This window comes from Pseudomonas fluorescens (assembly GCF_005938625.1).
Taxonomy (GTDB): domain Bacteria; phylum Pseudomonadota; class Gammaproteobacteria; order Pseudomonadales; family Pseudomonadaceae; genus Aquipseudomonas; species Aquipseudomonas fluorescens_BD.
In genome coordinates this window covers 1-57,671 of the sequence record NZ_VCNJ01000002.1, presented here as the reverse complement: position 1 = coordinate 57,671, position 57,671 = coordinate 1, and the positions used below count along the sequence as shown (strand labels likewise).

Below are 57,671 nucleotides of genomic sequence, written 5' to 3'. Positions count from 1 at the left end.
ATTGAGATGACCGACCAGACTACCCGCCTGCCGATCCGCCGCGCCTTGATCAGCGTTTCCGACAAGACCGGGATCCTCGAATTCGCCAAGGAGCTTGAAGCTCTGGGCGTCGAGATCCTCTCCACCGGCGGGACGTTCAAGCTGCTGCAGGACAACGGCGTAGCCGCTGTGGAAGTCGCGGATTACACCGGTTTCGCCGAGATGATGGACGGTCGGGTGAAAACCCTGCACCCGAAAATCCACGGCGGCATCCTCGGTCGTCGCGGTATCGACGATGCAATCATGAGCGAGCACGGCATCAAGCCGATCGATCTGGTTGCCGTTAACCTCTATCCGTTCGAAGCCACCATCAACAAGCCAGGCTGCGACCTGCCGACCGCCATCGAAAACATCGACATCGGCGGCCCGACCATGGTCCGTTCGGCAGCGAAAAACCATAAAGACGTAGCAATCGTGGTGAATGCCAGCGATTACGCCAGCGTCCTCGAAGGCCTGAAAGCCGGCGGCCTGACCTACGCTCAGCGTTTCGACCTGATGCTCAAGGCGTTCGAACACACCGCTGCCTACGACGGCATGATCGCCAACTACATGGGCACCGTGAATCAGGCCGCTGAAACCCTGAGCACTGAAGGCCGCAGCGAATTCCCGCGCACCTTCAACAGCCAGTTCATCAAGGCCCAGGAAATGCGTTACGGCGAGAACCCGCACCAGAGCGCGGCGTTCTACGTGGAAACCAAGCCTGCCGAAGTCGGCATCGCCACCGCGACCCAACTGCAAGGCAAAGAACTGTCGTACAACAACGTGGCCGACACCGACGCCGCACTGGAGTGCGTGAAGAGCTTCGTCAAGCCAGCCTGCGTCATCGTCAAGCACGCCAACCCGTGCGGCGTGGCGGTCAGCCCGGACGCTGAAGGCGGCATCCGTCAGGCCTACGAACTGGCTTACGCCACCGATACCGAATCGGCGTTCGGCGGCATCATCGCTTTCAACCGTGAACTGGATGCCGAGACCGCCAAAGCGATCGTCGAGCGTCAGTTCGTTGAAGTGATCATCGCCCCAAGCGTCAGCGAAGAGGCCCGCGCCATTGTTGCAGCCAAAGCCAACGTGCGCCTGCTGGCCTGCGGCGAGTGGTCGGCTGACCGCGCTGCTGCCTGGGACTACAAGCGCGTCAACGGCGGTCTGCTGGTGCAGAGCCGTGACATCGGCATGATCAGCGCCGATGACCTGAAAGTCGTGACCAAACGCGCGCCGACCGAACAGGAAATCCATGATCTGATCTTCGCCTGGAAGGTCGCCAAGTACGTTAAGTCCAATGCCATCGTCTACGCCAAGAACCGTCAGACCATCGGTGTCGGCGCTGGCCAGATGAGCCGCGTAAACTCGGCGCGTATCGCTGCGATCAAGGCTGAGCACGCCGGTCTGCAAGTGGCCGGTTCGGTGATGGCCTCCGACGCGTTCTTCCCGTTCCGCGACGGCCTCGACAACGCAGCCAAGGTAGGGATCACTGCAGTGATCCAGCCGGGTGGCTCGATGCGTGATGCGGAAGTGATTGCCGCTGCTGATGAAGCCGGTATCGCGATGGTATTTACCGGCATGCGCCACTTCCGTCACTGATACACGGCAGCTACAAGTCTCAAGCTGCAAGCTGCAAGAAAGAGCAGATCGGTGTCGCTCCTTCTTGCAGTTGCAGCCTTATTAATTCAGAGCAATAAGCTGTAGTTAAGAGCCACACATTCGCTCTTGCTTGCAGCTTATAGCTTGCAGCTTTCTCCGAAGGAGTCTCTCTTTGAACGTTTTGATCATTGGCAGCGGTGGCCGTGAACACGCCCTGGCCTGGAAAGTGGCTCAGGATCCGCGCGTGCAGAAGGTTTTTGTTGCACCGGGCAACGCTGGGACCGCCATTGAAGCCAAGTGCGAGAACGTCGCCATCGACGTACTGGCCCTCGAGCAACTGGCCGACTTCGCCGAGAAAAACGTTTCCCTGACCATCGTCGGCCCGGAAGTGCCGCTGGTGGCTGGCGTCGTCGACCTGTTCCGCTCCCGTGGTCTGGACTGCTTCGGCCCGACCGCCGGTGCTGCGCAGCTGGAAGGTTCGAAAGCCTTCACCAAGGATTTCTTGGCCCGCCACAAAATCCCTACCGCCGACTATCAAAACTTCACCGAGATCGAGCCAGCCCTGGCTTATCTGCGTGAAAAAGGCGCACCGATCGTGATCAAGGCCGATGGCCTGGCCGCAGGTAAAGGCGTGATCGTCGCCATGACCCTGGCCGAAGCCGAAGACGCCGTGCGTGACATGCTCGCTGGCAACGCTTTCGGTGACGCCGGTTCGCGTGTGGTCATCGAAGAATTCCTCGACGGCGAAGAAGCTTCGTTCATCGTCATGGTCGACGGCAAAAACGTTCTGCCGATGGCCACCAGCCAGGATCACAAACGTGTTGGCGATGGCGACAGTGGCCCGAACACGGGCGGCATGGGTGCTTACTCTCCTGCCCCGGTGGTTACCGCCGACGTGCACAAGCGCGTAATGGACCTGGTGATCTGGCCGACCGTGCGTGGCATGGCTGAGGAAGGCAACGTCTACACCGGTTTCCTTTATGCCGGTCTGATGATCGACAAGGCCGGTAACCCGAAAGTCATCGAGTTCAACTGCCGCTTCGGCGACCCGGAAACCCAACCGGTGATGCTGCGTCTGCAATCGAGCCTGGTGCTGTTGGTCGAAGCCGCTCTGGCGCAAGCGCTGGACAAGGTTGAAGCACAGTGGGATCCACGCCCGAGCGTCGGCATCGTGCTGGCCGCTGGCGGCTACCCGGGCGACTACGCCAAGGGCGCGGCGATCAACGGTCTCGACGCAGCCGCCAAGCTGGAAGGCAAAGTCTTCCACGCCGGTACTGCATTGAAGGACGGCAACGTCGTCACCGCCGGCGGTCGCGTACTATGCGCCACCGCAATGGGCGCAAGCGTCGGTGAAGCGCAGCAGCAAGCCTACAAGCTCGCGGCAGCAATCGACTGGGAAGGCTGCTTCTACCGCAAGGACATTGGCTACCGTGCCATTGCCCGTGAACGTGGCGAAACCCAGGAATAAGCTGTCGATCAAGTCCGGCGAGGGATACCGTTCCTCGCCGGGCTGTTCCGCCGCCGCGCATCGTTATATTCTGGCATCAACCTACGAAGGGATTTCGCCGTGCGCTGGCTCAGGATTGCCATAAGCTTTACCGTCACGTTGCTGACCTTGCTCTGCATGCTCCCGGCCCAGGCCGCGCAAGGCAGTGGCTGGTCGGTATTGCTCGACGATCAAGGCAATCTCCAACTTAGCGATATCCGCTCCGCTCGCTACACCAATCAATTCAGCCCTATCGACCTCGATCGCCTCACCGCGTCCGAGCCCGATGGCGCGTTGTGGCTGCGTTTCAGGCTGGCGCCGGGCAAGCACGAACAAGTGTTGCGCATCTTCGCCCCTGACCTGTCACAGCTCAGTCTTTACGTGCTCGACGGTGACAAGCTGATCGAGCAACGCAACACCGGCACCGACCAGCCACAGGCCGAACGACCGTTGCCCAGCAGCGACTTCATGCTGCCACTGCCGCAGAGCGACAAACCTCTCGACGTGTATCTGCGCCTGGTCTCCGATCATCAGTTACGTCCACACGTGACTCTGCAATCAGCGGTGATGAGCGCGGCTAACCATAACCAGACGCTGGTCTTCGGTTTACTGTTCGGCTGCCTCGGCATGCTGCTGTTGCACAACCTGGTGCGCTACGCCTATTCCCGCTCGCGCAGCAGCCTGTGGCTGGCGGTCTGCGAAGGCCTGTTGGGCCTGAGCCTGTTGCTGCTGCTCAACCTCGCCGGCCCGTGGCTGCCGAACTGGCATGCGGTGCAGACGCCGGGCGCCTATCTGGCGTTGCTGCTGACGGCTCCAGCCGGATTGATGTTCGCCTATCGCTTCTTCGCTCCGCTCGGCCCGCACCCGCTGAACAAGCTGTTGATCGGCGACATCCTGTTTATCGTGACCTGCAGCCTGTTGCTGTTGTTCGTCAACACTCTGCCGCTGAACATCATTACCTATGCACTGGTAGCGCTCGCCGGCCTGAGCATGTTGTTCGTCGCGTTCTATCACTGGCAGAAGGGCTACCGGCCGGCGCGCTTGTTCGTCGCGGCGATGGTGGTGTTCAACATCGGCACATTGATCATTCTGCCTGCCTTGCTGGGGCTGACACTGGTTTCGCCGCAAGGCTTGATCATGACCCTGATGGCGTTCATCTGCATCAGCGGCCTGTTGATGAGCATCGCTCTGGGTGAGCGTCAGCGCAGCATCACTGAAAGCCGTTTCAGCGTCAGCCGCGACCTCGCCGCGAGCAATGCCGAGATCAATGCCAAAGCCGAATTCCTTGCCAAGATCAGCCACGAAATCCGCACGCCCATGAACGGCGTGCTGGGCATGACCGAACTGCTGCTGGGCACGCCCCTTTCGGTCAAGCAACGCGACTATGTACAAACCATTCACAGCGCCGGCAATGAGTTGCTGACGCTGATCAACGAGATCCTCGACATCTCCAAGCTCGAATCCGGGCAGATCGAACTGGACGACGTGCAGTTCGACCTCAACGCTTTGATCGATGATTGCCTGAGCATCTACCGGGCCAAGGCCGAGCAGCAGAACGTCGAGCTGATCAGCTTCATCCAGCCGCAAGTACCGCGAGTAATCAGCGGCGACCCGACACGCCTGCGCCAGACCCTGCTGAGCCTGCTGGAAAACGCCCTGAAGAAAACCGATGAAGGCGAAGTGCTGATTGTCGTCGCGCTCGACGAACGCAGCAGCAAACCACGCCTGCGCATCGCCGTGCAGGACAGTGGCGCGCCAATGGAGCAGGAAGAACGCGACGCGCTGATGCACGCCGAACTGCACAGCAAACACTTCCTGTCGGCCAATCGCCTGGGGGGCAATCTGGGGCTGGTGATCGCGCGGCAACTGATTCGTTTGATGCAGGGCGAATTCGGCATCAAGAGCGGCGCCACTCAGGGCAGCACGCTGTGGCTGACCTTGCCGCTGGATCCGGATCGCCTCGAACACCCGACCTCCGATCTCGACAGCCCGCTGCAAGGCGCGCGGGTGCTGGTAGTCGACGACAATGACACCTGCCGCAAAGTGCTGGTCCAGCAATGCAGTGCGTGGGGGTTGAATGTCAGCGCCGTGCCTTCCGGCAAAGAAGCGTTAGCCTTGCTGCGAACCAAAGCGCACCTGCGAGATTACTTTGATGTGGTGCTGCTCGATCAGAACATGCCGGGCATGACCGGCATGCAACTCGCGGCCAAGATCAAGGAAGACCCGAGCCTGAACCACGACATCCTGCTGATCATGCTCACCGGCATCAGCAATGCGCCGAGCAAGATCATCGCGCGCAACTCGGGGATCAAACGCATCCTCGCCAAACCGGTGGCCGGCTACACGCTCAAGACCACCCTGGCCGACGAACTCAATCAACGCAACAAAGGTCAGGTGGTGTTCCAGCCGCAAGTGGTCACCCCGGCCACAGCCGCTAAAGTGCCAAGCGACTTCCGCATCCTCGTCGCTGAGGACAACACGATTTCGACCAAGGTGATTCGCGGCATGCTCGGCAAACTCAACCTGCAACCCGACACCGCTGCCAACGGCGAAGAAGCCCTGCAAGCGATGAAAGCCCAGCGTTACGACCTGGTGTTGATGGACTGCGAAATGCCGATCCTTGATGGCTTCTCAGCCACCCAGCAATTGCGCGCATGGGAAGTCAGCAACCAACGCATTCGCACGCCGATCGTGGCGTTAACGGCGCATATCCTCGCCGAGCACAAGGAGCGCGCGCGTCAGGCCGGGATGGATGGGCACATGTCCAAGCCAGTGGAGTTGTCGCAATTGCGCGAGCTGATCGAGCACTGGGTTGCCCAGCGTGATCAGCAGAATCGCGCCGCAACACCCACCTCCTGAGCCGACAGACCCCGTAGCGCCTGATAGACTCCCCCACGACTTCCCTCGCCAGTGAGCTTGCACCATGCTCCATGTGTTGTTCAGCGTTTACCTGAAGATGCTGGTGCTCTACAGCCCGTTCTTCGTGCTCTCCTGCTTTATCAGCCTGACCCGCGGTTATTCACGCAAGGAGCAACGGCGCTTGGCCTGGAAAGTTGCGGTGGCCACACTGGTCTCCAGCGTCTTGCTGTATTTGTTCGGGCGGGTGATTTTCGATGTATTCGGAATTACCGTGGATGCATTCCGGATCGGTGCCGGCAGCGTGCTGTTCATCTCGGCACTCGGCATGGCGCAAGGCAAGTCAGCGGTGCAGGCCGATAACGTGCAGCAAGACGTGACTATCGTTCCACTGACCATTCCTATCACGGTCGGACCCGGGACCATCGGCGCGTTGTTGGTGATGGGCGTTAGCCAGCCCCATTGGGACGACAAACTCACTGCCATCATGAGCATCGTATTGGCCAGCTTCACAGTCGGGATCGTGCTTTATCTGTCAAACCGGATTGAACAGATTCTGGGGGATCAGGGTTTGCAGATAGTGAGTAGATTGATGGGGTTGTTCGTCTGCGCACTGGCCGCGCAGATCATATTTACGGGAATAAAGGGCTACCTGGTGCCTTGAGTGCCACGAAGTGATGGATACCCCAGACGTGAAAACCGGAAGCTTTCTATCCTTCTGCCATTTATAACCAATATTCAATCGAGCGGTTTAGACAAACCGCTCGATTTCCATGGTCTCTCTTCCGTCGAGAGTTCTGAACACCATGGCTCTTTTGGAATCGGCATAGTCCTCATCCAGTTGCGCGACAAAGTACTCTGCATGAATACTTTCAACCATCTCACCCAATGTGAACTCCTGCCGCAAAAAGCAGGGTTCGACAGGTTGGCGCGTTGCGATGTTAAGTATCACGCATTTCACCGTGGATTTATCGTCAACGACGCCAACCTGGACTCGGACACGACTGACGATCCCTTCTCCTTCCAAGACCGGCGAAACTGACTCCACCGCACGCTGCCTGAATAAAATCGATGCTTTGCTGTCGGCATTCAATTGCGAAAAATCCTCCATCAGCCGTTCCAGCAGACACTTTTCCTCAGCCGATAAAGCCCCTGACAATGCAGCACAAACCATCTCTGTTGGCGTCAGGTTTTTATCGAGCGAGGTTGAAAACCCCTCATAACTGAGCCAGCCCGATAGTTTATAGAGGCAAAAACGCTGAACTTGTGAGTAGCGTTCATTCCAGGCTTTGTAATCTGCAAACAACGGAAACTTGTTATTGCACGAAAACTGCATGTAAACAGATGAGGACAGAATATCTTTCAGATGTTCATCAGGTAGCGATGTGGCGCATGCCAACAGGCATCCGGCGTTGGCATATCCATAATATTTCATACTTTATCAATCCATGAAGAGGCCAGGCGCAGAGCGCCTGACCTGAAAAATCAGAAACCGTATTCCATTTCCAGAGCAGCGTCGATCGCTTCGTAGAAGCGATTGGCTGCCGCTTCTTTCTTCGCGGTGAAGTCTTCGTCGGGGTACATGGTAAATACGCCATGCCCTTTGACCACACTGGAAGAAGAATCGGTTTTGTCGAAGAACGCAATATGCGAGTTGCCGGATTTAATGCTGTAGCTGATCGCACCTACGGTAAGGTAAATATCATCGTCTTTACTTTCGGCTGCGCTCATCACGCCGAAGTTCGAACCACCGGCCTTCTTGCCATTTTTCTCATAAAGCTTCAGAGCTTCGGCGTTACCTTCGAGGCCTTTGATGGCCGCGTCAGCCCCCAGCTTCATCACTTCACCAATAGTTCCAACGCCCACTGCACCCAGTGCAGCCTTGGCGATGTCCACAACCAGATTCGACATGGTTATGCCACTGGAGACGGTTTCCTCAAAAGTCTCAGGCTTGCCGAAATGTGCCCAGCCCATGGCATTCAAACCCTGGAGCATGTAGGACAGACGCTTGGCAGCATCTGCTTTGTTCGGGTACTTGATCTGCGCAGACAAATCAGCAAACAGAAACGTACGTTTGATAATGGTCTTATGGCGACGCTTCATACCTTCAGGAAAGGCGATCATCGTCGAGTTAAGTACCGCGTTACTCAAAGCATCCTTGTCTGGCAGGTCCAATTTGAATGCCCGGGCGAAAGGCATGATCGAACGTGAACCATTCAGAACAGCAATGCTTTCCTTACAGCAGGTTTCGATAAACGCGAGACTTTCCGCTTCATTCATTTTTACAACCATTACATCATTCATTTCTACATCCCTATATTTATACAAAAGCCGTTGCGGCTTGAACGACAAACTAACCAAACGCCAAATTCACATCAACAGAAAGAACATTACAACAAGTAAACTTGCGCCGAACTTCAAACACCAATCAATTCCAGCCGCAAGTCGATTTCGCTCATGTCATCCTCTTCAAGAATCGCCTCTACTTCGGTACGAACTTGTGCGTAGGCATTTCTGTCGAGAAAAAAGCTAAGATAGTTATGACGCAGTACAACTTCACCCGAGCGCCAGTGACAGAAAAGGAAATTCTCCACTTGGCGCGAGGCATTCAATCGCGAATGATTCAAGACCAGTGTGATTCGTCCTTGCTCGTCGCGTCCGGACGGCATTGTTTGAAAAGACTGCCCCCAGAGACTTTCCTTCGCATACGAGGCTAATCCCGCTTTATGGTTTTTCAGTGCGGCAAAGGCAGCCAGCGTGTTATCCAGCATCGGTTCGTTACCCAGCGCCCTGACGACATCGACCATTTTCCTGGAGATATCGCCGGAAAAATCTTCGTACTTTTTTTCGCCGGGTTTGCGATCCGAATACCAACCCATATAATTCAATGACTTCGCATATATATCCAGCCACGCTGCAAGGTCGAGCTTTTCGTTTTTGTACTTATTACTCAGAATCTGAGCGAGCCTCACACTATTTCTTATTTCACGTTTCTCATCCCGGCTCATTCCCTCCATGTAATTCAGCAGCGTATCACCCAGCAATACTGCATTTTGACTGACGCTGCCCTCAAGCGCCGAGTGACTTTTAACGGAAAACACGCGGCGCATGATTTTCGGCGCAGGCGTGAGCAATTTGATTTCACGAATAAACGTCAAACGTTCAGCGAGCGGTGGAATGACACTAACGTCTACACTCATCTTGATTCCTTTTTGATTGCGATATTTCAATGACCTGTCATTACTTTAATCCAGGTAAAATCGACAGATAGCAAACACCATAAACAGCGCAACTTGGAAATCACAGAAAAAACACAACAACATATTTAACAAAACATTATCAAAAGCCCTGCTTACATCAGTAGCGTCAAGATTGACTTGTGAAGATATACAGATCTCTGTCGGTCCATGCGACAGGCGTCCAGATAACATCCGAGATACGACTGCCCGCATACTTAGTGCAAAAAAACGCCTCCGAAGAGGCGTTTTGGTTTTCAGACCAATTTACCGGTCAGGGCAAATGTTCAGCCACCACCGCCAGGCTGGCAGTTGCGTCATTGCCCTGCCCGGTCGCAAAGGCCTTCGACCATTGTTCGAATGCGCACAGGTACTCCCGGCCAGCGATTTTGACAGCCAGCTCGCAAGAACCCTGCTCCTCGATCCCGCGAACGATCAGACTGTGCCCATTGTCCGGATCGGCGAGTAGCAGATGGCTATCGACCCGCGACATCAGCCAATGCCCACACTCAGGCATATCCAGCACCAACAGGCCAGGTTCCGTCTCCTGCTCCCCGGAAGGGCGCCGTACATCAACAACGATGCAATCCAGACGCTGCCAGGCTGCGGCCGATACCCGATAACCCTCTGTGCGCGAACCAAAGGTCAGAATCAACCTTTCGATATTGTCAGGAAGCAATGGCTGCACCTCGGTGAGGTCATCACTCACTTCCAGCAGCATGACCTCCTCGTCACGGTGGGCGTAGCTACCCGGCAACCAGACGCCATCGACCGTTCCGGCGCTGAAGAGCAATTGGTCAATCGGGTCGAACAGCAGCGGATTGGCCGCATCGCGCGTGCCGAGGAACGTCGCCCATTTTCCATCGTTGCGAGCAGACACCTCGAATAGTCGATCGAGCTTCGGCACGTAGTATTGGTAACGATTGCCAGTATTTTCGACGGGGAGAAACGCGGCATGGTCTTGCCCGTCCAGCCGCTGTTTTAAACGCTCCTGCAATTGCGCAGGCGTCTGGTCAGGGACGTATGACCAGCGGTTTTCCATGCTGACAATTCGCGCCGGTTGCTGATCCTGCAGTTGCAGCGTCACACCTTCGCGGGTGCGCCCGAGCAGCCCGTCGCCATGCGGCAGCACCTCGCAAAACGCCCACGACGCCCAGACTCGCTCGGCCTGTGGCAACACTTGGCGATGCAGCAACACGCTGCCGTTGCCGAACGCCGTGCGCATCTGCTCGAGAGCGACCAGCGTCTGGCGCCACAGTTGTCCGGAAGAAACATCAAACAGCCAAACGGCCTGCCGGTCGGGCGTCAGCCCCAGCAACGTCAGCTCCTGGTTACTCATGGTGTCCATCAGCACAAGCTTTTCGTCAATACACCATACGGGCAGAAACGTCTGACCCACTTGCGCACGAAGGCCGATGATGGCAAACGCGGCGTGGCTGTATTCCTTGGCAAGCGCCGGTAATGCCGCCAGCCAATCGGGGTTTTGTTGCAGCCAACGCTGGCCGAGACCGACAAACTTCAGAACCTCTCTATCAAGCTCGGACAGCCAATTGTCGTCCTTGGCGTCGAGGTCGATTTCGAACAGTCGCCCATCGTCTTGGGTGGCCAGAAAGCTTTCGCCAACCCGCGTAACATCGATCACACCTTTCGCAAGCGCCTTGTGCCACGGCACGTTGTCACCCAGCTCGATGCCATGACTGAGCATTTGACTTTGCCGGCTGTAAAACAGCAGCGCAGCGGCGGGATCAGAGGATCGAGGCATCAACATCACCCTGTCCGCGTCACTCTCGGTGCCAGCCCGGAAATACCTGTCGTGATGCGCGGCAATCCATGCCCGCTCAAGCAGCTGACCGAAGGACCAGGCACGAGCATGAATGTATGGCGCGTAGGTCCAGGTGCTGATGGGCGAAGCCATGCCCGGCGTCTCGTCTGCGTAGGGACGACGTTGTTTCTGGCGATGGCGGAAAAACCCGATTCTCGTCCCCTCCTCGGGCTTGAGGAAAGAGTTTTCCAGACCCGGTGACCACATGTGGATATCCGTCAGCGTCACTTCGCGATCAGTCAGATGGAATTCCAGTGTCGTGCGCACGTTCATGGATGCTTGTTCAACCAACTGCTGCGAAACTCGCAGAGTGCCGTCCGCCAGTTGCCCAAAAGCGCTGATTTTCGTACCGGGTTCCACACTCAGTAACCGATAACGATGCACGACCAGGCCGGTGATCACATCGACCCGCCAGACCGTGGCATGGTCGGGATGATAAAACCACGCATGAGCAGCGTTGGCGGCGCCCAGCATCAGGCCATCGTTGACTTCACGCGGCAGATCGCGGGCAAATAACAAACGTTTTTGAGCGATGTCGTAAAAGGCTGTTGTGCGCACAGCGTGGCTGGCCGGATTGAATGGCACCCTGAACCGGTGAAGCGTGACGTAACCCGTGCCCAGGCGCCCCTCATGGTTTCGCTGGCGGAGACGGGCAAGGACATCACGCGCAATGGTTTTATCATCGTCGAGAGTGATGGAAACCAGGTCCAGCGCCTGACGCTGCCAGTCCAGTTGAAACAACTCTCCCCCGGCCAGTTCGATCAGCCCCTCGAATGCCGACAGCACGATACCGTCGACCGTCAGTTGACGCCCCGCCAGGTATGTCTGCGGGGCGCCGTCATCCAACATGGGTACGTCATCAAAGCTGACTTGCTCGATGCTGGCCCAAGGGGCATGCACCAGCCATTGGGTCGCTCCATTGAATTTCACGGTTTTCAGTCCCGGCGTCAGACGAAGCTGGCAGCGTTCTGACGTGGCGCTGATTTCGTAGGACAGCTTTTGCTGGCACTCCATCGGCAAGGTCGGCACCGCCAGTTGGCGCACCTGCTCGTCCAGCACCACGCTGATCGTTGTCGGTTTGTAGACCGAATGCAGTTTGTAGAGGATGTGCTTGAGCGACGGCGTACTGTGCAGATAAAAGCGCCGTTTACCCTGCTTGTCGTATTCCAGCTTGTCCGCCGCACTGTTGCGCAATTGTGGATAGCGTGTGTGGATACGCTTATCCAGATGGCTCGTCAGCGTATCGCCCAGTGCCGTGAACGGATTGAAATACGAGTACCAGTCTGGCTTAGGCATTTCACTGGTGCTACGAGGCTCGACCCGCTCTCCCGGCAATGGCTCGTACACATAGCCCGCGCCTCCCAGTTGATATTCGTAGCCGTAATAGCAGAGCGGTGTGCAGGGCAGCACCACGGTATGCAGTGCAGCAGCCTCCTGGAAGTTCAGCGCAGTGCTCCCGGCGAGACCAAAAGCCTGCCGGATATTGAGGGAACGGTGTATCTGCTGCGGATCATCGTTGTATTGCGGCAATTCGAGTGCGCCGCCGCCCCACGGATAAAAGCGCTGGCTGTCAAAACGAACACGCCGTTCCTGCAGATCCAGGTGAGTGATCACCGCTTCTGGCGGGAACTGCAACACCCCTTCTGCGACAGTGAAAGCGCCCGGTTTGTAGGCGTTATGGATGGCTCGCAAATGATTGCCAACGGCCGTTGCCTTGTCGGCAATCTGCCCAAGATTGCTGGCGATGGCCGTGGCTCCTATGCCGATACCGAGCAACGGCACAGACAGAAAAGCCGCCGCAGCGCCAACCGTTCCGCCTGCCGCCAATGCCACAACATCCACTCCCAACGCCACTGCGTTGAACGCCAGAGACGTGGAGAACCGCGAGCGCTGCTCGTGATTTTGCGCCACTGACAGGTTGTAAATGTCGAAGCCGATGTTGACCAGCGAAAACGCAAAACCAACACCCGTTGCCGCGCGACCGAGCACACCGCCGGACAACGACGACTGGCGCAAGACCAGCGCCTGTTCACTGGCCACCGCTTGCCGCACCAGGTTGATCATCTGCGCGGTATCGCTGAGTACGCCAAAACCCAACTGCGCATAGCTGACGTAAACCTGGATCTGCAACGCAATCGACAAGGCTGGCAACGGATCACCGACCTGGTGTTCACGATGGCGCATTTCACTGATCAGTGTCTGGATCGCAAAGGCGAAACTCAAGCGACTGCCTCCATCCGCCTCGGCCGGAGCACTCGGTTTGCCTGCCTTCATCCGCTGATGCAAATGCTGCTTGAGCTGAGTGAAGCGCGGGTCGGCAGTGGTCACTGTTCGCACTTGCTGCGGATTCTGTGCATCGACCAACGTCAGCGAAAAGCCGCCGTCCGCCTGAGACTTGACCGTTTCCAGCAACGGCAAATATTCACGCCCGAGCGAGTGTTCACGGCGCAACCGCTGCATGGCCTGATCAAACGCCTGCGCCCAATAGCGCGCATCCACCTGTGCCAGGCTGGCCCCCATCCGCGCGTTTTCGCCGAGCGAACGCTGGCGCGCCACGGCCTGTTTTGCCCAGACCGGGACACGGCGTGAATCACTCGAAGGAATGCGCAAAAAACTGTCCAGACGCAACCCCGTCGACAGCTTGCGGGCTGCCATCGCCTCGGTGTCCAACTCGATCACGTTGAATCGCGCCCCGCCCATCTCGCCCAGACCGTAGAGCCTGGCCAGGGCACTGTCGCCTGCACTCAGATAACGCTCAATGCCAAGTTTCACCTGCGTGCCTTCGGCGAACGCATAAATGGCAAAGTTCGGGTCGTAGAACCGGTAGACGAATTGCCCTCCTGTCTGCACTTTGGCCACCAGCAAGGCGTGATCGCCGGTGTCGAGCAACAGGACGGTAGCCGCACTTTTCGCCTCCAGTGTCTGGATGACCGAGCCCAGACTCTGCAAGCCGCGGGATTCACCAATAGCGCTGGTGGGCAAGGCCCGCAGTTCACTCAACGCACTGAGCAATGCCTGTGAACTCGGTTGCTGATGGTTGACGTTGGCCGTGGCGACATGCCCCACCAATGTCCGTTCGGCCGACTCGCCGGCAGCCACCGCTGCCCCCATCAGCAACGCCAGCGGATAACACCGACGCCCCGGATCACTGGGCGTGTGCATCAGCAAATCCTGCGACAGCTGCCGGGCCGAGGTCGCGCCGGCCGCGAAGAACATCTCGCGCACCTGCGCGCTGCGCTGGAGAATCCGCGCACGGTATTCATCTTGCGCCGTGCGCGTGATCTGCCCGATGCGTTCGCCCCATTGCCGCAAGGTCAGTGGTTCAAACAGTGCCTGAACCTTGAGTTCGCGGGCCGTCAGCAGGCCATGCACCTGTCCACGCGCCAGCGCGGCCTCGAAGGCGGGCGACTGCCGCTGACGCAGGGCTTTTTCAAGCGCATCATAACGAGCGAAAGTTCCGTCGCCGTCAGTGTCGACAGCGAGGTCGCGCACGGTTTGCCAGACGCTGGCAAAACTCGCCTCGTCCAGACTTGTCGCCCCGAAAATCCCCCCGAGCATGACGCGCACTAACGGGCTGAGTTGTTCCAGCGGCAGGGAATCATGGGCAATGCGGCTGAGCAGTTCGTTGAGGTTGCTTGAGGATTCGGCACCCTGCGAATTGGGCAGTTCACGCACAGGTTGCGCAAGGATCAACTGACGATTATCGAAGCCGATGGAAAACGGTTGGGTGAAGGTGATGTCACCGCTGAGCTTGTCCCTCATGGCTCGCACAAAGGGCTCACCCAGATCATCCATCAGTTGTTGCAGAACCGACGTCAGCAGCACCGCTTTACCGCCGACTACAGGCCAGCCTTGTTTAAACGTCAGCGTCTGTTGCAGCTGAAGCAGATCCGCCAGTTGGCCGGTGTAGCGTGATTTCAGTGTGCCGGTTTTCCACTTTTCGTGCTCTTTGGCCAGCCATTGCTCCGCGTCGTCATTGACGGTCCAACCGGAGATCGCTTCCTCCTCGGTCTGCACGTTGTAACCCTCGGCCAGGCGCAAGTGCTCCTGAACCGTAATCTCGTTGTGCGGCAGGAGGTGAGTCTCGACATAATTTCTCAACCCGGTAACCGCCGCACCGGGCCCGGTAAGCGCAATGGTGCCGCGCGCTCCGACGCGAATGCCGTCACGGTAGTAATTGAAAATGGCCTCGCTCAACTTGCCCAGAAAATCCTGCAGCGTGCGCGTCAGTTGCCCCTGCTCGATTTTCTCGTTCATGACGTTTTCTATGACGTCGAGCAATCGTTCAGTCTGTGACCAGTCTACCGACGAAGCGACGGCAGACTGTTCAACGGCCTGGAGGCAGTCATAGTTGAACCGGATCAATTGCATGACCGCGAGCGTCATCTCGCTTTGCGGTTGTGCCAACAGATAAGCGTTCATATCTCTGCTGAATTGCGCGCCCATACGCAGGCCATGTTGCGGGCTGTGGACTTCACGCGGCGCGACAAATATAGGCTCGACGCCGGGCTTGCTGCGGGCAAAGACCAGCAGTGCCTCCCGATGTGCAGCAGGCAATGCATCCGTGTGATCGCTGTAGCGCAGGCGATCGCGACCGGGCATCAACGCGTCATCATGATTGAGCAAAAGCTGCAACACCCCCAGCCGTTGCTCGTCACTGAAACCGCTGATGTCGACACCGCCCAGTCTGTCAGCCAGCGGCGGCAAGTAATCCATGTCACTGTAACGCCCGCCTTCGGCATATTCGGTCTGCAAGCGAACAACGTCACTTGCCGCCGCAAAGTTACCGCGCATTGATACTTCGCGTTGATAGACGTCCTGTAGAAAATGCCCGGCGAACTCCCGCCGAACATCACGCAACTGCAAGTCGCTGCCGGCCATTTGCTGATGGCTTTGCAGGCAGCGTTGACGAAAGGCTTCCAGCGTCGTGCGATCCTTGCCGTAAGCACGCACCATCAGGTCGATCCGGGCCTGATCAGCTTTCCCGTGCCATTGCGGTTGTTGCAGGTACTCGAACATCTCACGCTTCAATACACGCGCACGATCTTCGATCATCTTTGCAAGTTCATCGGGGTTGGTCACGGTGTCCCCGCCAGACTCCATCGCAGCAACTCTGGCGCTGTCGGATATAACCCGATTCATTTCGAAAGCCAGTAACGCATCGCTGTCGTACCAGAGATTGAACTGGTAATTCTCGGCAGCCAGCACCTGACGCCAGATGTTCATGTAATCGCGCTGGATATTGCCAACCTCACTGCCACCCACCCAGACAAAGTGCATGATTGCGGGTATCGGTCTGGGTACGTCGCTGAGCATGTTTACCGTGCCGGTCAAGCGGGCTGTGTAATCGCGCAATTTTTCTTCGACGGTATCGATCAACGCTATCGCGGGCGACGCTGAGTTACGCTTTGCCAAGCGTTCAAAATTTTCCAGAAAGAGTGTTACAACTTGCAGCTTTTCAGAGAGGCTCGTGGCTTGGCCGGCCTGCTCGTAAAGCGTCACCAACGTTGCATATTCGGCAGAAGCGGAAAACGCCTTGAATGCGCGTTTTAACGCGGAGTATTCGTCGGCGGATATAAAATTAAACTCGTCAACATATTGCTCCATGACACCCATCAGACTTCATCCTTTATTCATTGAGAGAATCCTCGACGAAGTTAGTCTGCCCGCGGGGTAACTTCAAAAAGCACAAAACTCAAATAATTTCCCAAGAAACATCAAACAACAGACCAGTTGATTCCGCGCATGATTCGGTAACAAACAGACGCATGACCCGTCGTTCGATAAACAAACGAAGCGGCACTCCCAACGGATGCACCGCCGTAATTTAAACTTAATCGTCCGGTAATGAATTTCGACTTGATGTCACACCGAGGCAACTTGTTTACAACTTGCCTCGGCTCGGCACTCAGGAAAGCGGCTTTTCGCCGTACCAGCGCGGCGTGTAAACCCAATCACCGCCGCTGGCACGCGCAAATGTGCAGGTGGTGGACGAACCAATCAGCACCATGGTGCGCATGTCCACTTGCTCAGGGGTCAATGCGCCCAGTGTCGTGGTGAGTAGAGTCTGGCCGGGACGACCGATGTCGCGACCCAACACCACCGGTGTTTGCGGTGTGCGATGCTGCGCGACAATCTCCAGCGCCCGGCCCAGTTGCCACGGACGTGCACGCGAGATCGGGTTGTAGAACGCCAACGCCAGATCCGCTTCGGCGGCCAGATCCAGACGCTTTTCGATGATCGACCAAGGCTTGAGGTTGTCCGACAGCGACATCACGCAGAAGTCATGCCCCAGCGGCGCTCCGGCTTGCGCGGCGGTGGCCAGCGAAGCGGAAACGCCCGGAAGGATTTCCAGATCGACGCTGTGCCACGCCGGATCCGTGGACTCGTGCAAGGCTTCGAGCACTGCCGCAGCCATGGCGAACACACCCGGATCACCCGAGGACACGACAATCACCGAGCGCCCCTCGGCGGCCAGCCTGAAGGCGTGACGGGCGCGCTGCATCTCTTCGCGGTTGTCGGTGCAGTGCTGCACCTGATCGTCGCGAAACGGCCCGGCCATGCGCACGTAAGTTTCGTAACCGAGCACATCGGTGGCGCGGGCCAGCTCGGCTTTCACTGCTGGCACCATCAGCTCGGCAGCGCCGGGGCCGAGGCCGATCACGGCGAGACGACCGCGTGGCCGGCCAATGCTGGAAACCTCCAAAGGCTGCTCGGCAACCGCGATTGCCATGCCGTGGCCAGTCAGGACCGTTGCCGCTGGCACTGCGACGCGCGCCAGGGTTTCGATATCGCTTTGCGCCGCGACAAAGCGCAGCGGCACACCCAGTTCAAGCGCCGCTTCACGCAAAAGGGGCGAAGCCATTTGCGTCTCGCTGGCCAGCAGACAGGCCAGCGATTGCACGGCAATTTTTGCCTGCTGCAACGCGCTGCGAACGGCATCCGCCAGGTCTGATGTTTCCGCACTCACCGCTACCGCCACGCTGCGTGGATAGATCAGCAGCTCACTGGCACTCGCCTCACGCGCGGCACTGCCGACATGAATCGAGCGCTGTGCCTGCGGATTTTCTGGCAATTGCGCCTGTTCCAGCCACGGCGCCGCGCCTTCGATGCGCACACTGTGACCGGCCAACAGATCGGAGACAAAACGCTTGCCCAGCTCCAGATCGCCCAGTGCGTAACCGCTCGGCGGATTGAGCAGGCACGTACCAAAACGCAGCTCGCCGCTGGTGGTGATTGCTGCGGCGACTTGCAGCCCGGCAGCGATGTCCCGCGCCATGACATTCACCCCGCCGAGCCCCCCCAACAACGGCACCACGGCGCTGCCGTCTTCGGCCACGGCGAGCACCGCAGGTTCAGCGCCCTTTTCCAGCAGCAGCGGCGCCAGCGTGCGGATGACGATGCCGGCCGCGCACAAGGCAATGATCGGCGTGTCCTGCTGATACAGCGCGCGCAAGATCGCGCCGAATTCCTGATACGTGCAATCGGCGCCTTCGACGCGCCCGGCGAGGCCGTGGATCTGCGCCGCCGGATAGACCTGCTGAATGCGCCGCGCGGTGGCCAGGCTGCCCTGACCGAGAATGACGATGGCGGGGGTGGATTGAGTCATCAGCCTTGCCACCGTTCGCCCGGCACGATGATCAGCGAGAAGTACGGCGACGACATCGGCTCGACCTGATCCATCGGCACGATCTTCTGATTGGCCATGGTCGCGCGCTCGACGTACAACGCGCGTTCTGCCAGGCCGAGTTCTTCCAGCACCTGACGCACTTTCGGGAAGTTGCGCCCCAGCTTCATGATCACCGCCGCGTCGGCGTCGGCCAGTCGGCGTTTCAACTCTTCATGGGGCAACACGCCGGAGAGCACCGACAGGCTCTGATTGCGATATACCAACGGCGCGCCCAGCACCGAAGCGCCGCCGAGCATCGAGCACACGCCCGGCACCACTTGTGCTTCGTAGCGAGTGGCGAGGCGATCGTGCAGGTACATGTAGGAACCGTAGAAGAACGGATCACCCTCACAGATCACCGCCACATCGCGACCGGCATCCAGATGCGCCGCGACCGTTTCGGCGGCTTCGTCGTAGAAATCGCTGATGACCTGCTCATAGGAAAGCGGCGCCGGCAGCGCTTCGGTGGTCACCGGGTAAACCAGCGGCAGCAGGTTCTGCGCCTCTTGCAGGTGCGCCTCGATGATCCCGAACGCATTGCCCTTTTTGCCCTTGGCGACGAAGTACGCCACCACCGGCGATTCGCGCAACAGGCGCAGGGCCTTGACGGTAATCAGTTCCGGATCACCGGGGCCGACGCCCAGGCCAATCAAACGTCCTTGAGCCTGCATCATTCGATCTCCGTGGCGAGGGCATTGACCGCAGCCGCAGCCATGGCGCTGCCACCGAGACGGCCTTGCATGATCACGAATGGCACGCCACGGCTGTCGGCGGCCAGAGCGGCTTTCGATTCGGCGGCGCCAACGAAGCCGACCGGAAAGCCCAGAATCAGCGCCGGTTTCGGTGCGCCGGCGTCGAGCATTTCCAGCAGGTAGAACAGCGCCGTCGGCGCATTGCCGATCACCACCACGCTGCCTTCCAGATGCGGACGCCACAGCTCCAGCGCGGCAGCGGAACGGGTGTTGCCCAACTCGCGGGCCAGTTCCGGCACGCTGTCGTCGCGCAGGGTGCAGATCACTTCATTGTTGGCTGGCAGGCGTGCACGGGTCACGCCTTCGGAGACCATCCGCGCGTCACAGAGGATCGGCGCACCGGCCGCCAGCGCATCGCGCCCGGCCTTGCCCGCACCCTCGGAGAACTGCAGACCGTCGACGGCTTCGACCATGCCGCAGGCGTGGATCACCCGCACCGCGAGTTTCTCCAGATCGGCCGGGATGCGCGCCAGATTGGCCTCGCTGCGAATGATCGCGAAGGAGTTGCGATAGATCTCCTGACCGTCGCGGATGTAATCAAGCATCAATGGGGCTCCGAGAGCGGGCGGCGAGCAGGGTCGCGGCCGCTTCAATAGTAAGGTTGCGTGCGTGCAGCGCGCCGAAACCCGGCAGCGTTGCATCGCGAAAATAGAGGTCGTAATGACCGGGACTGACGGCCAGCAACGTCACCGGGGCACAGTGGGCGGCGGCGCAAGAGCGCGTGCAGCCGCTGAGATGGACGTTGAGGGCCGAGGGCAGCAACGTCGCCAGATGACGAGCGTCCGGCTTGGTGTCGGCCAGGCCTTTGCCGCAGCCATTGGAGCCGGTGCAGGCGATCAGGCGTGCAAGGGGTTCGGCAGCGCGGGTCAGCAGCTTCAGTTGTTCAAGCCCCTCGAGCACTTGAGACGCATCGCTTGCTTTGACGTCCGGCACCAGCAGGCTTTGCCAGGGTGTGAAACGCAGGCTGCCATTGCCGAACTGGCGGGCCAGTTGCGCCGCCCCACGCAGCATTGTCGGGTCAAGACGGCCCAGCGCCGGCACCGCCCCGATATACACCCGGTCCGGTGTATTTTGCCGATGAACGCCGATGTGCAGATCGTCCGCAACGGCTGTGCGCTGCCATTGGCCGATCGTATTGATCGGCAGTCGCGCGCTCAGTTGTTCCAGAAACGCTGGTATCGGCAATTCGTCGAGCAAATGGCGCATGCGCGTCTGCTCGGGACGCGCCAACGCCAGGAACAGCTCCAGCACTGCCACCACCAGCGCATGAGCATGTTCCAGCGCCACTGCGCCGACCGCGCGCTCCGTCGGGCTTCCGGCCAGACCGAACGCCAGCCAGGTTTCACCATCACGTTCGAATGCTGACAACCACAGATCATGCGGATGTTCGAGCATCGCCAAGGCTTCGCCGCCATCCAGTTGCACGGCGAACTTGGCGCTCAGCTCGTGGAAACGGGGATGGCTTTGCAGCGTGTCGAGGATCTGTTCGGCGAGGGGCCGGGTGTCGAAGTGCATCTGTCGGTCGATCCCGGCCGCGGGGCTGAGCATCAGATTGCGCACATCGTCACCGGCCGCCGTGCGCGGGCCGAGACCGGCGGCGAGCAGACGCTCGATCAGCGCAGCAGAGTGCTCGCCGATCCCGCGAATCTGCAGATTGGCGCGGTTGGTCGCTTCGATAGCCCCGCCGAACTGTTCGGCGGCATCGGCCACTGCATCAGCCTGATCGGCACTGATCGAGCCGCCATTGAGCTTGATCCGGCAGATGCCGCCGTCCAGTGCCTGGACGATACGCAGCAACCCCGGGCAGGCCGAGGGGCGTAAGGCGGTGGACATCGGGCGTTCGTTCAAGGGGCTGACCGGCTGCGTGGGAAAGGCGCTTCGCGGGCGAAGGCGCGGTATTATGCCTGCTTTGTCCGCTGGCATGAAAAGTCTGCCCGTCGGAACGGCGTGTTTAGAGGAATATAGATGTCACCCTGGCTGACGGTAGTGGGAATCGGTGAAGACGGCTTCAAGGGCCTGGGCAAAAACGCCCGGCGTGCCCTGCTGGGCGCCTCGCGGATCGTCGGTGGCCAGCGCCAACTGGATTTGCTGCCGGTGTGTATTCGCGGTGAGCGGCAGTTGTGGCCGAGCCCGTTTTCCCTCGCGCCGGTGCTGGAGCAACGTGGCGAAGCGGTCTGCGTATTGGCCAGTGGTGATCCGATGTTTTACGGCGTCGGTGCCAGTCTCGCCCGCCAGGTGCCGAGCGAGGAGATGCTGATCCTGCCCGCACCGTCGTCGTGCTCGCTGGCCGCTGCCCACCTCGGCTGGCCGTTGCAGGAGGTGGTGACGCTGTCGCTGGTGGCCCGACCGCTGGCGGCGCTCAATGCCCAATTGTTCAGTGGCGTGCGGCTGTTGTTGCTGAGCAACGACGGTCAGAGTCCGGCGGCGGTCGCGCAATTGCTCTGTGAGCGCGGATTTGGTCCCAGTCGCATGAGCGTTCTCGAGCATCTGGGCGGTGACGCCGAGCGGCGCATCGACAGTATCGCCGACGCCTGGGACGACGCGCCGATAGCCGACCTCAATGTCATCGCCATCGAGTGCCTGGCAGATATCGATGCCCCGCGCCTGTCACGTTTGGCCGGGCTGTCCGACTCTGCCTTCCAGCATGACGGCCAACTGACCAAACGCGATGTGCGCGCCATCACCCTCGCCCGCCTCGCCCCGACACCCGGCGAACTGCTCTGGGACGTCGGCGCCGGCAGCGGCTCGATCGGCATCGAGTGGATGCGCGCGCATCCCAGTTGCCGCACGTTGGCCATTGAAGCGGATGACGGCCGTCAACAATTGATCGAGCACAACCGCGATGCCTTGGGCGTGCCCGGACTGCAATTGATTCGCGGCAAGGCTCCGCAGGCGTTGGCCGGACTGGAGCGCCCGGATGCGATTTTCATCGGCGGCGGCGTGACCCGTGAGGGCGTCTTCGAAACCTGTTGGGAACACCTCAAGCCCGGTGGTCGTCTGGTGGCCAACGCAGTGACCCTGCAAAGCGAAGTCGCCCTGATGAACTGGCGCGAACGCTATGGTGGCGAGCTGACGCGCATCCATGTCGCCCAAGCGCAGCCGCTCGGCGAGTTTGACACCTGGCGGCAGGCGCTGCCGATCACCCTGCTCGATCTGGTCAAACCCCTTGATGCGTGACGAAACCGCCGAACAACCTGCGCCCCTGCGCAGCGGCCTGACCACCGGCAGCTGCGCCACCGCCACCAGCCTTGCCGCCGCGCGCCTGTTGCTCGGCGGGGTTTCGGCCGACGCGGTGCAGATCGTGTTACCCAAAGGCAAACAGGTGCAGATGCGTCTGGAGTTCTGTCGTTTGACCGATGACGGCGCCGAGGCCGGGACGATCAAGGATGCTGGCGACGATCCCGACGTGACCCACGGCGCCCTGCTCTACTCGCGGGTGCGGCTGCTGAGCGAGCCGGGAATTCGCTTCAATGCCGGTGCCGGCGTGGGCACCGTGACTCGGCCGGGACTGGTGCTGGGTGTCGGCGAACCGGCGATCAACCCGGTGCCGCGCAAAATGATCAGCGATCACCTGACATTGCTCGCCGCCGAGACCGGTTACGGCGGCGGCTTCGACGTCACCGTCAACGTCGAGGGCGGCGAAACATTGGCGCTGAAAACCATGAATCCGCGACTGGGCATCCTCGGTGGATTATCGATCCTCGGCACCAGCGGCATCGTCCGGCCGTTCTCTTGCGCGGCCTATATCGCCTCGATTCATCAGGGCATCGACGTAGCGAAAACCAACGGTTACCTGCACATCGCCGCCTGTACCGGCAACGCCAGCGAAGACACCATGCGCCGGGTCTACGATCTGCCGGAAATCGCCCTGATCGAAATGGGTGACTTCGTCGGCGCCGTGCTCAAGCATTTGCGCAAAGTGCCTGTGGATAAGCTCAGCCTGTGTGGCGGCTTCGGCAAGATCAGCAAACTGGCGGCCGGGCACATGGATCTACACTCGCGGCATTCCAGTATTGATTTGCCGCAACTGGCGGAGTGGGCGGCGGCGATTGGCGCGGATGAGGCGTTGCAGCAAGGCATTCGTGAAGCCAATACCAGTCAGCAGGCGCTGGCCATGTCCAGTGCGGCAGGGATCGCGCTCGGTGATGAAGTCTGTCGACATGCGTTGAATTTCGTTCGCAGCGTGGTGCCCGCACAGGTGCAGGTCGAGGTGTTTGCGATTGATCGTCAGGGCGGCATAGTCGGGCAGGCCGGAGGTTTTGCATGAAGCGGATTTTGCTGCTCGGTGGCGTCACGGAAGCGCTGGCGATTGCTCGCACGCTGGGGCCGCAACATATTTACAGCCTCGCCGGTGTTGGCCGGGTGCCGACGGATCTGACTTGTCAGGTACGCGTCGGTGGTTACGGTGGCGCTGCAGGGCTGGCGCAATTCATTCGTGACGAAGGCATCGACCTGTTGCTCGATGCCACGCATCCCTATGCCGCACAGATCAGCCAGAACGCTGCGAGCGCCGCGCGACTGACCGACATCCCCTGCTGGGCCCTGCGCCGTCCGGCCTGGCAGCCGCAGCACGGTGATGATTGGCGTGAAGTCCGCGACTGGGCCGAGCTGATAACCGCCCTCAAACCCTTTCGTCGCCCGCTGTTCACCCTCGGCCGTGAACCGCTGCAGCACCTCGATGAAATCCCTCAGGATCAGTTTTGGACCCTGCGCGCCCTCGACGTCTACCCCGGCAACGAACGCTGCGAAGTGATCGGTGCGCGGGGGCCGTTTCTGCTGGAGGATGAGCGAGCACTGTTCGAACGGCGGCAGATCGATGTGTTGATCAGCAAGAACAGCGGCAGCACCGCGACCGAGCCTAAGCTGGAAGTGGCGCGTGAGCGTGGGGTGCCGGTGATTGTGTTGAAGCGACCGGGGTTGCCAGGGGTTGATCGGGAATTTCGATCAGCGTCTGAAGTCCTTGAAGCCCTGACGACGTCAGACTTTTCCTGACTTCGAATTTATTTGCGAATTTACCTGCAATTTTTGAGGACGCAGCCGACTGTTTTTCACTACATCCTCACCCCAATACTTCGGTTCCTTTAATCCCGACAAGCAGACAGCCAAGAAAAGCGGCTTGCCAGCTTGTATCCCAAGGAATACGATCCCGACATGATCGCTTTTGAACGATCCCGCATATTTTCAGAATGGCTCGACTCCTTGAAAGACATCAAAGGGAAAGGCCGAATCATCTCCAGAATTAAAACAGCCGAAAATGGCAACTTCGGTGATTGCGGGTTCGTCGGTGACACTGTTTATGAAATGCGTGTTCATTACGGCCCTGGTTACAGGATGTACTTCACACGCAAAGGCGAAGTGATTTATCTGCTGCTGATCGGGGGCGACAAATCGACACAAAAAAGAGATATCAAACGCGCCGTGCAGATGGCTCATAACATCGGAAATGAGGAGTAAATCATGAGCGAAGAATTCGCCCGTTTTGACGCCGCCGAGTACCTCAAGACTCCCGAGGATATGGCGGCATATCTGGATGCCTGTTTTGACGACGATGAAGGCGATGGCGTCCTGATTCGTGCAGCACTCAATGACATCGCCCGAGCTCAAGGCATGACACAAGTGGCGCGGGATGCAGGTTTGGGCCGCGAAAGTCTTTATAAAGCGCTGAGTAGCACTGGCAATCCCGAATTCGCAACTATCATGAAAGTCATGAAGGCTCTGGGTTTGCGATTGCATGCCGTAACACTGTGAAAGCGCTGCGACACCAAACCGCACGACGCTTTTTTACTTATCGGCCCTGATCAGGCTAAATAGCCCGCGCCTGATCGCCCACCCAATGGATCTGTCCCATGAACCGACAACGGCTAGCATTTGCCTGGATCGCCTGCTTTGCAGTGCTGTTCAACATGCTCGCCATGCCGATGACCGGGGCGATGGCGCAGGCGGCCAGTTCACCGGCCGAACAGTTGCTCTGGAGCAGTTTCTGCACCGGCAGCGGGACGAAGATGGTGGCGATCAACATCGGCACCAGCGATCAGAAAGCCCCGGCCAACGATACACATTCGAACATGCAGCATTGCTGGTGTTGCTCAGGCTCGGCGCCCTTGGTGGCGCTGCCGGGGCATTCGCCGCAGCTGTATTTCGCCCGCTACGAAAGCAATCGCAGCGTCGCGCCCGCTTCTCTGCAAACACTGACTCCGCGCCAGCAATGGCCGAGTCTCAATCCCCGTGCTTCCCCTCTGGTTTGATTTGTTCGCGCAATTGACCTGCGTTTCAAATCGTTCTGGAGAACTGCCATGTTGAACAAACTCATCGTCGTCGCTGCGCTGCTGTTGCCGGCGTGCTTTGCCCATGCTCACGAATACAAGGCCGGCGCGCTGGAAATCGCCCATCCGTGGTCGCAAGAGCTGCCGCCGAATGCACCGACCGTTGCCGCCTATTTCGTCATTCACAACGCTGGCAAGACTGATGATCGCCTGCTCAGCGTCGACTCGCCCATCGCCCCCGAAGCGCAACTGCACGAGCACGTGATGCAGGGCGATCTGATGAAGATGCAGCAAGTGCCGAACGTGGCCATTCCGGCCGGCGGCAACGTGACGTTTGCGCCGATGGCCTATCACGTGATGCTGCTCAACCCGACTGATCGCAGCCTGCTCAGCGACGGCAAACGCTTCCCGCTGACCCTGCATTTCGAGAAGGCCGGTGACGTCACCGTCGAAGTCTCGGTGCAGAAGAAGCCACCGGAAACCACGCAGGCCCACGCGCACGCTCAGTAAGCCTTCCGGCAGACTCCGCCCATGCGCCCGCTGAGCGCCAGGCCGCCACTGCAACGCCGTCAGACTGAACACCTGACCCGCGGCAGCTGGATCGCCCTGTTCGCCATGTTGATGATCTTCATCGGCCCACTGATTTCTCAGTCGATGCCGATGGATCAACACGCCTCGACGTCCATGCCGATGAGCATGGACATGTCGATGGCCATGCCGGGCATGGATCACAGTGACCATGACGCGAAACCAAATGCCGAACACTGCCCGCCGCAATCCTCGCACCACGTGCTGTGGGAAAAGTGCGGCTATTGCAGCCTGCTGTTCAACTGCCCGGCGCTGACCGGCGGCGGCGATTTCGTTGCCTTCAATATTGCGCCGCTGAACACCTTCACCCCACCCTCCCCGCGCTTGGGCCACGCCCGGCAGACCTTCTTCCCCGGCGCCCGCAGCCGCGCCCCGCCCATCGCCGCGTAAACACGCACCTTTGATTGCACACGGTTGAGAAGACAGCTTGAGGCTGCCGGCCGTGTCGTTTACGACTGTTTGATGGAAATTGTCATGTCCAGGTTTGCTGCTGTTCCACGCTCGGGTTGTGCCCCGGCGTCCTTAGCTTTGAACGAATCGCGGATTCGTTTCAGGCACGCTACCGCCGTCCTTTGCGGCGTCCTGCTGTCCCCGCTGGTGCTGGCCGACGACCACGCCGGCCACAATGATGAACTCAGCCCGACGGTGATCACCGCGATCGCGCCGAGCTCGCCGCTGACCATCGTCACCAATCCAAAAGACCCGCGCCAACCGGTGCCGGCCAGCGACGGCGGCGATTATCTGAAGACCATTCCGGGCTTTGCGCTGGTGCGCAATGGCGGCACCAACGGTGATCCGGTGCTGCGCGGCATGTTCGGCTCACGTCTGAATATCCTCACCAACGGCAGCATGATGCTCGGCGCCTGCCCGGGGCGCATGGACGCGCCGACCTCGTACATCTCGCCGGAAACCTACGACAAACTCACCGTGATCAAAGGCCCGCAAACCGTGCTGTATGGCCCGGGCGCGTCGGCGGGTACGGTGCTGTTCGATCGTGAACCGGAAAGCTTCGGCGAACTCGGCACCCGCGTGAACGCAAGCATTCTGGCTGGCTCTCACGGCCGCTTTGACAAGGTCGTCGATGCCGCTGCTGGCGGCCCGTTGGGCTACGTGCGGGTGATCGGCAACACCGCGCACTCCGACGACTACCGCGACGGCAATAACGACATCGTTGCCTCACGTTACGACAAGTGGAACGGTGACATCGCGGTCGGCTGGACGCCGGATGCCGACACCCTGATCGAACTCACTGCCGGCAAAGGCGATGGCGAAGCGCGCTACGCCGGGCGCGGCATGGACGGTTCGCAGTTTCTGCGTGAAAGCCTCGGCCTGCGTTTCGAAAAATCCAACATCACCGACGTGCTGGAAAAACTCGAAGCGCAGGTCTACTACAACTACGCCGACCACGTGATGGACAACTACACCCTGCGCACGCCGTCCGGCACCGGGATGATGGCGGGGCCGATGGCGTCCAACGTCGACCGCCGCACCCTTGGCGCACGGATCAAGGCGACCTGGCGCTGGGCTGACATTCAACTGATCACCGGCCTCGACGCGCAGACCAACGAACACCGCCAGCGCAGCGGCATGGGCATCGATACCTACAAGGATCAGCCGTACAGCAAGGACGCCGATTTCCATAACTACGGCGTGTTCAGCGAAATGACCTGGTACGCCGCCGACCGTGATCGCCTGATCACTGGCGCCCGGGTCGACCGCGCTTCGGCCAAGGATTATCGGCAGACCACCGGTTCGGGAATGATGACTCGCCCGAACCCGACCGCCGACGACACCCGCGCCGACACCCTGCCGAGCGGTTTCATCCGCTACGAGCATGACCTCGCCGACAGCCCGACCACACTGTATGCAGGCCTCGGCCACGCGCAGCGCTTCCCGGATTACTGGGAACTGTTTTCGCCCAAGTCCGGCCCGGCGGGATCGGTCAACGCGTTCGATTCGATCAAACCGGAAAAGACCACGCAGTTCGACTTCGGCGTGAACTACAAGAGCGCCGACCTCGAAGCCTGGGCCTCGGGTTACGTCGGCGTGGTCCGCGATTACATCCTCTTCGATTACACCCCGGGAATGATGGGCATGAGCACCTCGCGCGCCGAGAACATCGACGCGCGAATCATGGGCGGTGAACTCGGTGCCGCGTACAAACTCACCGACCACTGGAAAGCCGATGCGACCCTGGCTTACGCCTGGGGCAAGAACAGCAGCGACGGTTCGGCCCTGCCGCAAATGCCGCCGCTGGATGCACGCTTCGGTCTGACCTATACCGAAGACAACTGGAGCGCCGGCGCACTGTGGAGGGTGGTTGCCGCGCAAAACCGTATCGACCAGAACAAGGGCAACGTGGTCGGCAAGGATTACGACAAGAGTTCCGGCTTCGGCGTGTTCTCACTCAACGGTGCCTATCGGATCAACAAGAACTGGAAGGTCAGCAGCGGCGTCGACAACCTGTTCGGCAAAGCTTACGCCGAACACCTGAACCTGGCGGGCAACGCCGGGTTCGGCTACCCGGCCAACGACCCGCAAGCGATCAATGAACCGGGGCGCACGCTCTGGACCAAGGTCGACATGAGTTTCTAACAGCCCACACACCCTGTGGGAGCGAGCTTGCTCGCGAAGGGGACGGCACATTCAACATTGATGCCGCCTGATACGACGCCTTCGCGAGCAAGCTCGCTCCCACAAGGGTTGCAAAACAACTAGAAGATCCAAGCCAAGCGGAGCACACGTGATGAAACAGCCCAAACCGAATTTCTACAACCTGGCCTGGCGTTGGCATTTTTACGCCGGCCTGTTCGTCGCCCCGTTCATGGTGATGCTGGCCCTGACCGGCATCATCTACCTGTTCAAACCGCAGCTCGATTCGCTGATGTACAGCAGCCTGCTCAACGTCCCCGCCGGCCATCACACGGTCCCGGCCGATGACTTGCTGCAACGGGTGAAAAGCGCTTATCCACAAGGCCAGGTCACCCAATACCTGCCGCCGGTCAACGCCGAACGCAGCGCACAGTTTGTGGTGAAGAACGCGGCGCAGGAACTCAACGTATTCGTCGATCCGTATCACGGCGACATCCTCGGCGAGCAGGATGCCAAGCAAAACCTGCAAGCTATCGCCCGGGCCATCCACGGCGAATTGATGATCGGCACCGTCGGTGACCGTCTCATCGAAATGGCCGCCGGTTGGGGCGTGGTGCTGGTGGTGTCCGGCCTGTTCCTGTGGTGGCCGCGCGGTCAGGCAGCGGGGATTCTGTGGCCGCGCCTGAACAGTCGCGGTCGCGTGTTGTGGCGTGACCTGCACGCGGTCACCGGGTTCTGGGGTGCAACCCTGCTGCTGGTGATGCTGCTCAGCGGCATGACCTGGACCGGTTTCTGGGGCAAGCAATACGCGCAGGTATGGAACGTGTTCCCGGCGGCGATGTGGGACAACGTACCGACCTCCGACATCGAGGCACGAACCCTTAATACTGCCACGCGCCAGACCGTGCCATGGGCGATGGAAAACACACCGATGCCGATGTCCGGCGACCACGCCGAACACATGAATCACGGCGCCACCAACGCGGGGCCCGCAGCACCCGCCATCAGCCTGCAAGACGTGCAGAACATCGCCACCGAGGGCAAGGTCGAACCCGGTTACAGCATCACCCTGCCGACCACCGCTACCGGCGTGTTCACCATCGCCGTGTTCGCCGATGACCCACGCAACGACGCCACCCTGCACGTCGATCAGTACACCGGCAAGGTCCTCGCCGATGTCCGCTTCGAGCAATACGGCAGCGTCGCCCGCGCCACGGAAATCGGCGTGATGCTTCACGAAGGCAAAATGTTCGGCACCTTCAACCAGATCGTCGTGCTGCTGATCTGCCTGATGATTCTGCTCAGCGCCGTCAGCGGCGTGGTGATCTGGTGGAAGCGTCGGCCACAGGGCAAATTCGGCGTGCCGCCGCTGCGCCATGATCTGCCGAAATGGAAAACCGGCGTGGTGATCATGCTCGCACTGGCGGTGGTGTTCCCATTGGTGGGGGCTTCGCTGGTGGTGGTGTGGCTGCTGGATCGATTGCTGCTGTCACGGATGAACCGGCAAAACGAGTCTGCGTCGACTTCATCCTGAAACCGCACTCGACCTTCTTCAACGCCAATCCCGTGCGGGCTCCCCTGCACGGGATTTTTTTTGCGCCCCAATCTGGCGCGGCGGCCTGCACCAATGCGCCATAGGCGTTCCTTCGTGGTGCATGCGCTGCGCAGCCAACCGCTCTAACACGACATTTTCTTGCCAAAACCCGACCGGGCACAGCCCTTGCAAAACACCCTTCAGTCGTCCGCATCTGCCAACCAAAAAAACTTCAAACGTTCATGGAGATCGCACAATGAAGCGTCGCAGTTTGATCAAGGCTTTCACACTCACGGCATCCATTGCCGCGATGGGCATGACCTGGACTGTCCAGGCCGCCGAGACCATCAAGGTCGGGATTCTGCATTCGTTGTCCGGCACCATGGCGATCTCCGAAACGTCGCTCAAAGACATGGCGCTGATGACCATCGACGAGATCAACGCCAAGGGCGGCGTCAACGGCAAGATGCTTGAGCCGGTCGTGGTTGACCCGGCGTCGAACTGGCCGCTGTTCGCCGAGAAAGGCCGGCAGTTGCTGACCCAGGACAAGGTCGCCGTGGTGTTCGGCTGCTGGACTTCGGTATCGCGTAAATCGGTGTTGCCGGTGTTCGAAGAGCTCAACGGTTTGCTGTTCTACCCGGTGCAATACGAAGGCGAAGAGATGTCGCCGAACGTCTTCTACACCGGCGCCGCGCCGAACCAGCAAGCGATCCCGGCGGTTGAGTACCTGATGAGCGAAGAAGGCGGCAGCGCCAAGCGCTACTTCCTCCTCGGCACCGACTACGTCTACCCGCGCACCACCAACAAGATTCTGCGTTCGTTCCTGCATTCCAAAGGCGTCGCCGACAAGGACATCGAAGAGGTTTACACGCCGTTCGGTCATAGCGACTATCAAACCATCGTCGCCAACATCAAAAAATTCTCGGCGGGCGGCAAGACTGCGGTCATCTCGACGGTCAACGGCGACTCCAACGTGCCGTTCTACAAAGAGCTGGCCAACCAGGGTTTGAAAGCCACCGACGTGCCGGTAGTAGCGTTCTCGGTCGGCGAAGAAGAACTGCGCGGCATCGACACCAAACCGCTGGTGGGCAACCTCGCGGCGTGGAACTACTTCGAGTCGGTTGAAAACCCGCAGAACCAGAAGTTCGTCGCTGACTGGAAGGCCTACGCGAAGAAACACAATCTGCCGGGCGCGGATAAAGCCGTGACCAACGACCCGATGGAAGCCACTTACGTCGGCATCCACATGTGGGCGCAAGCGGTTGAGAAAGCCAAGTCCACCGACGTCGACAAAGTCCGTGAAGCCCTCGCCGGGCAGACTTTTGCCGCACCGTCGGGTTACACCTTGACCATGGACAAGACCAATCACCACCTGCACAAACCGGTGATGATCGGCGAGATTCAGGCTGATGGTCAGTTCAACGTCGTGTGGCAGACCGAAGGGCCGATCCGTGCGCAACCGTGGAGCCCGTTCATTCAGGGCAACGACAAGAAGCCGGATTATGCGGTGAAGAGCAACTGAGTTATCCCGCTCAACCTGATCGTTCCCACGCTCTGCGTGGGAATGCCTCAATGGACGCTCTGCGTCCGCTCTTGGGACGCGGAGCGCCCCGGGCTGCATTCCCATGCGGAGCGTGGGAACGATCACTACGCAAGGCCACGCATATGCGCACTGCCCTCTACCGCTTGCTTCTAGCCATCGCGCTGTTACTGCCAATGCTGGCCCATGCCGGCGAAGCCGAAGACTTCGTCGCGGCCAATCCCGTACAACAGGCCAAACTGCTGGAAACCTGGGCCGCGCAGCCCGATCCGGCGCGTATCGAATTGATCAACGCCCTGCAACAAGGCGAGCTGACCATCGACGGCCAAGCGAAAACCCTGCGCCTGAACAATCGCCTGCGGGGTCTGATCGACACCGCCATGGCCAGCCACCAATTGCTCGCCGCCGACGCCAAAATCCGTCTGACTGCCGCGCAGCAATTGCAGAAAAGCGCGAAACCCGCGCAGCTGAAATTCCTCGACCAGCAACTCGCTGGCGAAAAAGATCAAAGCGTCCATGCCGCCCTGAGCCTGGCGCTGGCCAATCTGCAACTGGTCGACACGGACCCGGCCGTGCGCCTCGCGGCGGTGCGATTGCTCGGCGAAACCGGAGATCCACTCGCCCGTACCCGCCTCGAAGGCTTGCTCGAACCCGGCGTCGAAGCCGACACCAACGTGCGCACCGCCGCCGAAACCAGCCTCGCTCAGGTCAAACGCAAACTGCTGATCGGCGAAGTGCTCGGCCAGGCGTTCAGCGGCATGTCGCTCGGTTCGATTCTGCTGTTGGCGGCACTCGGTCTGGCGATCACCTTCGGCCTGCTCGGGGTGATCAACATGGCCCACGGTGAGATGCTGATGCTCGGTGCCTACTCGACGTATGTCGTGCAACTGATGTTCCAGCGCTACGCACCGCAAGCGATTGAGTTCTACCCGTTGATCGCGCTGCCGGTGGCGTTCTTCGTCACGGCGGCGATCGGCATGGCACTGGAGCGCACGGTGATTCGTCACCTCTATGGCCGACCACTGGAAACCCTGCTCGCCACCTGGGGCATCAGCCTGATGCTGATTCAGCTTGTCCGTTTGTTGTTCGGCGCACAGAACGTTGAAGTCGCCAACCCGGCGTGGCTGTCCGGTGGGATTCAAGTGCTGCCTAATCTGGTGCTGCCGTACAACCGCATCGTCATCATCGCCTTCGCACTGTTCGTCGTCGTGCTGACGTGGCTGCTGCTGAACAAAACCCGCCTCGGCCTCAACGTCCGCGCCGTCACCCAGAACCGCAACATGGCGGCTTGCTGCGGTGTGCCCACCGGGCGCGTCGACATGCTCGCCTTCGGCCTCGGTTCGGGCATCGCCGGCCTCGGCGGTGTGGCGTTGAGTCAGATCGGCAACGTCGGCCCAGACCTCGGCCAGAGCTACATCATCGACTCGTTCCTGGTGGTGGTGCTCGGCGGCGTCGGGCAACTGGCCGGTAGCGTACTCGCAGCATTTGGCCTGGGTATCGCCAACAAGATTCTCGAACCGCAGATCGGTGCGGTGCTCGGCAAGATCCTGATCCTCGCGCTGATCATTCTGTTTATCCAGAAACGTCCGCAAGGCCTCTTCGCACTGAAAGGACGGGTGATCGACTGATGAACCAGCCTCTGCTTGTTACCGCTACACAAAAGGCCGGGCCGAAAGTCACCATAGCGGTCGGCGCGGTGATCCTCGCGCTGCTGATCGCCCTGCCGTTGCTATCGTTGTTGCCGGCGGAAAGTACGCTGTCGGTCTCGGCATACACGCTGACGCTGGTCGGAAAAATCCTCTGCTACGCCATTGTCGCGCTGGCGCTGGATCTGGTCTGGGGTTACGCCGGTCTGCTGTCGCTGGGCCACGGTCTGTTCTTCGCCCTCGGCGGTTATGCGATGGGCATGTACCTGATGCGTCAGGCCGCCGGCGATGGTCTGCCGGCGTTCATGACCTTCCTGTCGTGGAGCGAATTGCCGTGGTACTGGACCGGCACCAGCAGCTTCGTCTGGGCCATGTGTCTGGTGGTATTGGCGCCGGGGTTGCTGGCGCTGGTGTTCGGTTTCTTCGCCTTCCGCTCGCGGATCAAAGGCGTGTATTTCTCGATCATGACCCAGGCTTTGACCTTCGCCGGCATGCTCCTGTTTTTCCGCAACGAGACCGGGTTTGGCGGCAATAACGGCTTCACCAATTTCCGCACGATTCTCGGTTTCGGCATCACTGAACCGGGCACGCGCGCAGTGTTGTTTCTGGCCACGGTGTTGTTGCTGGTGGCGAGTCTGTTCATCGGCTGGCGCCTGGCGCAGAGCAAGTTCGGTCGCGTGCTGACCGCATTGCGCGATGCGGAAAACCGTCTGATGTTCTGCGGCTACGACCCGCGCGGTTTCAAGTTGTTCGTGTGGGTCTTGAGCGCGGTGTTGTGTGGCTTGGCGGGTGCGTTGTACGTGCCGCAAGTGGGGATCATCAACCCCAGCGAAATGTCGCCGACCAACTCGATTGAAGCGGCGGTGTGGGTGGCTCTTGGCGGTCGCGGCACGCTGATCGGGCCGTTGCTCGGTGCCGGTGTAGTCAACGGCATGAAGAGCTGGTTCACCGTGGCGTTCCCGGAATACTGGCTGTTCTTCCTCGGCGCGCTGTTCATCGTGGTGACGCTGTACCTGCCCAAAGGCGTGATCGGTCTGCTGAAGAAACGAGGTGAACAATGAGAGTCACGGCGAGCGCTGAATTCATGCTGGAACCGGCCTTCTTTCCCGTCGAACCGAACAAGGACGCCGGCACCAGCCGCGACTCGATCGGCCTCGGCCAACGCGTCGGCCCGGGGCTCGACACCCGTCACGGCACGATCCTCACCCTGGAAGACATCAGCGTCAGCTTCGATGGCTTCCGTGCGCTGAACAATCTCAACCTGTACATCGGCGTCGGCGAACTGCGCTGCATCATCGGTCCCAACGGCGCCGGCAAAACCACGCTGATGGACGTGATCACCGGCAAGACCCGCCCCAGTCACGGCAAGGCGTGGTTCGGTGAAACGCTGGACCTGACGCAGATGAGCGAAGTGCAGATCGCTCAGGCCGGCATCGGTCGCAAGTTTCAGAAGCCGACGGTGTTTGAAGCGCTGAGTGTGTTTGAAAACCTTGAGCTGGCGCAGAAGACCGACAAGTCGGTATGGGCCAGTTTGCGTGCGCGACTGAGTGGTGAGCAGAAGGATCGCATCAGCGAAGTGCTGGAGACGATTCGCCTGACCACCTCGGTCAATCGTCAGGCGGGCTTGCTCTCTCACGGACAGAAGCAGTTTCTCGAGATCGGCATGTTGCTGATGCAAGACCCTCAACTGCTGCTGCTCGATGAGCCGGTGGCGGGCATGACTGATGCGGAAACCGAGTTCACGGCTGAGTTGTTCAAGAGCCTGGCGGGTAAGCATTCGCTGATGGTGGTGGAGCATGACATGGGGTTTGTCGGCTCGATTGCCGACCATGTCACCGTGTTGCACCAGGGCAGCGTGCTGGCCGAAGGCTCGCTTGAGCAAGTGCAGGAAAACGAGCGCGTGATCGAGGTCTACCTCGGTCGCTGAAGACCTAGATCGTTCCCACGCTCTGCGTGGGAATGCCGCCATGGACGCTCTGCGTCCGCCGTTATGTGACGCAGAGCGTCACGGGATGCGTTCCCACGCAGAGCGTGGGAACGATCACCGGGGGAGATTTTGGACATGCTGCAAGTCGACAAGCTGCACCAGTACTACGGCGGTAGCCACATCCTGCGTGGTCTCTCATTCGACGTGAAAGTCGGCGAAGTCACCTGCCTGCTCGGCCGTAACGGTGTCGGCAAGACCACCCTGCTCAAATGCCTGATGGGCTTGCTGCCGGCCAAAGAAGGCGCGGTGAACTGGGAAGGCAAACCGATCACCACCTTCAAGCCGCACCAGCGTGTTCACGCCGGAATTGCCTACGTACCGCAGGGCCGCGAGATCTTCGGACGCCTGACGGTGGAAGAGAATCTGCTGATGGGTTTGTCGCGTTTCCCCGGCAGTGAAGCCAAAGAAGTACCAAGTTTCATCTACGAATTGTTCCCGGTGCTGCTACAAATGAAGCAGCGTCGCGGCGGTGATCTCTCCGGCGGTCAGCAACAGCAGTTGGCGATTGGTCGTGCGTTGGCCAGTCGTCCGCGTTTACTGATCCTTGATGAACCCACCGAAGGCATTCAACCCTCAGTCATCAAAGAGATCGGCGCGGTGATCAAGAAACTTGCAGCGCGCGGTGATATGGCGATTCTGCTGGTGGAGCAGTTCTACGATTTCGCGGCGGAACTGGCCGATCAATACCTGGTGATGTCCCGGGGCGAGATCGTCCAGCAGGGTCGCGGTGAAAATATGGAGGCCGAGGGTGTGCGCGGGCTGGTAACGATCTAGTACAACGAACTAATCTGTAGCTTCCTAACGATAATTACAAACCATGAATTCGACTGTTGCACCTGCCCTGTTTACCCCGAGCTGGCACGCCGAGCTGGAACTCGCTTACGCCCGTTTCGGCGACTGCACACGCCCGGTCATGCGCCGCCACCTCGGCCCGCTACGGGTGCAAAAGCACCTGTATGCCGAAGGCCCCGAGGTCTGCCAGCACATCATCGTCCACCCGCCGGGCGGGATTGCCGGCGGTGATCGCCTCGACATCAGCGCACGTGTCGAGCAACACGCCTGGGCACAGATCACCAGCCCCGGCGCGGCCAAGTGGTATCGCGCCGGTGGGCCGGCTTATCAGAAGCTCGACTTGAAAGTAGCGGCCGGGGCGACGCTGGAATGGTTGCCGCAGGAGACCATCGTCTACAGCGCCGCGCAGGCCGAATTGACGACCTCGATCGAACTTGAAGGCGATGCGCGGCTTTTCTACTGGGACGTCGTGGCGCTGGGTCGCCCGGCCAGTGGCGAGCGTTTTGACCGTGGGCATTTTCAGGCGCACCTGGATATTCGCCGCGATGGCCGATTGCTCTGGCACGAGCGCCAGCGCATTGTCGGGAACGATGGTTTGCTTGATTCGCCGATCGGGCTGGATGGCAATCCGGTGTTTGCGACGTTGTTGGTGACCGGTGAGATTGATGCTGAGTTGCTTGAGCGTTGTCGCTCGCTGGATCATGACATTCGCGGGGATCTGACCCAGTTGCCGGGGTTGTTGGTGGCCCGTTGTCTGGCCAGTGAAGCATTGCTCGCCCGCGCCTGGCTGATCGATCTTTGGCGTTTGCTACGGCCGGTACTGCTAGGCCGCGAAGCTCAGCCACCCCGAATCTGGAACACCTGAAATGCATTCCCCTGTAGGAGCTGCCGAAGGCTGCGATCTTTTGATTTTGTTTTTAGAGATCAAGATCAAAAGATCGCAGCCTTCGGCAGCTCCTACACGTGTACGACATCATTTTTAACTGCCGATATTGGATTCCCACAATGGACCTGACCCCACGCGAAAAAGACAAGCTGCTGATCTTCACCGCCGGCCTCGTCGCCGAGCGGCGTTTGGCGCGCGGCGTGAAACTCAATTATCCGGAAGCCATGGCTTACATCTCCGCCGCATTGCTCGAAGGTGCGCGTGACGGCCAGACCGTCGCCGAGCTGATGCACTTCGGCACCACCCTGCTCAGCCGCGAACAAGTCATGGAAGGCATCCCGGAGATGATCCCGGAGATTCAAGTCGAAGCGACGTTCCCCGACGGCACCAAACTGGTCACCGTCCACCAACCGATCGTCTGAGGCCGCGCCATGACTTACTCCATTCGCGATGCGATTCACGCCGACCTGCCGGCGATCCGCGACATCTACAACGATGCCGTACTTAACACCACGGCGATCTGGAATGAACAAGCCGTCGACCTCGGCAACCGTCAGGCGTGGTTCAGCGCGCGTCAGGCCCAGGCCTATCCGATTCTGGTGATCGTCGACGCCGACAACACTGTGCTCGGCTACGCTTCGTTCGGTGACTGGCGGCCGTTCGACGGTTTCCGTCACACCGTCGAGCACTCGGTCTACGTGCGCAGCGATCAGCGCGGCAACGGCCTCGGCCCGCAACTGATGACTGTGCTGATCGAACGGGCGAAGACCTGCGACAAGCATGTGATGGTCGCCGCCATTGAAAGCGGCAACGCCGCCTCGATTCGTCTGCACGAGCGCGCCGGTTTCAGCATCACCGGGCAGATGCCGCAGGTCGGCACCAAGTTCGGCCGCTGGCTCGACCTGACATTCATGCAACTGACCCTCAATCCTGGCGCGGAGCCGCCTGACCCCAACAAGGAGTGACACCGATGAACGCCGCCCAACTGCGCCGCGTCAATGCTGAAAGTTTTGCGCATTACCGTCAGGGTCTGATCGATCTGCTGCTCGATGCCGTGGGCTACGGCGCCAGCGTCGGCTTCATGGCCGACCTCGATGCGACGCAGGCGCGCGCGTATTTCGATGAGGTGCAGGACAACGTCAACAAGGGCAGCGTGCTGCTCTGGGTGGTGGTCAAGGACGAGCAGGTGCTGGCCAGCGTGCAGTTGGGCCTGTGCCAGAAGGCCAACGGCCTCAACCGCGCCGAAGTACAGAAACTGCTGGTGCGCGAACACGCACGGCGTCGCGGCCTCGGCCAGCAACTGATGAGCGCGCTGGAACTCGAAGCGCCCAAACACAAGCGCGGCATGCTCTACCTCGACACCGAGGCCGGCTCGCCCGCCGAAGATTTCTACAAGGCGCTGGGTTACACCCGCGCAGGTCAGATTCCCGATTACGCCTGCGACCCGCACGGCACCTATCGGCCGACCGCCCTCTATTACAAGATCCTGCAAGGAGCCCAGTGATGATTCCTGGTGAGTACCAGATCCAGCCCGGCGATATCGAACTCAACGTCGGCCGCCGCACCCTCAGCCTGAAAGTCGCCAACAGCGGCGACCGGCCGATCCAGGTCGGTTCGCACTATCACTTTTTTGAAACCAACGACGCGCTGACTTTTGATCGCGCCGCAAGCCGGGGCATGCGCCTGAATATTCCTGCCGGCACGGCAGTGCGCTTTGAGCCGGGGCAGAGCCGCGAAGTCGAGCTGGTCGATTACGCCGGAAAGCGGCGGGTGTTCGGTTTTGCCGGACGGATCATGGGCGACCTCGACTAACTGATCGTTCCCACGCTCTGCGTGGGAATGTATCCCGTGACGCTCCGCGTCACATAACGGCGGACGCAGAGCGTCCATGGCGGCATTCCCACGCAGAGCGTGGGAACGATCAACCAAGGCAGACACATGAAAATCTCCAGACAAGCCTACGCCGACATGTTCGGCCCCACCGTCGGCGACAAGGTGCGCCTGGCCGACACCGAGCTGTGGATCGAAGTCGAAAAAGACTTCACCACCTACGGCGAAGAAGTGAAATTCGGTGGCGGCAAAGTCATCCGCGACGGCCAGGGCCAAAGCCAACTATTGGCCGCCGAAGTCGTCGACACGCTGATCACCAACGCGCTGATCATCGACCACTGGGGTATCGTCAAAGCCGACGTCGGCCTCAAGGACGGCCGCATCGCGGCGATCGGCAAGGCCGGTAACCCGGACGTGCAGCCCAACGTCACCATCGCCATTGGCGCCGGCACCGAAGTGATCGCCGGCGAAGGCATGATCCTCACTGCTGGCGGCATCGACACGCACATTCACTTCATCTGCCCGCAGCAGATTGAAGAGGCGCTGATGAGCGGCGTCACCACCATGATCGGCGGCGGCACCGGACCTGCCACAGGCACCAACGCCACCACTTGCACCTCCGGCCCGTGGCACTTGGCGCGCATGCTTCAGGCGGCTGATGCCTTCCCGATGAACATCGGCCTCACCGGCAAAGGCAACGCCAGCCTGCCCGAGCCGTTGATCGAGCAGGTCAAGGCCGGCGCCATCGGTCTCAAGTTGCACGAAGACTGGGGCACCACGCCGGCGAGCATCGACAACTGCCTGAGCGTTGCCGACCAGTTCGACGTGCAGGTGGCGATCCACACCGACACGCTCAACGAATCCGGTTTCGTCGAAACCACACTCGGCGCCTTCAAGGGTCGCACCATCCACACCTATCACACCGAAGGTGCCGGTGGCGGTCACGCACCGGACATCATCAAAGCCTGCGGTTTCCCCAACGTGCTGCCGAGTTCGACCAACCCGACCCGGCCGTTCACCCGCAACACCATCGACGAACACCTCGACATGCTGATGGTCTGCCACCACCTCGACCCGAGCATCGCCGAAGACGTCGCGTTCGCCGAAAGCCGCATCCGTCGTGAAACGATTGCCGCCGAAGACATCCTTCACGACCTCGGCGCGTTCTCGATGATCAGCTCCGACAGCCAGGCCATGGGCCGCGTCGGTGAGGTCATCACGCGCACCTGGCAAACCGCCGACAAGATGAAAAAGCAGCGCGGCCCGCTGCCCCAGGACGGCGCAGGCAACGACAACTTCCGCGCCAAACGCTACATCGCCAAGTACACGATCAACCCGGCGATCACCCATGGCATCAGCCACGAAGTCGGTTCGATCGAGGTCGGCAAGTGGGCGGATCTGGTGCTGTGGCGTCCGGCGTTTTTTGGCGTGAAACCGACGCTGATTCTCAAGGGCGGCGCGATTGCCGCGAGCCTGATGGGTGACGCGAATGCCTCGATTCCGACGCCGCAACCAGTGCATTACCGCCCGATGTTTGCCAGTTACGGCGGCTCGCTGCATGCGACCAGCCTGACCTTTATCAGCCAGGCCGCGCAAGAAGCCGGGTTGCCTGAAGCGTTGGGGCTGAAGAAGAAAATCGCCGTGGTGAAGGGCTGTCGTGATGTGCAGAAAACCGACCTGATCCACAACGACTATCTGCCGAACATCGATGTTGATCCGCAGACCTATCAGGTCAAGGCTGACGGGGTGTTGCTGTGGTGTGAGCCGGCGGAGACGTTGCCGATGGCGCAGCGGTATTTCCTGTTCTAACCAAAAAAAGGCCCTTCGGGGCCTTTTCAATGTTGAGTCAGAAACTCCGCGTTATCGTTCATCGCTGGCAAGCCAGCTCCCACAGGTTCTGCGCCGATCCGAGATCTACATTCCAACGCAAAACCCTGTGGGAGCTGGCTTGCCAGCGATAAGGCCAGCTCAGCCACAACAAGATTTTCAGGCTGACTACTCCACCACCAACCGCCCCAAGCGCTGCCGCAACATACGGTTCTCGGCACGCAACTCACGCACCTCTTCCAGCAGATCCAGCGCCAGCGCAACCCCTTCCCACTCCAGCTCCAGGTCACGGCGCAACTTCGCCGCCCGTTTGGCCAGAGCCAATTCGTAATCGGTGAAGCGCCATTCCCGGGGCTGCCCGCCCTGAGGTTCGAGGATGCCGTGCTCGACAATTTCGATCACGTAGACGTCCGACAAATCGGCCGCCTCACAGAATTCTGCCAGGTCCAGTTGAACGATCAGGGGGCTGCTCATGATGGGCTACTCCGTCGTCGAATTTAAAAGTTCTCTCGCGGATTGAAGGCGGCTTTCTTTGCCAGTTCCTGCCACAGCGCCTTGACCTCGTCGTCGGCGGCTTTCGGCATCACGGCTTTGAGCTGCACGAACAGATAACCGCGCTCGCCGGCCTTGTTTTTCAGGCCATGGCCTTTGGCGCGCATGCGCTGGCCGTTCTGGCTGCCGGCCGGGACCTTCAAGTTGATCTTGCCAGTCAGGGTCGGCACCGCCACTTCGGCACCCAGCGCCAGTTCCCACGGCGCCAGTGGCAAAGTGATGATCAGGTTTTCACCTTCGACATCGAATTTCGGGTGCGGCGCAAAACGAATGGTCAGGTACAGATCGCCATTCGCCCCACCACCAACGCCCGGTGCGCCCTGGCCTTTGAGGCGGATGCGCTCGCCGTCGGTCACGCCCGCCGGGATTTTCACGTTCAGGCTTTTGCTGGTGTTGCTGACGTGCTGGCCGTTGGCGTTGTACTGCGGCACCTGGAAGGTGACTTTCTTCGACTCGTTCGCCAGCGTCTCTTCGAGGAAGATCGGCAGTTCCATTTCCACGTCTTGTCCCCGGCGTCCTGCACTGCGTTGTTGGCGACCATCGCCGCCACCGAAACCGGGGCCGCGATTGCCGAAGATCGAACTGAAGAAGTCCGAGAAGTCGCCGGTGTCGCCACCGCCGCCACCAAAGCCGCCACGGCTCTGCCAGCCCGGTGGCCCCTGGAACGGCTGACCGTGCTGGCCATAGCGGCGCAGCTCGTCGTATTCGGCGCGTTTGTCGGCGCTTTTCAGCGCTTCATAGGCTTCCGAGGCGTCTTTGAATTTGGCCTCGGCGTCCTTTTCCTTGCTGACATCGGGGTGGTATTTGCGCGCCAGCTTGCGATAGGCAGCCTTGATTGCCTTGTCGTCTGCTGTCGGCTCCACGCCGAGTATCTTGTAATAGTCTTTGAAGTCCATTGAAGGAATCACCATCCGTTATCGATTTCGCGCCGATGCCAGCTTGCGCCGATTCGCGCGTGCCAGGTTGACCGATCTCAAGGTTGTGACCGGGTGGCGCAGCAGAAGTTTATCGGCAGTGGACGGCGGTTCTTGCGACCGCCGGTGGTTCTGCCGGCCCATGCCAGCAAGTTTGGGGCGAAGCTGCGAGTTTCAAGCAGTTTAGTCGTGAAATAGCAGATGACCGGCCTTCGATTCTGGCGCGCACTGACATACACTGCGCGGCCGTTTTTTTGACCGGAACCGAAAGACATGAAAGACGCCTCTCCAGCCCGTGCCTGCGGTATCGACTTCGGCACGTCCAACTCCACCGTCGGCTGGCTGCGCCCAGGCATGGAAACGATGATCGCGCTGGAAGACGACAAGATCACCCTGCCGTCTGTGGTCTTCTTCAATATCGAGGAACGCCGCCCGGTTTACGGTCGTCTGGCGCTGCACGAGTACCTGGAAGGCTACGAAGGCCGGTTGATGCGCTCGCTGAAAAGCCTGCTCGGTTCCAAGCTGATCAAGCACGACACCAGCGTGCTCGGCACGGCGATGCCGTTCAAGGACTTGCTCGGCCTGTTCATCGGTCAGTTGAAAAGCCGCGCGGAAACTGCCGCCGGTCGGGAATTCGAACAAGTGGTGCTCGGTCGCCCGGTGTTCTTCGTCGATGACGATCCGCTGGCGGACCAGGAAGCCGAAGACACACTGGTCGAAGTGGCGCGCAAGATCGGCTTCAAGGACGTGTCGTTCCAGTACGAACCGATCGCCGCTGCATTCGACTACGAGTCGACCATCGAGAAAGAAGAGCTGGTACTGATCGTCGACATCGGCGGTGGTACCTCCGACTTCTCGCTGGTACGCCTGTCGCCGGAGCGTCGCGGTTTCGATAACCGTCACGACGACATCCTCGCCACCGGCGGCGTGCACATCGGCGGGACCGACTTCGACAAACAGCTGAGCCTGCAAGGCCTGATGCCGCTGTTCGGCTACGGCAGCCGGATGAAGAGCGGCGCCTACATGCCAACCAGCCACCACATGAACCTGGCGACCTGGCACACCATTAACTCGGTGTACTCGCAGAAATCCAGCCTGGCGCTGGGCAGCATGCGCTACGACATCGAAGACACCGGCGGCATCGATCGCCTGTTCAAGCTGATCGAACAGCGCGCCGGGCACTGGCTGGCGATGGAAGTCGAAGAAACCAAGATCCAGCTGACCCACACCGACAGCCGCCATGTGCCGCTGGACCGGATCGAAGCTGGTCTGAGCGTTAAGCTGACTCGCGCGCTGTTTGAATCGGCGATCGATGCGTTGCTGGAGCGGGTGCGCGGCAGTGTTACCCAGCTGTTGAACGACGCCGGTGTCGCGGTGGATCAGGTCGATACGGTGTTCTTCACCGGCGGTTCGAGCGGGATTCCGGCGCTGCGCAACAGCGTCTCGGCGATGCTGCCGAATGCACGGCATGTTGAAGGGAATATCTTCGGCAGCATTGGTAGCGGATTGGCGATTGAAGCCCGCAAACGCTATGGCGTTTAACGGCAGCTGCAAGTTTTAAGCGGCAAGCGGCAAGTAAGAGCAAAAGCAAGAGCCACTGCGCTCCCGCTTCTGCTTTTACTTGTAGCTCGAAGCTTGCAACTCGAAGCTGCTGTTAAACCATCCCGCCCAGCTTCAACTCACTCTTCAGGTACGCATAATAAATCGGCCCCGCCACCACTCCCGGCAAGCCGAACGCCGCCTCGAACACCAGCATCGCCAGCAGCAACTCCCACGACTTGGCACTGATCTGCCCGCCGACAATCCGCGCGTTGAGGAAGTACTCGAGCTTGTGGATAAAGATCAGATAACCCAGCGCGGCAATTGCCACCCAGATCGACAATGACAGGCCGACGATGGTGATCAACGTGTTCGACATCAGATTGCCGATCACCGGAAGCAGACCGAGCAGGAAGGTCAGTACGATCAGGGTTTTGGTCAGCGGCAGTTTGATGCCGAACATCGGCAGGATCACCGCGAGGAAGATCCCGGTGAAGAAGGTGTTGAGCAGGGAAATCTTGATCTGTGCAAAGACGATGTTGCGGAACGCCTGCACCAACAGGTGCAAACGGTCGAACAGCGCGGCGGCCAGCGGTTTGCGTTTAGTAACGTCGGGGATCCGCTGCAAGGCGATGATCGCGCCGAGCACCATGCCGATCAGCAACGTCACGAACATGTGCGCGGCGTCCTTGCCGACCAGTTGCAGGTCGGACAGATGTTTGCTCATCCACTCGCCAATCGCCACGCGAAACTCCGCAGCACTGGCCGGCAGGTAAGCGTCGATGAACGGCGGTAACTGCCCGCGTGCGCGGTCGACCACGCCCATGAACTTGTCGAGGGAAGCGCCGGGATTTTCCGCTTCGTGCAGGAGGAAACTGATAGCGCCGGCGAAGATCAATGCCAGCACACTCACCACCAGCGTGCCCAGCAACGCCACTGCCAGCCAGCGCGCGCGGCGGCCTTCGATCAGCCGTTGCAGTTGCGGGGTGAGCATGTTGACCAGCTCATAGACCAACAAACCGGCCAACAGACTGGGCAACAAGCGCAGCGGCAACACCAGCAGCAAACCGCCGAAAATGATGATGCAACTGACCCAGAACACTACATGACGCTCAGAAAACGTTGGCATACAGCCTCAAAACGAACGGTGTAAAAGGATTGGCAGTCTGCCAGCGTTCCGGGGTGAGCACTAGAAATATGCGGTGCTTGAGATTGGCGGTGCCATGACCGGCCTCTTCGCGAGCAAGCTCGCTCCCACATTGGAATGCGCACTCCTGTGGGAGCGAGCTTGCTCGCGAAGAGGTCAGCCCGCTCACCACAAGACTCAAGTGCTTATTTCTTCTTCAGGCAATCACTCATGAACGTCTTGCGCGCATCGCCGGTCAGGGCTTTGGTTTTCGCGTCGGCGTTGCAGGTTTTCATTTTTTCCTGCTGCGGGGTCAGGGCCTTCGCATCGTTGGCCGCCGGCGCTGCCTTGAGGCAGGTGCTCATGAAGGTTTTGCGCTCATCGCCTTTCAGACTCTTGGCGGTCGCATCGGCATTGCAGGTGGTCATCTTGTTCTGTTGCGCCGTGGCGGCGAAACCCTGGGAACACAGGAGCAAACCAATCATCAACAAAGGCACACGCAACATCTTCATGGAGTTTTCTCCTTGTCGCCGCACCGAGGGGGGCGGCCTCTGCTGGAGTGTAGCCAAATCTTGTTACACCTTCCTGCCTTCCAGATGGCTACGGCGATACTGCTCCGGCGTACACCCGGCCTGCCGCGCGAACATGGCGATAAATGCCGAGCCGCTGCTGTAACCGAGGTCGAAGGCAATTTCCTGCACACTGCGTGAAGTCTCCAGTGCCTCGATCGCTGCGAGGTAACGCAAGCGCTGGCGCCACTCGCCAAAACTCATCCCCAGTTCACGGGCGAATTGCCGGGCCAGCGTGCGTTCGCTGACATGCACCTGCAGCGCCCAATGCGCCAGCGGCTGATTGTTGCCCGGCTCGGCCTGCAAGGTTTCGAGGATTGCCAGCAATCCCGGACTACTGGCGTAGGGTAGATAACACTCATGCACCGGGGCCTGCTGCAGTTGATCGACCAACACCTGCGCCAGACGCTGATCGGCATCAAGCTCGGGAATCTTCACGTCACGGGCGGCGAAGTCCTTGAGAATCGCTTTGAGAATGTCGCTGATCGCCAGTGTGCAGGCACGCAGGGGCAAATCGGTACAGACCTTGGGATCAAGGCACACCGCACGATAGTTGACCGGTTGATGGCTGTAAAAACTGTGCTCGACCTGCGGCGGCACCCACACCGCGTACTGCGGCGGCGACATGAAGCGACTGCCATCGACGTCCATGTGCAACACGCCGTGTGCAGCGTACTCCAGCGTGCCCCAAGGATGGCGGTGCGGCGCGGCGTATTCATGGGCGTTGAAATCGGCGTAGCGGAAATACACCGCCGACGGCAGTTCGCTGAAATCCAGCAGATCGATGTGTTTGCTGTTCATGCTGTCCGGTTTCAGAGGCAGGTTGTCCGGTTCGCAGTATAGGCTTGCATCCAGACAAGGGATAATTGCCCTTCATCAATGTACTGGTTTCGACTCATGCAATACGCGTTTCCGCTGCTGGCAATTTTTATCTGGGCCGGCAATACCGTGATCAACAAACTGGCAGTCGGGGCGATTTTCCCTGCCGAGATCGGTTTCTACCGCTGGCTGCTCGCCGGTTTGCTGTTCACCCCGTTCATGCTCAAAGCGGTGATCGCACACTGGCCGCAGATCCGCCCGAACCTGGGCAAGATTTTCATCCTCGGCGTACTCGGCATGGCGGTGTATCAGAGCCTCGCCTACTTCGCCGCGACCCTGACCACCGCCACCAACATGGGCATCATCCTGTCGCTGATGCCGTTGATGTCGCTGGCCATGGCGATCATCAGTCTCGGGCAGCGCCTGACCGCCGGCGCGTTGGTCGGTGCCGTGTTGTCGTTTGCCGGTGTGCTGGTGGTGGTCTCGTCCGGCAGCCTCGGCGCGTTGCTGCAGCACGGCGTGAACATGGGTGATGCGATGATGTTGATCGCCACTCTGGCCTATGCGATCTACAGCACACTGCTGAAAAAATGGCAGCTGCGCCTGCCGCCGCTGGTGTTGCTGTATCTGCAGGTGCTGGTGGCGATTGTCGTGTTGTTTCCGCTGTTTGCGGCTTCGCCGAAGACCGGGCTGACCCTGCAGAACATTCCGCTGGTGCTGTATGCGTGCCTGTTGGCGTCGATGCTCGCGCCGCTGGCGTGGATGCAGGCGGTGCTGCGCCTGGGGCCGAGCCGCACGACGTTGTTTTTCAATCTGCTGCCGTTGATTACTGCGCTGATTGCGGCGGTGGTGTTGAAGGAGCAGTTGGCGATGTATCACCTGGTCGGTGGCTTGTTGACCTTGGGTGGGGTGATTCTTTCCGAGCGCTGGACCACCGTGTTGGGCCGCCGGATCAGCGTTGCCTGATGGAAAAGACCGCAGCCTGCGGCAGCTCCTACATGAGTTCGGGGCGTTCACAAAATTTGTGTTCGACACCGAACCTGTAGGAGCTGCCGAAGGCTGCGATCTTTTGATCCTAAAGCCCGGCAGCCTCAAGCCGCGCCGCATGCTCGACAAACAGCCGCACCGGATCCGCGCCCTTGCCGACCAGCCCCAGCGACTGATTGACGATGTCGAAGTGATCCAGCGGATAGTCATCACCAATCACCGTGCCCAGATGCGAGCTATACCGCCCGACCATCCCGTCGCACTGCCCCGGCTCACGCACGAAGGTTTTCGCAAACAAGCGACAGCTGCGATTGGTCCCATCAAACAAATTCCCGCCGCGATCAGTCTTGCCCGGTTGCAACGTCCCCGACCACGAGTAGTAGCGCACGCCGTTAACCTCTTCCGGCCCGTGACCGCCCCATGTTTCCGGCAAGCCCTGTGGATAGCGCTGATTGAACAGCGCCACGCCCTCAGTGGTCAGCGATTGGTGCGAGGCGTGAATATCCACCGGCAATTTCGGCCCGTGGTAACCGGTTTCCAGCAGCGCCATCAGCCAGCCGACAAAACGCAACAGAACCTCAAGAATACGGCCCTTGGCGCTGTCCGCCGGGTAGTGTTTGTGCAGATAGTCAGCCAGCTCAGAGCCATGATTCGGCCCGGCCACCGATGTCACCGAGGCCACCAGATCCGGCCGTTTCGCTGCCGCATAGCGCGCCGTCAGCGAGCCCTGACTGTGGCCGAACAGGTTGACCTTTTGCGCCCCGGTCTCGCGCAAGATCTCATCGATCTGCGCCAGCAATTGCTCGCCGCGCACTTCTGTGGAGTTGAGCGGCGACACCTGCACCGCAATCACCGTCGCACCACCACGGCGCAGCGCCTTGATGATGCCGTACCAGTACGGATAGAGCACCAGCCGGATAAACCCGAGCATTCCGGGCACCAGCACCAATGGATAACGCGTCGACATGGGCAAACATCCTTGTGGTCGGTGAGTGGATGCAAGGCGTGCAAAACGCCCGCCAAGCATCCTCCCTGATGATGACAACTCAACCACCAGCCTACTTCAGGCCCACCACCCCCGCCACAATCAGCCCTACCGAAACCAGTTTGACCAGAGTCAGGCTCTCGCCGAGCAGGGCAAAGCCGAGGAACACCGTGCCCAGTGAGCCAATCGCCGTCCAGATCGGGTAGGCGATGCTCACCGGCAACTCGCGCATCGCCAGGGTCAGGAAATAAATCCCGCCGACCGCCGCGACCACGGTGATCAGCGAAGGCCAGAGCCGGGTGAAACCTTCGGCGTACTTCATGCCCATGGCGAAGGTCACTTCAAACCCGGCGGCGATCAGCAGGAACAGCCAGGCCACCTAGAACACCCGGGCGAGGTCGAGCAAACGCTGCTCGGCCTCGGCCACCGACACCGCGAAGGTGCGTTCGGCGGATTCTTCGCCCTCAGCCGCGACCACGGTGACGTCGTTAATACCGACGAAACCCAGCGCCGTGCGCAGCCATGGATCGGCGTGGTTCAAGGCTTCCAGCTCGCCACCCGGGCCGAAGCCGAAGCCGCCGCGACTGGTGACGATCAGCGCCTTCTTGCCCTGCAACAACGGCGTGTACTGGGCGACGCCATTGTCCAGCGTGTGATCGAAGGTCAGGCCGAGGCGCACGATCTGATCAACCCAGGCCTTGAGGCCGCTAGGCACGTTGAAGTTGTACATCGGCGTGGAAATCAGCAGCAGCTCGTGATCGAACAACTCGCCGACCAATTGATCGCTCAGGGCCAGATCGGCCTGCATCGACAGTGGGCGTGCTTCGGGCTGTGGATAAAACGCGGCGGCGACAAAGGCTTCGTTGACCGGCGGAATCGGCGCCCGCCCGACCTCGCGGCGAGTGACTTGCGCCTGCGGATGACGCACCTGCCAGGCACTGAGAAAATGTTCCGCCAGGCGCCGCGAGTGTGAACGCTCGCCACGGGGACTGGCATGGATCGCAAGAATCTTGCTCATCTGAAACTCCTTGAGGCTAGACTTGAGTGGCTGTGTCGCTTCAGATTGCAGGCGTCACGCCTAAAGCCTCAAATGAGCAAAAGTCAGTCGGGATGAATTGATTTCATCCATGGAGATTCCAATGTTTGCCTCGCTGCCCCTGACCGCCCTGCGCGCCTTCGAATCGGCATCACGGTTGCTGAGTTTCAAGGCTGCCGCCGAAGAACTGTCGGTGACGCCCACGGCGATTTCGCATCAGATTCGTTCACTGGAAGACTGGCTTGGCGTCGCGTTGTTTGAACGCCTGCCGCGCCAGGTGCGCCTGACCGAGGGCGGCGAGCGCCTGTTTCACAGTCTGCATGGTGCGCTGCTCGAAGTGGCACAAAGCGTCGACACCCTGCGCCCGCAGCGCAACGCCAGCATGCTGACGCTATCGACCACCGCCGCCTTCGCTGCGCTGTGGCTGGTGCCGCGGCTCGGCCGTTTTTATGCCCAGCATCCGAACATCAACGTGCGCCTCGATACCCACTGCGAAGTCATCGATCTGCATCAGGACGCCAGCGTCGATCTGGTGCTGCGTTACAGCCTCGACGATTACCCGAACCTCTACGGTCTGTGCCTGTTTGATGAATCATTCGGCGTATATGGCTCGCCCGAACAAGTGGCGCTGGCCGCGCGGCGCACACCAACCTTGATCAGCGTGCGCTGGCACAACTCGAAACTGTATGCCCATGGCTGGGAAGCGTGGTGCGCCAAGGCCGAGGAAAACTGGCTGAACCAGCAACCGGCAGTCCGCGAATACGATGAAGAGCATTACGCACTGCAAGCAGCAATCGCCGGGCAAGGGCTGGTGCTGGCGAGCAATATTCTGGTGTCGGAGAGTGTCGTCAGTGGTTTGCTGGTGCCATACAAGGGTGAGGTTCAAGTCGATGGCGCCGGCTATAGCGCATTGTGTGTGCCGGGGCGCGAGCGGCATCCACCGGTGCGGGCTTTTTTTGCCTGGTTGCGCGACGAAGCAGTTTTGTCCGGGCTGGCGCCAAGATCGCAGCCTTCGGCCGTTCCTGCAGGGGTGGCGTAAACCGATAAAACTTTTTGCAACGCTCATGACTCACAGCTTAGGAAGCGACCGCGTCCGCAGAACGTGGCGCCCATCGGATTAGCCTCCAGGAGATCGAAATGAGCGACGACCTGCATCTGTCAGATGTTCAAACACTGCGCGACCGCGCGCGCCAACACGTCGAAAACGGCGCCGTCACCGAGGGCTACAGCGCCGACCGTGAAGAGGTGCTGCGCTTGCTCAATGAATCGCTGGCCACTGAACTGGTCTGCGTATTGCGCTACAAACGCCACTATTTCATGGCCAATGGCGTGAAAGCCCATGTGGCCGCCGAAGAGTTTCTCGAACACGCCACCCAAGAAGCCCAGCACGCTGACCGTCTGGCCGAGCGCATCGTTCAATTGGGCGGCGAGCCGGAATTCAACCCCGACCTGTTGTCGAAAATGTCCCACGCGCAATACGTGGCCGGCAACACCCTCAAAGAGATGGTCTACGAAGACCTGGTTGCCGAGCGCATCGCTATCGACAGCTACCGGGAAATCATCCAGTACATCGGCGAGAAAGACCCGACTACGCGGCGTATCTTCGAAGATATTCTGGCGCAGGAAGAAGAGCACGCCGATGACATGGCCGACATTCTGAACGACCTGTAAAACATTAAAACCGCCTGCTCGCGAAGGGGCCGCAACAGAAGCAAAAAGATCGCAGCTTTCGGCAGCCCCTACATGGAAATGCATTCCAAAGTAGGAGCTGCCGAAGGCTGCGATCTTTTGCTCTGGCTCTTATTTAGTGGGTTTAACGGTGACTGGCGCCTTGCCCGCCTTCATCTGCTCCAGCAACGGCGCACACTGATTCGGCTCGCCACCGCTCGGCGCCACCAGCGCCAACAGCCCCGCCGCCGGCGCCGCAATCACACCCAGCGCGACCATCCCCGCCCCGCGCAACATCAGCGGCACGGCCTTCACGCCGGCATCCGGTTTGATGAACTTGCCACGCACATACAGCGGCGAACGCAGTGAAATCAAACGCCAGCCCTTGGATTCCGGCGTCACCGTCAGATCCAGTTGCTCGGTGGCCATGTTCGCCGTGCCGTCGATATAGATGATCGCGTTCTCGGTATCAAAGACAAACAGCTGCGTGGTGGCCAGACCGGTTTTGATATCGAAGTCCGCCGCTGCGCAGTTGATCTTCACTTCCTTGTCGCCAAAGATCTTGCCGACCACGTAGTTACCGACGTTGAGCCCGGCCAGCTCCATCAACTCACGACTGATCGCGCCGTCGTTGATCAACATCTTCAATTTGCCGTTGGCCCCGCCGAGCAGCTTGGCCACCGAGTTGCCGCGACCGCTGATATCGGCGTCGCCGTTGAGCTCCCCGAAACTGGTTTTCATCGGTTCAAAGGTCGGGAACAACTCTTTGAGCTTGAAGCGGCGTGCGGTCAGTTTCGCCCGGCCTTCCAGCGGCTCGGTGCGCCCGTTGAGGCGAATCTGTGCATCGAGATTGCCGCCAGCGACGCCGAAGCGCAGCGGCTCCAGGCTGAGCTCGCCGTCGTTGAGTTTCAGGTGGGTATAGAGGTCGTTGAACGGCAGTTTCTCGCTGTGAACGATGCGCTTGCCGGTGAACTCGACATCAGCGTCCATCGAGCGCCAGCGATCAGTCTTGAACTCTTCTACCGGCAGCACCTTGTCCGCCGGTTGTTTGCTCTCACCGCCGCGGGCCTTTTGCTTGTCATTGGAGTCGGCACCGATCAGCGGCGCAAGGTCAGCGAACAACAATTGATTGGAGAGCAATGCGCCACTGAGTTTCGGCCGTGGCTGGCTGGCGACGTAAGTCAGGTCGCCATGAATATCACTGCTGCCGATCTTGCCGTTGAACTGCTCGTAGGTGAATTTCGCCCCGGCGGCGTCATGCAACTTGGCAATCAAATGGCCGTCGGTGGCATACGGCGGCGTGTCCGGCAAGGTCACGCCGGTCAGTGGATAAAGATTGCCGAGGCTGGCGCCGGCCAGTTTCAGGCGCAGATCGAGGGCGCCGAGATTCAACGGATCGGTCAGCGTGCCGGCCAGTTCGATGCTGGTGTCGCCGATCTTCGCCTGGGCCTGCAACGGAAACGGTTTGCTTGCGTCCTGCAAGGCGAGCAGACCGCCGATCTTGCCTTGGCCGGTGAGGTTCTGGCCGTGGTATTGGCCTTTGACCTTCAAGGCAAACGCATAATCCTGCGGTGCGCCGCCCTTGTCCTGTGCGGATTTTGCGGCTTTGGCGCCAACGATGTCGCTGTAGGGAATCGGCTTGCCCAGTGGGTCGATCAGCACATCAAGATTGGTCTTCAGGGTCTGATCGTCGAGGGTGACATGGCCCTTGTCGAAACCGATGGCGCCGATGTCGACCACCCAGTTCGAGGGTTCTGCATTGGGATCTTTCGGATCGAACTTGAACGTCCAGTTGGCGCGGCCGTCGGCCAGGCGCTGCAACTCGGCATTCGGTTCGGTCAGGTCGATGCGTGGAATCACTACCCGTTGCGCCAACAGTGCCAAAGGCGAAATACGCAACTCGACGCGCTTTAGCGTGACCATCTGCGCTTTCTTCGACCAGTCCGGGTTGCCCAGGCTCAAGTCCTCGGCCACCACATGCGGCCACGGCACCCACGCACGCCACCCGCCCTCGTCCGGCTCGCGCTGCCAGATCACCGCGAGGTTGCCGTTGATGGCAAACGGTCGGTGCAGTTCTTCCGAGACTTTGGCGTTGAGCGGCGGTTTGATCCGGTTCCAGTCGAAGAACACGATGATCAATACCAGCACGGCCAGTAGCAGCACGAGGATGGCGAAGGTCCAGCTGAAGATTTTTCCAGTGCGCGTCATGCACAAAGCTCCTGATCACGACCGTACGCAGAGACTGCGGCGTACGGCTGAAACGGCGGGCCAAAGCGGCCCTCATGAAATCTACGACTGGCAAACCAGCCGCAGGTTTAATCGAAAGGTCGAATAAGACGCAAAAAGTCGCCTGAAATCTGACCGATCAGTCGAACAGTGTTACCGCGACCCGCACTTTTGCGAGGCGCGAGTGAGTCGGAAATACCCACCTCGGTGCAAAACCGTCGCCCGGAAAGGCGCGATCTAGAGCCTCCCGGCAGAACAATCAATTCTGTTGATTATTACCATTGCGTTTATGAACTTTTATATCGACTTATCGAGAGTAGCATTGCCCTCGTACCCACTTTATCGCCCTCCCAAGGAGCAACCCATCATGAAACGCCAATTACTGCTCAGCCTTACCCTGTCGATGCTAGCCAGCACTGCTTTCGCCCTGCCCGCTGCCGATCAGGCTACCCCGCAAGTGAAATCCAGCCACTCGGTATTCAGCCAAACCGTAGCCGCTGATGGTGGCGACCGCACTCCACAAGGTCAGACCCTGGCTGAAGGCGGCCGTGATCGTCTGGAAGAGAAAGGTCTGGTTCAAGACGGCTACGACAAGACTCCACAAGGTCAGACCCTGGCGGCCGACGGTGGCGACCGCACTCCACAAGGCCAAACCCTGGCTTCCGATGGCGGCGACCGCACTCCACAAGGCCAAACCCTGGCATCTGACGGCGGCGACCGCACCCCACAAGGCCAAACCCTGGCTTCTGATGGCGGCGACCGCACTCCACAAGGCCAAACCCTTGCCGAAGGTGGTGGTGACCGTGTAATCGAACGCAACAGCGCCTTGAGCTAAGCCCATGGCGGCCTCGAAAAAAAGCCCAATCACCGGATTGGGCTTTTGACTTTTCCGGCCCGATAAAATCTTTCGCTGCATGCCCTCCCGTTCGACGCAGACAAAGCCGATTTGCTAGAGTGCGGCGCTTGTCCTGCCAAAGAACACACCCTGCGATGCTGCCCCGCGCCGAACAGAAACAACAGACCCGCAACGCCTTGATGGACGCTGCCCGCCACCTAATGGAAAGCGGCCGAGGATTCGGCAGCCTGAGCCTGCGCGAAGTGACCAAAACCGCCGGGATCGTGCCCACCGGTTTCTACAGGCATTTTGCCGATATGGATGAGCTGGGCCTGGTACTGGTCAGCGAAGTCGGCCAGACCTTCCGCGAAACCATCCGTTTGGTACGGCACAACGAATTCGTCATGGGCGGCATCATCGATGCTTCAGTGCGGATCTTCCTCGACGTGGTCAGCGCCAATCGCTCGCAATTCCTGTTTCTTGCCCGTGAGCAATACGGCGGTTCGCTGCCGGTGCGTCAGGCGATCGGCCGGTTGCGCGAGAACATCAGTTCCGACCTGGCGGCTGACCTGACGATGATGCCCAAGCTTCAGCATCTGGATGCCGCAGGTTTGAGCGTGATGGCTGACCTGATCGTCAAATCGGTATTCGCCACCCTCCCCGACATCATCGACCCGCCCGCTGAAGCGCTGCCGGAGCATCTGACGCCACAGGCGAAGATCACCCAGCAACTGCGCTTTATCTTTATTGGCCTCAAGCACTGGCAAGGCCTGGGCAGTACCGAATAACCGTCCTTTATTTCAGCCCAGACCAAATCCCCTGTGGGAGCGAGCTTGCTCGCGAAGGCGTCGTGTCAGCCGACTTCTAAATCACTGACCCACCGCTTTCGCGAGCAAGTCGAATCGTCGCACCGTCGCTCCCACATTTGGTTCGGCGCATCGGCCTCCAATTGGTGCATAAAAAAATCTTCACGCACCAAAACCTTCCATATTCCCGCAACATCTTGAAACATCCACTACGCTCCGACAGGGATTTCCTACATCTCGTCCGATTGGCAAGGCCCTTGCTCTAGCCAGAGTATCGTCCATAGCTGGAAGCTTTCCGATGCTGGTGATTCACCGCAGAATCGACCCTCAACCCGTCTGGGCCGCCGAGTTGCACCTGACCTTCGAAGCGCGGAGCAAAAGCCGTTTGCGCTGTTTCAGTGCCGAGGGCGAAGACGTCGGGTTGTTTTTGGAGCGCGGTCAGCCGCCACTGTTTGACGGCGAATGCCTGCAGGCCGAAGACGGGCGCATCGTCCGCGTCTGCGCCCGCCCCGAGCAATTGCTGCACGTCACCTGCGCCAATGCCTTCGAACTGACCCGCGCCGCTTATCACTTGGGTAACCGTCATGTCGCCCTGCAAGTCGGCGATGGCTGGCTGCGCTTGCTCGACGATTACGTGCTCAAAGCCATGCTCGAACAACTCGGCGCACAGGTTGAAGACATTGAAGCGCCATTCCAGCCGGAACACGGTGCCTATGGCGGCGGCCATCATCATTCACGCCACGGCGACGAAGACTTCAACTACGCGCCGAAACTCCATCAGTTCGGCGTACGCCTGTGAATCCGGCCTGGGCGCTGCTGCGCCTGGCCAGTCCGCAATTGCCGATTGGCGGCTACAGCTATTCGCAAGGCCTGGAAATGGCGGTGGATAACGGCCGCGTGAACAACCCGGACAATGCCCGGCGCTGGATCAGCGATCAATTGTTGCTCAACCTCGCCCGCTTCGAGGCGCCACTGCTGCTCGCCCATTGCCAAGCGGCGGCGGATGAACAATGGGCCGAGTTGCAGATTCTGTGCGAAAGCCATCGCGCCAGCCGCGAGACGCGCGAGTTGCATCTGGAGAGCCGGCAGATGGGCTATTCGTTGCAGCAATTGCTCAGCGGTTTGCCTGAATTCGACGCACCGGCACGCGACTTTCTCGATCAATGTACTGAACCGCACCTGGCCCTGTGCTGGGCGCTGGCAGCACGCGCCTGGGGCATCAGCCCACAAGACGCCCTCGCCGCGTGGCTGTGGAGCTGGCTGGAAAACCAGCTCGCGGTGTTGATGAAAACCCTGCCACTGGGCCAGCAAGCCGCGCAACGCCTGACCAGCGAGCTGCTGCCGCTGTTGCAACAAGCGCAGCAGGACGCAACCCGAATCAATCCCGAACACATGGGCAGTGCCGCGTTCGGCCTGTCCCTGGCGTGCATGGCCCACGAGCGCCAGTACAGCCGTCTCTTCCGCTCTTAGGAGAAACAACCATGAACACACAACCTCTGCGCGTCGGCATCGGCGGCCCGGTCGGTTCCGGCAAAACCGCGTTGACCCTGGCCCTGTGCCTGGCCCTGCGCGAGCGCTACAACCTCGCCGTGGTCACCAACGATATCTACACCCGCGAAGACGCCGATTTTCTCGTGCGCAATGAAGCCCTCGCCCCCGAGCGGATCATCGGCGTGGAAACCGGTGGCTGCCCGCACACGGCGATCCGTGAAGACGCCTCGATCAACCTTGAAGCGGTGGATCAACTGAACCGGCGCTTTCCGGGGCTGGATCTGATTCTGGTGGAATCCGGCGGCGACAACCTTTCGGCGACCTTCAGCCCGGAACTGTCCGACCTGACCATTTACGTGATCGATGTCTCGGCCGGCGACAAGCTGCCGCGCAAGGGCGGGCCTGGCATCTGCAAGTCCGACTTGCTGGTGATCAACAAGATCGACCTTGCACCGCTGGTAGGCGCTTCGCTGGAAATGATGGACAGCGACACCAAACGCATGCGCAACGGCAAGCCGTTCGTTTTCAGCAACCAGAAAACCGGTCAGGGTCTTGAGCAAATCATCGCCTTCATCGAACGCCAGGGCCTGCTGACTGCAGCCTGATTCACTGATCAACAAGGAAGCTTATTCATGACACTCAAACGAATTCTTAGCGCTGTGGCGCTGCTGCTGACTCCGGCATTGGCCTTCGCTCACCCGGGGCATGGCGACAGCGGTCTGGTCGCCGGCATCAGCCATCCGATCGGCGGCCTCGACCATTTACTGGCGATGGTGGCTGTTGGCTTGTGGGCCGCGCAACAACAAGGCGCGGCGCGTTGGGCGCTGCCGTGCACGTTTGTCGGCACCATGCTGATTGGCGGCATGCTCGGGTTCGAAGGGCTGCAATTGCCAGCGCTGGAAAGCGGGATTGCTGCGTCAGTGCTGGCGTTGGGTCTGGCCGTGGCGCTCGCGGTGCGTCCGCCGCTGGTAATGGCGGTGGTAGCGACGGCGGTGTTTGCGTTGTTCCACGGTGTGGCGCATGGCTTGGAACTGCCGGACATGAGCAGCCCTTGGGCGTATGCGGCGGGTTTTGTGGCCGCGACTGCTGCACTGCATGCAGCGGGTTATGCCGTGGTGCGTTTTCTGCCTCAGGCGGCTGCACCGTTGGTGCGCCTTGCAGGTGCGGCTTCGGCGGCGACTGGTGTTTGGTTGCTCGC

The 57,671-nt window shown here is 60.0% G+C and carries 52 protein-coding genes; 35 read left to right on the top strand and 17 right to left on the bottom strand.

Annotation, left to right across the window (positions count from 1 at the left end):
* Positions 1 to 6: 6 nt before the first annotated feature.
* From purH to FGA82_RS01525, 4 genes are all read left to right on the top strand, one after another.
* Positions 7 to 1,614 (top strand): bifunctional phosphoribosylaminoimidazolecarboxamide formyltransferase/IMP cyclohydrolase, encoded by a 1,608-nt coding sequence (gene purH / locus FGA82_RS01540; protein ID WP_141125792.1) that lies wholly within the window; start codon positions 7 to 9, stop codon positions 1,612 to 1,614.
* Between the two features lie 172 nt (positions 1,615 to 1,786).
* On the top strand, positions 1,787 to 3,082 hold the full coding sequence (gene purD / locus FGA82_RS01535) for a phosphoribosylamine--glycine ligase (protein WP_141125791.1): 1,296 nt from the start codon (positions 1,787 to 1,789) through the stop codon (positions 3,080 to 3,082).
* A 99-nt stretch (positions 3,083 to 3,181) separates the two neighbouring features.
* On the top strand, positions 3,182 to 5,959 hold the full coding sequence (locus FGA82_RS01530; RefSeq protein ID WP_141125790.1) for a hybrid sensor histidine kinase/response regulator: 2,778 nt from the start codon (positions 3,182 to 3,184) through the stop codon (positions 5,957 to 5,959).
* Positions 5,960 to 6,023: 64 nt separating this feature from the next.
* Positions 6,024 to 6,620, top strand: a complete 597-nt coding sequence (locus tag FGA82_RS01525; RefSeq protein WP_141125789.1) for a MarC family protein — start codon at positions 6,024 to 6,026, stop codon at positions 6,618 to 6,620.
* An 87-nt stretch (positions 6,621 to 6,707) separates the two neighbouring features.
* Here the strand turns inward: FGA82_RS01525 and FGA82_RS01520 are convergent, their stop codons facing one another.
* The 8 genes from FGA82_RS01520 to cobG all read right to left on the bottom strand — a co-directional run bounded on the left by FGA82_RS01520 (position 6,708) and on the right by cobG (position 21,268).
* A complete protein-coding gene (locus FGA82_RS01520) occupies positions 6,708 to 7,391 on the bottom strand; it encodes a hypothetical protein (protein WP_141125788.1) in 684 nt (227 codons plus the stop codon).
* Positions 7,392 to 7,441: 50 nt separating this feature from the next.
* A complete protein-coding gene (locus FGA82_RS01515) occupies positions 7,442 to 8,260 on the bottom strand; it encodes a hypothetical protein (protein ID WP_141125787.1) in 819 nt (272 codons plus the stop codon).
* Between the two features lie 113 nt (positions 8,261 to 8,373).
* Positions 8,374 to 9,156 carry a hypothetical protein gene (locus FGA82_RS01510; protein ID WP_141125786.1) on the bottom strand — a complete coding sequence of 261 codons (783 nt, stop codon included), beginning with the start codon at positions 9,154 to 9,156 and terminating at the stop codon, positions 8,374 to 8,376.
* A 310-nt stretch (positions 9,157 to 9,466) separates the two neighbouring features.
* On the bottom strand, positions 9,467 to 16,429 hold the full coding sequence (locus FGA82_RS01505; protein ID WP_249384206.1) for a TcdA/TcdB pore-forming domain-containing protein: 6,963 nt from the start codon (positions 16,427 to 16,429) through the stop codon (positions 9,467 to 9,469).
* A 493-nt stretch (positions 16,430 to 16,922) separates the two neighbouring features.
* On the bottom strand, positions 16,923 to 18,623 hold the full coding sequence (cobJ, locus tag FGA82_RS01500; RefSeq protein ID WP_141125784.1) for a precorrin-3B C(17)-methyltransferase: 1,701 nt from the start codon (positions 18,621 to 18,623) through the stop codon (positions 16,923 to 16,925).
* The gene (locus tag FGA82_RS01495; protein ID WP_008078151.1) at positions 18,623 to 19,357 is read right to left on the bottom strand and encodes a precorrin-2 C(20)-methyltransferase; all 735 of its coding nucleotides are present in this window, start codon (positions 19,355 to 19,357) and stop codon (positions 18,623 to 18,625) included. Before FGA82_RS01495 ends, cobJ begins: the two co-directional genes overlap by 1 nt.
* Positions 19,354 to 19,980: a precorrin-8X methylmutase gene (locus tag FGA82_RS01490; RefSeq protein ID WP_115985456.1), complete on the bottom strand. Its 627-nt coding sequence runs from the start codon at positions 19,978 to 19,980 to the stop codon at positions 19,354 to 19,356. The genes FGA82_RS01495 and FGA82_RS01490 overlap by 4 nt, the downstream gene beginning before the upstream one ends.
* Entirely contained in the window at positions 19,973 to 21,268 is a 1,296-nt protein-coding gene (gene cobG / locus FGA82_RS01485; protein WP_283242287.1) for a precorrin-3B synthase, read from the bottom strand. Before cobG ends, FGA82_RS01490 begins: the two co-directional genes overlap by 8 nt.
* A gap of 132 nt (positions 21,269 to 21,400) precedes the next feature.
* Here cobG and cbiE point away from each other — a divergent pair, with 132 nt between their 5' ends.
* The 21 genes from cbiE to ureC all read left to right on the top strand — a co-directional run bounded on the left by cbiE (position 21,401) and on the right by ureC (position 40,902).
* Complete coding sequence (gene cbiE / locus FGA82_RS01480; protein WP_141125782.1) at positions 21,401 to 22,612, top strand: precorrin-6y C5,15-methyltransferase (decarboxylating) subunit CbiE; 1,212 nt, start codon at positions 21,401 to 21,403, stop codon at positions 22,610 to 22,612.
* Positions 22,605 to 23,702 (top strand): cobalt-precorrin-5B (C(1))-methyltransferase, encoded by a 1,098-nt coding sequence (locus FGA82_RS01475; RefSeq protein WP_141125781.1) that lies wholly within the window; start codon positions 22,605 to 22,607, stop codon positions 23,700 to 23,702. Before cbiE ends, FGA82_RS01475 begins: the two co-directional genes overlap by 8 nt.
* Complete coding sequence (locus FGA82_RS01470) at positions 23,699 to 24,427, top strand: cobalt-precorrin-6A reductase (protein ID WP_141125780.1); 729 nt, start codon at positions 23,699 to 23,701, stop codon at positions 24,425 to 24,427. Before FGA82_RS01475 ends, FGA82_RS01470 begins: the two co-directional genes overlap by 4 nt.
* 159 nt (positions 24,428 to 24,586) lie before the next feature.
* Positions 24,587 to 24,889, top strand: coding sequence for a type II toxin-antitoxin system RelE/ParE family toxin (locus tag FGA82_RS01465; protein ID WP_122606498.1), 303 nt, complete (start codon positions 24,587 to 24,589; stop codon positions 24,887 to 24,889).
* Positions 24,890 to 24,892: 3 nt separating this feature from the next.
* A complete protein-coding gene (locus tag FGA82_RS01460) occupies positions 24,893 to 25,183 on the top strand; it encodes an addiction module antidote protein (protein ID WP_077570750.1) in 291 nt (96 codons plus the stop codon).
* 98 nt (positions 25,184 to 25,281) lie between these two features.
* The gene (locus tag FGA82_RS01455) at positions 25,282 to 25,680 is read left to right on the top strand and encodes a DUF2946 domain-containing protein (protein WP_141125779.1); all 399 of its coding nucleotides are present in this window, start codon (positions 25,282 to 25,284) and stop codon (positions 25,678 to 25,680) included.
* Positions 25,681 to 25,728: 48 nt separating this feature from the next.
* Positions 25,729 to 26,208, top strand: a complete 480-nt coding sequence (locus tag FGA82_RS01450; RefSeq protein ID WP_141125778.1) for a copper chaperone PCu(A)C — start codon at positions 25,729 to 25,731, stop codon at positions 26,206 to 26,208.
* Positions 26,209 to 26,229: 21 nt separating this feature from the next.
* Entirely contained in the window at positions 26,230 to 26,676 is a 447-nt protein-coding gene (locus FGA82_RS01445) for a DUF2946 domain-containing protein (RefSeq protein WP_141125777.1), read from the top strand.
* Between the two features lie 84 nt (positions 26,677 to 26,760).
* Positions 26,761 to 28,881, top strand: coding sequence for a TonB-dependent copper receptor (locus FGA82_RS01440; protein WP_141125776.1), 2,121 nt, complete (start codon positions 26,761 to 26,763; stop codon positions 28,879 to 28,881).
* A 151-nt stretch (positions 28,882 to 29,032) separates the two neighbouring features.
* Positions 29,033 to 30,412, top strand: coding sequence for a PepSY-associated TM helix domain-containing protein (locus FGA82_RS01435; RefSeq protein WP_141125775.1), 1,380 nt, complete (start codon positions 29,033 to 29,035; stop codon positions 30,410 to 30,412).
* Between the two features lie 256 nt (positions 30,413 to 30,668).
* Positions 30,669 to 31,934 (top strand): urea ABC transporter substrate-binding protein, encoded by a 1,266-nt coding sequence (gene urtA / locus FGA82_RS01430; protein ID WP_095188277.1) that lies wholly within the window; start codon positions 30,669 to 30,671, stop codon positions 31,932 to 31,934.
* 143 nt (positions 31,935 to 32,077) lie between these two features.
* Entirely contained in the window at positions 32,078 to 33,580 is a 1,503-nt protein-coding gene (urtB, locus tag FGA82_RS01425) for an urea ABC transporter permease subunit UrtB (RefSeq protein ID WP_141125774.1), read from the top strand.
* Entirely contained in the window at positions 33,580 to 34,659 is a 1,080-nt protein-coding gene (urtC, locus tag FGA82_RS01420; RefSeq protein WP_141125773.1) for an urea ABC transporter permease subunit UrtC, read from the top strand. Before urtB ends, urtC begins: the two co-directional genes overlap by 1 nt.
* A complete protein-coding gene (gene urtD, locus FGA82_RS01415; RefSeq protein WP_007918913.1) occupies positions 34,656 to 35,525 on the top strand; it encodes an urea ABC transporter ATP-binding protein UrtD in 870 nt (289 codons plus the stop codon). The genes urtC and urtD overlap by 4 nt, the downstream gene beginning before the upstream one ends.
* Before the next feature lie 135 nt (positions 35,526 to 35,660).
* Positions 35,661 to 36,359, top strand: a complete 699-nt coding sequence (gene urtE / locus FGA82_RS01410; protein ID WP_053116875.1) for an urea ABC transporter ATP-binding subunit UrtE — start codon at positions 35,661 to 35,663, stop codon at positions 36,357 to 36,359.
* Between the two features lie 43 nt (positions 36,360 to 36,402).
* Entirely contained in the window at positions 36,403 to 37,242 is an 840-nt protein-coding gene (locus FGA82_RS01405) for an urease accessory protein UreD (protein ID WP_141125772.1), read from the top strand.
* Between the two features lie 140 nt (positions 37,243 to 37,382).
* Positions 37,383 to 37,685 carry an urease subunit gamma gene (gene ureA, locus FGA82_RS01395; protein WP_007915951.1) on the top strand — a complete coding sequence of 101 codons (303 nt, stop codon included), beginning with the start codon at positions 37,383 to 37,385 and terminating at the stop codon, positions 37,683 to 37,685.
* 9 nt (positions 37,686 to 37,694) lie between these two features.
* Complete coding sequence (locus tag FGA82_RS01390; protein WP_141125771.1) at positions 37,695 to 38,228, top strand: GNAT family N-acetyltransferase; 534 nt, start codon at positions 37,695 to 37,697, stop codon at positions 38,226 to 38,228.
* 5 nt (positions 38,229 to 38,233) lie between these two features.
* Entirely contained in the window at positions 38,234 to 38,767 is a 534-nt protein-coding gene (locus FGA82_RS01385) for a GNAT family N-acetyltransferase (protein ID WP_038360477.1), read from the top strand.
* Positions 38,767 to 39,075, top strand: a complete 309-nt coding sequence (locus FGA82_RS01380; RefSeq protein WP_141125770.1) for an urease subunit beta — start codon at positions 38,767 to 38,769, stop codon at positions 39,073 to 39,075. Before FGA82_RS01385 ends, FGA82_RS01380 begins: the two co-directional genes overlap by 1 nt.
* Positions 39,076 to 39,201: 126 nt before the next feature.
* On the top strand, positions 39,202 to 40,902 hold the full coding sequence (gene ureC, locus FGA82_RS01375) for an urease subunit alpha (RefSeq protein ID WP_141125769.1): 1,701 nt from the start codon (positions 39,202 to 39,204) through the stop codon (positions 40,900 to 40,902).
* A 186-nt stretch (positions 40,903 to 41,088) separates the two neighbouring features.
* Here the strand turns inward: ureC and FGA82_RS01370 are convergent, their stop codons facing one another.
* Both FGA82_RS01370 and FGA82_RS01365 read right to left on the bottom strand, forming a co-directional pair.
* Positions 41,089 to 41,394 (bottom strand): chaperone modulator CbpM, encoded by a 306-nt coding sequence (locus FGA82_RS01370; protein WP_141125768.1) that lies wholly within the window; start codon positions 41,392 to 41,394, stop codon positions 41,089 to 41,091.
* A gap of 23 nt (positions 41,395 to 41,417) precedes the next feature.
* Positions 41,418 to 42,368 carry a DnaJ C-terminal domain-containing protein gene (locus FGA82_RS01365; RefSeq protein ID WP_077570718.1) on the bottom strand — a complete coding sequence of 317 codons (951 nt, stop codon included), beginning with the start codon at positions 42,366 to 42,368 and terminating at the stop codon, positions 41,418 to 41,420.
* A 291-nt stretch (positions 42,369 to 42,659) separates the two neighbouring features.
* Between FGA82_RS01365 and FGA82_RS01360 the strand changes: the two genes are divergently transcribed.
* Complete coding sequence (locus FGA82_RS01360; protein WP_141125767.1) at positions 42,660 to 43,928, top strand: Hsp70 family protein; 1,269 nt, start codon at positions 42,660 to 42,662, stop codon at positions 43,926 to 43,928.
* A 112-nt stretch (positions 43,929 to 44,040) separates the two neighbouring features.
* On the opposite strand, the gene FGA82_RS01355 is transcribed toward FGA82_RS01360, so the two are convergent.
* The 3 genes from FGA82_RS01355 to FGA82_RS01345 form a co-directional block, all read right to left on the bottom strand.
* Positions 44,041 to 45,054 carry an AI-2E family transporter gene (locus FGA82_RS01355; RefSeq protein ID WP_064388695.1) on the bottom strand — a complete coding sequence of 338 codons (1,014 nt, stop codon included), beginning with the start codon at positions 45,052 to 45,054 and terminating at the stop codon, positions 44,041 to 44,043.
* A gap of 203 nt (positions 45,055 to 45,257) precedes the next feature.
* A complete protein-coding gene (locus FGA82_RS01350; protein WP_007950613.1) occupies positions 45,258 to 45,563 on the bottom strand; it encodes a PsiF family protein in 306 nt (101 codons plus the stop codon).
* A 63-nt stretch (positions 45,564 to 45,626) separates the two neighbouring features.
* Entirely contained in the window at positions 45,627 to 46,421 is a 795-nt protein-coding gene (locus tag FGA82_RS01345; RefSeq protein ID WP_141125766.1) for an AraC family transcriptional regulator, read from the bottom strand.
* Between the two features lie 96 nt (positions 46,422 to 46,517).
* On the opposite strand from FGA82_RS01345, the gene FGA82_RS01340 reads away from it, so the two are divergent.
* Complete coding sequence (locus FGA82_RS01340; protein WP_141125765.1) at positions 46,518 to 47,405, top strand: DMT family transporter; 888 nt, start codon at positions 46,518 to 46,520, stop codon at positions 47,403 to 47,405.
* 109 nt (positions 47,406 to 47,514) lie between these two features.
* Here FGA82_RS01340 and FGA82_RS01335 read toward each other — a convergent pair whose 3' ends face one another.
* The 3 genes from FGA82_RS01335 to FGA82_RS01325 form a co-directional block, all read right to left on the bottom strand.
* Positions 47,515 to 48,393, bottom strand: a complete 879-nt coding sequence (locus FGA82_RS01335; RefSeq protein WP_141125764.1) for an esterase/lipase family protein — start codon at positions 48,391 to 48,393, stop codon at positions 47,515 to 47,517.
* Positions 48,394 to 48,484: 91 nt separating this feature from the next.
* Positions 48,485 to 48,790: a DMT family transporter gene (locus tag FGA82_RS01330; RefSeq protein WP_141125763.1), complete on the bottom strand. Its 306-nt coding sequence runs from the start codon at positions 48,788 to 48,790 to the stop codon at positions 48,485 to 48,487.
* A complete protein-coding gene (locus tag FGA82_RS01325; RefSeq protein WP_141125762.1) occupies positions 48,791 to 49,429 on the bottom strand; it encodes an FMN-dependent NADH-azoreductase in 639 nt (212 codons plus the stop codon). It lies immediately after the preceding gene.
* A gap of 109 nt (positions 49,430 to 49,538) precedes the next feature.
* Here FGA82_RS01325 and FGA82_RS01320 point away from each other — a divergent pair, with 109 nt between their 5' ends.
* Both FGA82_RS01320 and FGA82_RS01315 read left to right on the top strand, forming a co-directional pair.
* Positions 49,539 to 50,486, top strand: coding sequence for a LysR substrate-binding domain-containing protein (locus tag FGA82_RS01320; RefSeq protein WP_171057226.1), 948 nt, complete (start codon positions 49,539 to 49,541; stop codon positions 50,484 to 50,486).
* Between the two features lie 98 nt (positions 50,487 to 50,584).
* On the top strand, positions 50,585 to 51,118 hold the full coding sequence (locus tag FGA82_RS01315; RefSeq protein ID WP_034151608.1) for a ferritin-like domain-containing protein: 534 nt from the start codon (positions 50,585 to 50,587) through the stop codon (positions 51,116 to 51,118).
* A gap of 129 nt (positions 51,119 to 51,247) precedes the next feature.
* Here FGA82_RS01315 and FGA82_RS01310 read toward each other — a convergent pair whose 3' ends face one another.
* Positions 51,248 to 53,323, bottom strand: coding sequence for an AsmA family protein (locus FGA82_RS01310; RefSeq protein WP_141125760.1), 2,076 nt, complete (start codon positions 53,321 to 53,323; stop codon positions 51,248 to 51,250).
* A 385-nt stretch (positions 53,324 to 53,708) separates the two neighbouring features.
* Here FGA82_RS01310 and FGA82_RS01305 point away from each other — a divergent pair, with 385 nt between their 5' ends.
* From FGA82_RS01305 to FGA82_RS01280, 6 genes are all read left to right on the top strand, one after another.
* Positions 53,709 to 54,176 carry a hypothetical protein gene (locus FGA82_RS01305; RefSeq protein ID WP_141125759.1) on the top strand — a complete coding sequence of 156 codons (468 nt, stop codon included), beginning with the start codon at positions 53,709 to 53,711 and terminating at the stop codon, positions 54,174 to 54,176.
* Positions 54,177 to 54,331: 155 nt separating this feature from the next.
* Complete coding sequence (locus FGA82_RS01300; protein WP_007915913.1) at positions 54,332 to 54,964, top strand: TetR family transcriptional regulator; 633 nt, start codon at positions 54,332 to 54,334, stop codon at positions 54,962 to 54,964.
* Between the two features lie 316 nt (positions 54,965 to 55,280).
* The gene (gene ureE / locus FGA82_RS01295; protein ID WP_141125758.1) at positions 55,281 to 55,781 is read left to right on the top strand and encodes an urease accessory protein UreE; all 501 of its coding nucleotides are present in this window, start codon (positions 55,281 to 55,283) and stop codon (positions 55,779 to 55,781) included.
* Positions 55,778 to 56,452 carry an urease accessory protein UreF gene (locus FGA82_RS01290; RefSeq protein WP_141125757.1) on the top strand — a complete coding sequence of 225 codons (675 nt, stop codon included), beginning with the start codon at positions 55,778 to 55,780 and terminating at the stop codon, positions 56,450 to 56,452. The genes ureE and FGA82_RS01290 overlap by 4 nt, the downstream gene beginning before the upstream one ends.
* Positions 56,453 to 56,463: 11 nt before the next feature.
* A complete protein-coding gene (gene ureG / locus FGA82_RS01285) occupies positions 56,464 to 57,078 on the top strand; it encodes an urease accessory protein UreG (RefSeq protein ID WP_007915910.1) in 615 nt (204 codons plus the stop codon).
* 27 nt (positions 57,079 to 57,105) lie between these two features.
* Positions 57,106 to 57,671 (top strand): HupE/UreJ family protein (locus tag FGA82_RS01280; protein ID WP_141125756.1); only part of this gene is annotated, 566 nt, incomplete at its 3' end.

What these genes read in the sequence shown, in the direction of transcription:
- purH (WP_141125792.1), top strand. Translation starts at nt 7, where the DNA reads ATGACCGACCAGACTACCCGCCTGCCGATCCGCCGCGCCTTGATCAGC.
- FGA82_RS01525 (WP_141125789.1), top strand. Translation starts at nt 6,024, where the DNA reads ATGCTCCATGTGTTGTTCAGCGTTTACCTGAAGATGCTGGTGCTCTAC.
- FGA82_RS01520 (WP_141125788.1), bottom strand. Translation starts at nt 7,391, where the DNA reads ATGAAATATTATGGATATGCCAACGCCGGATGCCTGTTGGCATGCGCC.
- FGA82_RS01515 (WP_141125787.1), bottom strand. Translation starts at nt 8,260, where the DNA reads ATGAATGATGTAATGGTTGTAAAAATGAATGAAGCGGAAAGTCTCGCG.
- FGA82_RS01510 (WP_141125786.1), bottom strand. Translation starts at nt 9,156, where the DNA reads ATGAGTGTAGACGTTAGTGTCATTCCACCGCTCGCTGAACGTTTGACG.
- cobJ (WP_141125784.1), bottom strand. Translation starts at nt 18,623, where the DNA reads ATGACTCAATCCACCCCCGCCATCGTCATTCTCGGTCAGGGCAGCCTG.
- FGA82_RS01495 (WP_008078151.1), bottom strand. Translation starts at nt 19,357, where the DNA reads ATGATGCAGGCTCAAGGACGTTTGATTGGCCTGGGCGTCGGCCCCGGT.
- FGA82_RS01490 (WP_115985456.1), bottom strand. Translation starts at nt 19,980, where the DNA reads ATGCTTGATTACATCCGCGACGGTCAGGAGATCTATCGCAACTCCTTC.
- cobG (WP_283242287.1), bottom strand. Translation starts at nt 21,268, where the DNA reads ATGTCCACCGCCTTACGCCCCTCGGCCTGCCCGGGGTTGCTGCGTATC.
- cbiE (WP_141125782.1), top strand. Translation starts at nt 21,401, where the DNA reads ATGTCACCCTGGCTGACGGTAGTGGGAATCGGTGAAGACGGCTTCAAG.
- FGA82_RS01475 (WP_141125781.1), top strand. Translation starts at nt 22,605, where the DNA reads ATGCGTGACGAAACCGCCGAACAACCTGCGCCCCTGCGCAGCGGCCTG.
- FGA82_RS01470 (WP_141125780.1), top strand. Translation starts at nt 23,699, where the DNA reads ATGAAGCGGATTTTGCTGCTCGGTGGCGTCACGGAAGCGCTGGCGATT.
- FGA82_RS01465 (WP_122606498.1), top strand. Translation starts at nt 24,587, where the DNA reads ATGATCGCTTTTGAACGATCCCGCATATTTTCAGAATGGCTCGACTCC.
- FGA82_RS01460 (WP_077570750.1), top strand. Translation starts at nt 24,893, where the DNA reads ATGAGCGAAGAATTCGCCCGTTTTGACGCCGCCGAGTACCTCAAGACT.
- FGA82_RS01455 (WP_141125779.1), top strand. Translation starts at nt 25,282, where the DNA reads ATGAACCGACAACGGCTAGCATTTGCCTGGATCGCCTGCTTTGCAGTG.
- FGA82_RS01450 (WP_141125778.1), top strand. Translation starts at nt 25,729, where the DNA reads ATGTTGAACAAACTCATCGTCGTCGCTGCGCTGCTGTTGCCGGCGTGC.
- FGA82_RS01445 (WP_141125777.1), top strand. Translation starts at nt 26,230, where the DNA reads ATGCGCCCGCTGAGCGCCAGGCCGCCACTGCAACGCCGTCAGACTGAA.
- FGA82_RS01440 (WP_141125776.1), top strand. Translation starts at nt 26,761, where the DNA reads ATGTCCAGGTTTGCTGCTGTTCCACGCTCGGGTTGTGCCCCGGCGTCC.
- FGA82_RS01435 (WP_141125775.1), top strand. Translation starts at nt 29,033, where the DNA reads ATGAAACAGCCCAAACCGAATTTCTACAACCTGGCCTGGCGTTGGCAT.
- urtA (WP_095188277.1), top strand. Translation starts at nt 30,669, where the DNA reads ATGAAGCGTCGCAGTTTGATCAAGGCTTTCACACTCACGGCATCCATT.
- urtB (WP_141125774.1), top strand. Translation starts at nt 32,078, where the DNA reads ATGCGCACTGCCCTCTACCGCTTGCTTCTAGCCATCGCGCTGTTACTG.
- urtC (WP_141125773.1), top strand. Translation starts at nt 33,580, where the DNA reads ATGAACCAGCCTCTGCTTGTTACCGCTACACAAAAGGCCGGGCCGAAA.
- urtD (WP_007918913.1), top strand. Translation starts at nt 34,656, where the DNA reads ATGAGAGTCACGGCGAGCGCTGAATTCATGCTGGAACCGGCCTTCTTT.
- urtE (WP_053116875.1), top strand. Translation starts at nt 35,661, where the DNA reads ATGCTGCAAGTCGACAAGCTGCACCAGTACTACGGCGGTAGCCACATC.
- FGA82_RS01405 (WP_141125772.1), top strand. Translation starts at nt 36,403, where the DNA reads ATGAATTCGACTGTTGCACCTGCCCTGTTTACCCCGAGCTGGCACGCC.
- ureA (WP_007915951.1), top strand. Translation starts at nt 37,383, where the DNA reads ATGGACCTGACCCCACGCGAAAAAGACAAGCTGCTGATCTTCACCGCC.
- FGA82_RS01390 (WP_141125771.1), top strand. Translation starts at nt 37,695, where the DNA reads ATGACTTACTCCATTCGCGATGCGATTCACGCCGACCTGCCGGCGATC.
- FGA82_RS01385 (WP_038360477.1), top strand. Translation starts at nt 38,234, where the DNA reads ATGAACGCCGCCCAACTGCGCCGCGTCAATGCTGAAAGTTTTGCGCAT.
- FGA82_RS01380 (WP_141125770.1), top strand. Translation starts at nt 38,767, where the DNA reads ATGATTCCTGGTGAGTACCAGATCCAGCCCGGCGATATCGAACTCAAC.
- ureC (WP_141125769.1), top strand. Translation starts at nt 39,202, where the DNA reads ATGAAAATCTCCAGACAAGCCTACGCCGACATGTTCGGCCCCACCGTC.
- FGA82_RS01370 (WP_141125768.1), bottom strand. Translation starts at nt 41,394, where the DNA reads ATGAGCAGCCCCCTGATCGTTCAACTGGACCTGGCAGAATTCTGTGAG.
- FGA82_RS01365 (WP_077570718.1), bottom strand. Translation starts at nt 42,368, where the DNA reads ATGGACTTCAAAGACTATTACAAGATACTCGGCGTGGAGCCGACAGCA.
- FGA82_RS01360 (WP_141125767.1), top strand. Translation starts at nt 42,660, where the DNA reads ATGAAAGACGCCTCTCCAGCCCGTGCCTGCGGTATCGACTTCGGCACG.
- FGA82_RS01355 (WP_064388695.1), bottom strand. Translation starts at nt 45,054, where the DNA reads ATGCCAACGTTTTCTGAGCGTCATGTAGTGTTCTGGGTCAGTTGCATC.
- FGA82_RS01350 (WP_007950613.1), bottom strand. Translation starts at nt 45,563, where the DNA reads ATGAAGATGTTGCGTGTGCCTTTGTTGATGATTGGTTTGCTCCTGTGT.
- FGA82_RS01345 (WP_141125766.1), bottom strand. Translation starts at nt 46,421, where the DNA reads ATGAACAGCAAACACATCGATCTGCTGGATTTCAGCGAACTGCCGTCG.
- FGA82_RS01340 (WP_141125765.1), top strand. Translation starts at nt 46,518, where the DNA reads ATGCAATACGCGTTTCCGCTGCTGGCAATTTTTATCTGGGCCGGCAAT.
- FGA82_RS01335 (WP_141125764.1), bottom strand. Translation starts at nt 48,393, where the DNA reads ATGTCGACGCGTTATCCATTGGTGCTGGTGCCCGGAATGCTCGGGTTT.
- FGA82_RS01325 (WP_141125762.1), bottom strand. Translation starts at nt 49,429, where the DNA reads ATGAGCAAGATTCTTGCGATCCATGCCAGTCCCCGTGGCGAGCGTTCA.
- FGA82_RS01320 (WP_171057226.1), top strand. Translation starts at nt 49,539, where the DNA reads ATGGAGATTCCAATGTTTGCCTCGCTGCCCCTGACCGCCCTGCGCGCC.
- FGA82_RS01315 (WP_034151608.1), top strand. Translation starts at nt 50,585, where the DNA reads ATGAGCGACGACCTGCATCTGTCAGATGTTCAAACACTGCGCGACCGC.
- FGA82_RS01310 (WP_141125760.1), bottom strand. Translation starts at nt 53,323, where the DNA reads ATGACGCGCACTGGAAAAATCTTCAGCTGGACCTTCGCCATCCTCGTG.
- FGA82_RS01305 (WP_141125759.1), top strand. Translation starts at nt 53,709, where the DNA reads ATGAAACGCCAATTACTGCTCAGCCTTACCCTGTCGATGCTAGCCAGC.
- FGA82_RS01300 (WP_007915913.1), top strand. Translation starts at nt 54,332, where the DNA reads ATGCTGCCCCGCGCCGAACAGAAACAACAGACCCGCAACGCCTTGATG.
- ureE (WP_141125758.1), top strand. Translation starts at nt 55,281, where the DNA reads ATGCTGGTGATTCACCGCAGAATCGACCCTCAACCCGTCTGGGCCGCC.
- ureG (WP_007915910.1), top strand. Translation starts at nt 56,464, where the DNA reads ATGAACACACAACCTCTGCGCGTCGGCATCGGCGGCCCGGTCGGTTCC.